The following is a 56774-nucleotide window of genomic DNA, read 5'->3' on the forward strand; positions in this document are numbered from 1 at the left end:
CAGCCCTTTCCGACCGGTCCGACGCCTCGGCAAGGCCGGCCCCGCAGGTGTTCGGGGGAAAACCGCCATCCCCCAGGCAAAGTACCCATCCATTTGGCGGATTGCCGCCAACCCGCCCCGGCAAATCCCACTGCGCCAGCACGCCACAGCCCTGCGCCATTGGTCCAGGCCATGCTGGCACACTCCCTGCTTTACGGCGCCCCGGGCCACGGCCCGAGGCGATCGTGCCCCGATCCCGCAAGCGACCTGCGAACCAGAACAACAACCGGGCGTGCACGCCGGGGGCAACGACTGCCAATCCTTCACTTCAATTGGATTGAGCTAATGAAAAAAATCCTGCTGACGCTCCTGTGCCTGGGCGTCATCGGTTGTTCCAAGCCCGAGGAGCCGCAAAAGTCCGTCGATGTCCTGCTGATCGGCGGCGGCATCATGAGTGCGAGCCTGGGGACCTACCTCACCGAGCTGGAACCGAACTGGAAGGTCGACGTCTACGAGCGCATGGACCAGGTCGCCAAGGAAAGCTCCAACGCCTGGAACAACGCCGGCACCGGCCACTCGGCGTTCTGCGAGCTGAACTACACCAGCGTCGGCAAGGACGGCAGCATCGACATCAGCAAGGCGGTCAATGTCAACGAGCAGTTCGAGGTGTCCAAGCAGTTCTGGGCCTACCAGGTCGAGCAGGGCGTGCTGAGCAACCCGCGTTCGTTCATCAACAACGTGCCGCACATGAGTTTCGTCTGGGGTGACGAGAACGTTGCCTTCCTGCACAAGCGCGTCGAGGCCCTGAGCCACAGCTCGCTGTTCCGTGGCATGGAGATCAGCGAGGATCACGAGCAGATTCGCAAGTGGGTGCCGCTGGTGATGGAAGGCCGTGACCCTGGACAGAAGGTGGCCGCGACCCGTATGGCCATCGGCACCGATGTGAACTTCGGCGAGATCACCCGCCAGCTGTTCGCCGCCATGACCCGCAACCCCAATGTGCAGCTGCATTTGAGCCACGAGGTGCGCGACATCGTGCGCAACGACGATGGCAGCTGGAACGTGGTGGTGGCCGATCTGGCCAACGGCGGCAAGGAGTCCGCGGTCAAGGCCAGGTTCGTCTTCATCGGCGCCGGTGGCGGCGCGCTCAAGTTGCTGCAGAAGTCCGGCATTGCGGAAGCTGAAGGCTACGCTGGCTTCCCGGTCGGTGGACAGTTCCTGATGACCGACAACGCCGACCTGGTCGCCCGCCACAAGGCCAAGCTGTACGGCAAGGCCTCGGTCGGCGCGCCGCCGATGTCGGTGCCGCACCTGGACACCCGGGTGATCGATGGCAAGGAAGTGCTGCTGTTCGGTCCGTTCGCGACCTTCTCCACCAAGTACCTCAAGCACGGCTCGCTGCTGGACATGTTCAGCTCGCTGACCGCCCATAACATCAGCCCGATGATGCATGCCGGGATCGACAACATCGACCTGAGCACCTACCTGATGGGGCAACTGATGCTCAGTTTCGATGACCGCATGGCGGCCCTGCGCGAGTACTTCCCCAACGCCAAGAACGAAGATTGGAAGCTGCTCCAGGCCGGCCAGCGGGTGCAGGTGATCAAGAAGGATCCCGAGCACGGTGGCGTGCTGCAGTTTGGCACCGAAGTGGTGGCCGCCGAGGACGGCAGTATTGCCGCGCTGCTGGGCGCTTCGCCCGGCGCCTCGACCGCCGCGCCGATCATGCTGAGCGTGCTGGAGAAGACCTTCAAGGATCGAATCAAGAGTCCGCAATGGCAGGCCAAGCTCAAGGAAATCGTGCCGACCTACGGCCAGAAGCTGAACGATGACCTCGAGCTGACCAACAAGACCCGCGAGTGGAGCAGTGCGCGCCTGCAACTGCTATACGTGCCGGTGTTGCCGGAGTAACCGTGTGAGCTGAGCGTGGGAGCGGCGCCAACCTGTAGGAGCGGCCTTGCCGAGGCGTTGGACCGGTCGGCAAGGCCGCTCCTACAGAAATCACGCCAGTTGAAAAATCTCAGCAAGACAGTTGCCCCCCCACCTGCAGGTTCCTGTTTCGCAGGCAACAAAAAACCCGCTCGAGGCGGGTTTTCTGGGATTTGGTCGGAGAGACAGGATTCGAACCTGCGGCCTTCTCGTCCCGAACGAGACGCGCTACCTGGCTGCGCTACACTCCGATGGCCAAAATCCTACTGCATCGTTTTTTTCAACGCAACCCCTTGTTGCAAAAAGGAGTTGCGCTAAAAAACAGGGCTGAATCACAGCTCTTTGACGGTACGGATCTGGTCCTTGTTGATGCGCGTGCGCTTGCCGTCGAGCTGCTCGAATTCGTAGAAGCCAGAGTCTTCGTCGTATTGCGGGGTGTCCACCGCCTGGATCTCGCGACCGTCGTTCAGGGTAATGACGGTCGGCGAAGCGCAGCCGGCGAGGGCGCCCAGGCCCAAGGCGAGCAGGAAGGCGGGAAGGGTCCGTTGGATCATCGTGTTTCTCCAGTGCGATGGTGCTAGATGTCATTAAGACGCGAGGCGTCCACGCAAGTTCCTTGCACAGTGCAGCATAGCGCCATCGTGGCGGCATTGACCAAGAACAAGGCCGGGATCGTTGGCCGATGGCCTGTGATATAACAGCGCACAACCTGTATTCCCTCGCGACGGACCCTTCATGAAAGCCAAGGCAGATACTCCTTTCGTGCCGCTGAACATCGCCGTGCTCACGGTCAGCGACACCCGCACCTTCGACACCGATACCTCGGGACAGCTGTTCGTCGATCGCCTGACTGCCGCCGGCCACCGCCTGGCCGAGCGCACGCTGCTCAAGGATGACCTGTACAAGATCCGCGCCCAGGTCGCGACCTGGATCGCCGACGATCAGGTGCAGGTGGTGTTGATCACCGGTGGCACCGGCTTTACCGGGCGCGACAGCACCCCGGAAGCCGTGGCCTGCCTGCTGGACAAGCAGGTCGAGGGCTTTGGCGAGCTGTTCCGGCAGATCTCGGTGGCCGACATCGGCACCTCCACCGTGCAGTCCCGCGCCCTGGCCGGCCTGGCCAACGGCACCTTGGTGTGCTGCCTGCCCGGCTCGACCAATGCTGTGCGCACCGGGTGGGACGGCATTCTCGCCGAGCAGCTGGACGCCCGTCACCGGCCGTGCAACTTCGTGCCGCACCTGAAGCAGGCAGCGGCCTGTGACAGCCGTGGTTGAGGTGACCCAGGCACGGCCGCTGATGCCGGTGGAAGAGGCCCTGGAACGCCTGCTGGCGCTGGCCGAGTCGGCGCCGATCGGCGAAACCGAGACCGTCGCCCTGGCCGATGCCGAAGGTCGTGTCCTGGCCACCGAGCTGGTGGCCGGGCTCGACCTGCCACCCTGGCCCAACAGCGCCATGGACGGCTACGCCCTGCGGCTGGCCGATTGGCAGGGCGAACCGCTGCGGGTGACCCAGCGTATCTTTGCCGGGCATGTGCCACAGCCCCTGGAGCCGGGTACCTGCGCACGGATCTTCACCGGGGCGCCGCTGCCCGAGGGGGCCGATTGTGTCGAGATGCAGGAAAACACCGAGGTGCTCGAAGACGGTCGGGTGCGTTTGCTCGAGCCTCTGACGCTGGCGCAGAACGTTCGCCCCAAGGGGCAGGAAACCCGTGTGGGCGAGCCGGTGATGAGCGCTGGCACACGGCTGGGGCCGATCCAGCTCGGCCTGGCCGCGACCCTGGGTTTCGGTTCGCTGGAAGTGCGGCGCAGGCCACGGGTGGCGGTGCTGTCGACCGGCGACGAGCTGGTGGAGCCGGGCTTGGCACTAGGGCCGGGGCAGATCTACAACAGCAACCGGCGCCTGCTGGTCAGCTGGTTGCAGCGCCTGGGCTGCGAGGTGGTGGATGCCGGCATCCTGCCGGACGACCTCGAGCGCACTCGCCAGTGCCTGGCCCGGTTGGGCGATGTCGACTTGATCCTGTCCACCGGTGGCGTTTCGGTGGGCGAGGCCGACTTCCTCGGCATGGCCCTGCGCGAAGCGGGTGAACTGGCGCTGTGGAAGCTGGCGATCAAGCCGGGCAAGCCATTGACCTTCGGTCATTACCAGGGCGTGCCGGTGATCGGCCTGCCCGGCAACCCGGCCTCGACCCTGGTCACCTTCGGCCTGTTGACTCGCCCCTATCTGCTGCGCCGCCTGGGCGTCGCCAATGTCGCGCCGCTGCGCTTCAGCGTACCGGCCGGCTTCGACTGGCCCCAGCCGGGGACGCGTCGAGAGTACCTGCGGGCACGGATCGAGGACGGTCGGGTGCGCATCTACAAGAACCAGAGTTCCGGCGTGCTGCGCAGCGCGGCCTGGGCCGACGGAGTGGTGGAAGTGCGCGAGGGCACTACGCCGCGCCAGGGCGAGCCGGTCTGGTTCATCCCGTTCAGTGAACTACTTGGCTAGCACGCCGCTGGCGGGCGTCGCGCCCGCCGGCGCCAGCTGGGTCAGGCGCATGTGCACGTTTTCCAGCTGCTGGGCGGCGACACTCCAGTCATGACGCTGGCGGGCGAACTGGCGCCCGGCTTCGCTGAGCTGGCACATGCGCCAGGGCTGGTTGAGCAGCTGGGTGACCAGCAGCGCCAGCTGGCCGCTGTCGTCGCTGCCCAGGTAATGCTCGCCGTTGTTCATGGCCAGGCCCGAGGCGCCCTTGCTGGTGGTGATGACCGGTAGTCCCGCCGCCATCGCTTCGAGGATCTTCACCTTGGAGCCACCGGCATGGCGCAACGGTGCGAAGAACAGCGCCGAGCGGCGTTGCAACTCGCGCAGGTCGGGGCGGTAACCCACCCACTCGATGCGTGGATCGTTCCAGTGCAGCTTCCAGCTGGCGGGCAGCGCGTGTCCGGCGATCGCCAGGCGCACCGCCGGATTGCTCATCCAGACCTGAGGAAGGATCTCTTCCAGCGCCCATTCGATGGCTTCCAGATTGGCGCCGTATTCGAAATTGCCGACGAACAGCAGGCGCTGGCTGTGCAGGGTGGGGCTCACGTTCTGGTAGTGATCGCAATCCACGCCGTTGACCACCACGTTCACCGGGCGACCGCTGATCTGGCCAATCAGCTCGGCGTCGTGGGCGCTGACCGCCACCACCTCGGTGGGTTGGCGCAGCACCCGTTGCTCCCAGCGCCGATAGCGCCAGCGATCGAAGGCGTTGAGCGGGCGCAGCCACAGCGGCATGCGGTCATGGCAGGCGGCGCCCATCACCGATTCAAGATAGTGCTCGCTGAGCATGTAGGGCTGGCCTCGGGCCTGCAAAGCCTTCTCGAACGGCTGGAAGCTATAGCTGTGCTCGATCTGGATCACGTCCCAGGGTTCGTCCAGCAGTTGCTCGAAGCGGTGCCTCAGGCACGGCGCCAGACCGTTGATGATGGCGCGCATGGGATAGTCGATGATGGGCGAGGCCAGCAGGTTCAGCGGGCTGTGCAAGGGGCGCCGAGGCAATACGATCAAGCGCTCCACCAAGGGTTCCAGGGCCTCGCGCGCCGCATCGCTCAAGGGGACTTTCGACTGCACCAGCAAGGTGATCCGGTGACCATGCTGCGCCAGGGCGCGCAGCAGGTGGTATTGCCGGGTCTTGCTGCCGCTGGTGGTCGGCCAGGGCAGGTAGGGCAGGGTCCAGAGTATGCGCATGAGCCCGAATCCTCACGGTTGGCCGGGTGTCGGCCCTGGATGGCAAGACGCGCCCACTGGCAATCAGGCAGGGGCTGCTGATGCCGGGGCGCGTCCATAGATATCAGTAAAGCGCACGATGTCGTCTTCGCCCAGGTATTCGCCGCTCTGTACCTCGATCATCACCAGGTCGATGACGCCGGGGTTGGTCAGGCGGTGGGTGCGCCCGGGCTTGATGAAGGTGGACTCGTTGGTATCGAGCAGGAACTCCTCCTCGCCATTGGTCACGCAGGCCATGCCGCTGACCACGATCCAGTGCTCGCTGCGGTGGTGATGCATCTGCAGCGACAACGACTCACCGGGGCGGACCATGATGCGCTTGATCTTGAACCGAGGACCTTCCTCGAGCACGGTGTAAAGGCCCCACGGGCGAGTCACGGTACGGTGCAGGCGATAGGCGTCATGGCCCTGGCGCTTGAGCTGCTGGGCGATCACCTTGACCTCCTGGCTGCGTGCGGCATCGGCGATCAGCAGGGCGTCTGGCGTGTCGACGACGATCAGGTTGTCCAGGCCCACGGCGCCCACCAGCCGGCGTGGCGAGTCGATGTAGCAGTTGCTCACGTCATGCAGCACGGTTTCGCCACTGCAGTGGTTGCCCTGGCTGTCGCTCGCGCGCAGTTCTCGCACCGCTTCCCAGCTGCCGATATCGCTCCAGCCAATGTCGCAGGGCACCACGGCCACCTGGGAAGAGGGTTCCATGAGGGCGTAGTCGATGGAGATGTCGGGGACTTGCTCGAAACTGTCGGGGACGAGTTCCACTTGCAGGCCGCTCGTGCCTTCCTTGACCTGGCTCTGTTCCAGGCACTGGGCCACGAGCTCGAGGAGTTCTGGGGCATGAGTCCGCAGTTCCTGTAGCGCGGTGCCGGCGCGAAGGCAGAACATGCCGGCGTTCCATAGGTGGCGGCCGCTTTCCAGATAAGCCTGCGCGGTGTCGGCATCGGGTTTTTCGACGAAGCGGGCGACCTCATAGCCGTCGGCAGTGATCGACGGGCCTTGTTCGATGTAGCCGAAGCCTGTTTCCGCGCGGGTTGGCAGCAGGCCGAAGGTGGTCAGCCAGCCCTGCTCGGCCAGCTGGATGGCCCGTTCGGCGGCCTGTTCGAATGCGCCCTGGTCCAGGATCAGGTGATCGGCTGGCATGACCAGCAGCAGACTGTCCTCGCCATGCAGGCGGGCACAATGCAGGGCTGCGGCGGCAATGGCCGGGGCCGTGTTGCGAGCGAAAGGTTCAAGGATGAAGTCCAGCACGAGTCGTGAGCTGCCGACCTGGCGGTACTCATCCTGGGTCCGGAAGAACACTTCGCGGTTGGTCACTGTCAGTATCCGTTCCACGCCGGGCAGCTGGCAGGCGCGGCTGTAGGTCTTCTGCAACAAGCTCATGCCATCGGGCAGGCGCATGAACGGCTTGGGCATCGCCTCGCGCGATACCGGCCACAGGCGGGTGCCGGCGCCGCCAGAGATGATGCAGGGGATCAGAACGCTCATGGTCAAAGCCTCGAATCAGGGCGCTGAGGGCAGCGCAATGCAAGGGAATCACGACCTGTCAGGCATCTGGCGGCAGAAAGTCAATAAAATGACTTTTATGAGCGGCATCGTCCGTGAAGGCCAAATATTTGTCGGATGATGCACCTGTGCTGCATGGCTTTCAATGGTCTTTGCATGAAAACGATCAGTTTTGTGTGTGCGGGGGAGCATTCCACGTGCTTCGATTGTCGAGATTGCGGTAGGCCTTTTCTGTGCGATTTGCGGGGAGCGCGACAATGAACGAGCGTAAGGCATTGCTGATCCTGCATGGCAAGCAGGCCGCCAACGAAGAGGTGCGCGCAGCGGTTGCCCAGATGCGCGAGCGTGGCTGGACACTGGATGTGCGCCTGACCTGGGAGGGCGGTGATGCCCGGCGCCTGGTCGATGAGGCACTGCAGGCGGGCTATGGCCATGTGGTGGCGGGAGGCGGCGACGGCACGTTGCGCGACGTGGCCGAGGCCATGGCGCTGGCGACCAGCCAAGCCAGCCTGGCCCTGCTGCCGCTGGGCACGGCCAATGATTTCGCCAGGGCGGCGGCGGTCCCCCTGGAGCCGGCGGCCGCCCTGGCTCTGCTGGAGGTGGCGGCACGGCCGGTCGACCTGGGGCGGGTGGCGGACCAGTGGTTCCTGAACATGGCCACCGGCGGTTTCGGCAGCCAGGTCACGGCCAATACCTCCGAAGACCTGAAGAAAGTGCTGGGGGCGGCCGCTTATCTGTTCACCGGACTTTCACGTTTCAGTGAGCTGCAGGCCGCGTCGGTGGAGCTGCATGGGCCAGACTTCCAATGGCAGGGCGACCTGCTGGCGCTCGGCATCGGCAATGGGCGTCAGGCCGGTGGCGGGCATGTGCTGTGCCCGGATGCCAAGGTCGATGATGGTCTGTTGGACATCGGCATTCTGCCGGCACCGCAGGAAATGACCGGGGCATTGCGCGACCTGCTGGCTGGTGAAGGCCTGTTCGTGCGCGCCCGGTTGCCATGGATAGAAATCAGGAGCGCGCAAGGGCTGGACATGAATCTCGATGGTGAACCCCTGCAAGCCGCCAGCCTGCGCTTCGAAGCCGTGCCCCAGGCGTTGCGCGTACACCTGCCGGTGGATTCGCCATTGCTCAGTCGTCCAGGCTGATGATTCGCTCGCGCACGGCGAACAGCACCAGCCCCGCCACATCGAAGATCTGCAGGCGTTTCATGATCTGGGAACGGTGGGTTTCCACGGTCTTGATCGACAGGCCCAGGCCGTTGGCGATTTCCCGGGTGGATTTGCCGCGCACGATCAGGCGCAGGATCTCGAGCTGGCGGGCCGTCAGGTTGTGACGCTCGTCGTTGGGCTGCTTGCTGCTCTGCGCGCGCAGCAGGGCCTGATTGATCACGGTGTGGGCGATCGCCGGGCTGAGGTAGCGCTCGTCGTTGCGCAATGCGCTCAGGGCCTGTTCCAGCTCGGTGGCCGTGGTGTCCTTGAGCAGGTAGCCGTGGGCGCCGCTCTCCAGGGCGCGCATGATCAGCTCCGGGTCGGTGTGCATGGAGAGAATCAGCACTTTGCACGTGCAACCGCTGGCGCGCAGCTGTGTCAGGGCATCGAGGCCGCTGGTCGAGCGCATGGAAATGTCCAGCAGGACGATATCCGGGGTCAGTCGACGCACATGTTCCAGCAACTGGTCGCCGTCATCGGCCTCACCGATCACGGTATAGCCGGGGATATCCGATACCAGTGCCCGAACACCAGCACGAATCAGCGAGTGGTCGTCTACCAGCAGTAATCTACAGGTCATTGGCGGCAGAAGTCCTGGCGCGTTCTTGGCTGCGTGGCGGCCATGGGAAGAGAGCGTCGATCTGGGTGCCCTTGCCGGGCTGGCTGGTGATGGTCAGGCTGCCCTGCAGGGCGGTGGCGCGCTCCAGCATGCCGGCCATGCCACGCTGGCCGGCTTCGGCGGGCGCCGGGATGGGGACGAAACCCGCGCCGTCATCCTGGATCGACAGGGCAAGCCCGGCCGGTGTGCGCTGCAGTCGCACCACCAGGTTGCGGGCATGGGCATGGCGCAACATGTTGGTGACCGCTTCCTGGGTGATGCGAAAGGCGGCCATGGTGACCTCCTCACTGATTCCTCCGAGGCGTTGCTGGCACTCCAGGCTCCAGTGCACGTCACTGTTCTCCAGCGTGCGTAGCAGGTGCGCGCGCAAGCTCGCTTCCAGGCCGAGGCTGGCCAGTTGCCGTGGATTGAGAATTGCGGAAACGTCGCGCACGTTGCCCAGGGTGTGGTCCAGGGTGCTGCGCAGCCTGGTGCAGTGCGCCTGGAGCTCGGCGGGCACCCGGCGTTGCAGCCAGTCGACCTGAAGCTTGGCGGCCGTCAGCAGTTGGCCAATGTCGTCATGCAGTTCGCGGCTCAAGCGCTGGCGTTCGCTCTCTTGGACCTTGAGCATGCGGTTGGCCAGTTCCGCCGGTCGCAGGGTAATGGAGCGCGCCCAGTGCCGCAGGTGCCAGCCCACGCCGATCATCGCCACCAGCTGCAGCAGCAGCGCGCTCGCCGGCAGGGGAAGGGCGCGCAAGTAGCACAGCAGGTTCGCAGCCAGTGAGGCTATGCACAGCAGTGTCGTCATCCAGCGGAGCAAGGCAGCTCTGGAGCGGCAGTGCTGGAGAAACTTCAAGCGTGAGAGCATGGATAGGGAAGCCACTGAGTGAGTGCCGTAGGAAGCTTTGCGCATGTCTGGCCAGGAGTTTTTGCGTTCCGCTTCGAATAACGCATCCGGTGCACGACCGGTTGTCCGATATCCAGGGTGCGCATGTTCGAAAGGTGCGCATGTTATCACTTCGATCGGATCTGGTCGCGGGAATACAGCGGCTTGAAGCCTTGTATTTTACGGGCTTCGACAGGTCAGTTGAGTGAAAATGTGACTAGCAGAGTGCCATTATTAGATGATGTTTCTAAAATGCCTTGATCAACTAAGAAAGCGCCACGGCTAAACATTCGGTAAAACTTGTCCAACTTCTCAAGTTGGCCACGGCTTAGTTGCTGCCAACTGCGGGTTAGTGCTGGCGATCCGTCGATATCGCGGGCGCTTCGGGCTGGTCCCCTGGAGCATGGGGATGCGCGCAGAGGGTGCCGAGCTCCTGACAGGGAGCGCATAGCCGCGTTGCGGGCATGCCCAGTGACAGGGCCAGATCACCCAGCAGCTGCTGCTGTTCTTCGCTGTCCATGTGCAGGCGACCGGTCAGGGGGTCGAGAAGCTCCAGTTGCCAGTCCAGCAGGGTCAGGCAGGCGGCCAGTGCCGGCAGGCTCTGGCCATGCAATCGGCCTTGCTGGCAGCCTGGTGCGAGCAGTTGCTGCAGGGCGAGCGTGTAATGCGCCACTTCCACCATGCCGAACTGCCTGGCGCGGTGGGCAAGTGTATCGAGCGTTTCGCCCAGGCAGTGACAGGCGTCAGGGTCGCTGTCGATCAGCTTCAGGTGCTGCAGGCACTCCTGGGATCTGGCCAGCAGGACCTGCGCATCCTGCAGGAAACCCTGCACGGCATCGTTGAGCAGTGGAGTGCTGTCCATCATGGCGCCCCGGTGGCGGAGTTCGGCCATACCAAGATGTTCGCTAGCAAAAGCCTGACTCCGTTCATGCATTGAGAATGGCGTCACATTAATGGCTAATGGATATCGCGAACATCAGGTTGCACCCGATTGCTCCTAGGGGTTTCCCTGATGAAGTTTCGGGTGGGTCGCTCGTTGCGAGCGTTCGAGGCGAGGGTGTGGCATCAGTAAAACATGATGGTAAAGTGATATCAATCGCTCCGGATGGCTTTTTCCATCAGGGGTCAAGCCAGGCGAATATCCGCCGATACAAGGCTGATGCATCCACTTTCCCGACTCAAGCCAAGGGGCTGTCCAATGGCAGGCATTCTCGACACGGTAGACCAACGCACGCAACTGGTGGGTGAGAACCGCCTGGAAATCCTCATGTTCCGCCTGGCTGGCCGGCAGTTGTTTGCCATCAACGTCTTCAAGGTTCAGGAGGTGTTGCAGCTGCCCAAGCTGACCCTCATGCCGCAGCGGCACGCGTTCGTTTGCGGGGTGGTGAACCTGCGGGGGCAGACCTTGCCGGTGATCGACCTGTCCCAGGCGATCGGCATGCGCCCGCTGCAGCCAGGGCCGGACAGCACCATCATCGTCACCGAGTACAACCGCTCGGTGCAGGCCTTCCTGGTGGGAGGCGTCGACCGCATCGTCAACATGAACTGGGAGGCGATCATGCCGCCGCCGACCAGTGCAGGCCGCCAGCACTACCTCACGGCGATCACCAAGGTCGAGGAAAAACTGGTGGAGATCATCGATGTGGAGAAGGTGCTGGCCGAGATCGTGCCATACAGTGCCAAGGTGTCCCGCGACAAGCTGGACGATCCGCTGCTGGCGCGTGCCCGTGGTCGCGAGGTGCTGCTGGTGGACGACTCCAGTGTGGCGCTGGCGCAACTGCGTGACACCCTGTCGCAACTGGGGGTGAAACTGCACGTCGCCAGCGATGGCCTCAAGGCGTTGCGCCTGCTCAAGGGCTGGGCCGATGCCGGAGAGGACGTATGCGAGAAGCTGCTGATGATCTTTACCGACGCGGAAATGCCCGAGATGGATGGCTACCGGTTGACCACCGAGATCCGCAATGACCCCCGCCTGCGCGGTCTTTATGTCGTGTTGCACACCTCGTTGTCGGGCAGCTTCAACGAATCCATGGTGAAGAAGGTCGGTTGCGACAACTTCCTTTCCAAGTTCCAGCCAGATCGCCTGGTGGACGTGGTGCGTCAACGCTTGAGCCTGGATCACGCCGTGGTGTGATAGCGGCCCGCAGCCGGTATAAGATAGTGTCCTGTCTCGGAAATAAGCTGTTCACTTTTGGCGGCATCTTGGGCGCCCGGCCGGCGTTGCCACTCCTCGCCATAGCCCTGCTATGACTCGTCGCGGCGCCTTGCCCGGACACCCAAGCCACTCGCCAAAAGAGAACGTATTTCCGAGACAGGACACTAGGTTCTTTCGACTGGCGCAAGGCGGGCAAGGATGTTTCTGAGTGCGTTGTATCGTTATCCGGTGAAATCCGGGCGGGCCCAGGGCCTGGAGGTGTCTTCTGTCGGCACCCTGGGCCTGGAGGGTGATCGGCGCTGGCTGGTGGTGGAAGAAGAGAACGGCCGCTTCCTTACCCAGCGTGCCTGGCCGCGACTGGGGCAACTCAGTGCCGCTTATGGTGCGCAGGGCCAGTTGCTGCTCGAGGCGCCAGGGCTGGCGCCATTGACGGTGGCGGTGCCGAATGCCGACGACGACTTGCGTGGTGTGACCATCTGGCGTGACACCCTGCGCGTGCCGGATGCGGGAGACGAGGCGGCGGCCTGGCTCAGCGAGCTGCTGGGCAAGGCGGTAAGGCTGGTGCACTGCCCCGAACAGCGGGCCCGCTACCTGCCCAGCGGTTACGGCCTGAACAGTGACCGGGCGGCATTTCCCGATGGCTTTCCCTTGTTGCTGATTGGCCAGGCCTCGCTGGATGAGTTGAGCCGGCGTGTCGGTCGTCCAATGGAAATGTTGCGCTTTCGTCCGAACCTGGTGGTCGAGGGCGCCGAGGCATTTGCCGAGGACCGCTGGAAGCGCATCCGCATTGGCGATATGACCTTTCGCGTGCTCAAGCCGAGCGTGCGCTGCATCCTCACCACCCTCGATCCTGCCACGGGCGAGCGCAGCCCTGACCGTGAACCGTTGACCACGCTCAAGACGTTCCGCGAGAAGGAGGGGGATGTGCTGTTTGGCCAGAACCTGGCGGTGGATGGTGAGGGGGAGCTGAGGGTGGGGATGGCCGTCCAGGTCCTCGAATAGTGCTATCGCGGGGCAAGCCCGCTCCCACGCACCGTGGGAGCGGGCTTGCCCCGCGATAGGGTCCGATCACATATCGTCGAAATACCGCTCATGCCAATCCACCAGCGGCTGCGGTGAATTGAGCTTCTGCCCGTAGATGACCGAATACGACAGCACGTTCTGCACGTACTGGCGCGTCTCGTCGAACGGAATGGACTCGACCCAGACATCGAAGCTCAGGTGCTTGGCGCCCTTGAGCCACTGGCGCACGCGCCCCGGGCCGGCGTTGTAGGCCGCCGAGGCCAGCACACGGTTGCCGTTGAACTGGCCGTGTACCTGGCTCAGGTAGGCGGCGCCGAGCTGGATGTTCTTGTCCGGGTTGAATACCTGGGCCGGCGAGGCCAGCGGGATGCTGAACTTGCGCGCGGTCTCCTTGGCGGTGCCCGGCATGAGCTGCATCAGGCCGCTGGCGCCGACACTGGAGCGGGCATCTTCCATGAAGGCACTCTCCTGGCGAGTAATGGCGAAGACCCAGCTCGAATGCAGGCCACGCACCTTGGCTTCGCGCACCAGGGTGTCACGGTGGGCCATGGGGAAGCGGATGTCCAGGTCGTCCCAGTACTGGGCCTGGCTGATGGTGCGAATGGCCGGGAAGTACCAGCGCATATCGTAGGCCAGGCGTGCCTGGGCGACCATCTCGTCACGATTGAAGTGGCGGCTGACGTGGTACCACTCGCGGCGACCCTCGACGATCTGGCCGCGCGCATGGAACTCCAGGGCACGACGCACACCCGGCGTGTTGCGCACCTTGTTGATCACCGCCTTGCTCAGCACCAGTGGCTTGTTGTTCAACTGATAAGGCGTCTGTGCCCGGTCCGCGGCGAGGAATCCATAGAAGTCGCGTTCGCGGGCGACGTTCTTGTACAGCAGAGGGATCTGCGGGTTGTTGGGTTGCGCCAGCTCCAGGCTGCGAGCCTGCCAGTATTTCCAGCGGTTGCTGCTGGCCAGGTCCTGGGGCAGGCGCTTGGTCAGCTCGTAGGCATCCTCCCAGCGACCCAGGCGCAGCAACAAGCGCAGGCGCCATTCGCTGACGGTGTTGTCGCGCAGCTCGGGGTCGTAGCGGGTCATCAGGTCGAGGGCGCGCGGATCGTAGCGGCGGGCGAGCGTCAGGCCGATCTCGCGGGCGATGGCGACTTTCTCGTCGCGGGAGAAGTGCATGCGCTGGGCGTAATCGTCGAGCAGCGCCATGGCTTGTTCGGGGTTCTGGCGTGCCAGTCGGCGTAGGCCGAGGCTGACCACGTCGGACATGGCTTCGTTGACCGGGGTGAAGCGCGAGGGCTGGTTGAGCAGTTCGGGTTTCTGTGCCACGTCGAGCAGCAGCTTGCCCTGGGGGGCGAGAGTGGTCAGCGTCTTCACCAGGCTGTTCGCCAGGCCATAGTTGCGTGCCTGGGCCGCCAGCTTCGCGCGCTGCCAGCGCTTGGCCTCGGTGAGCTGGCCTTCGGCGGCCCACATGCCGAACAGGGTGTCGCAGGCCGTAGGCTGCGACTTGCCGACGTTCCACAGTTTTTCGGCGGTGGCGAAGCCTTCCGCGCGCAGGCCGTGGCTGAGCTGGTACTGGCCGTTGAGGCAGTCCAGCTCGGTGAAGTTGAGTTTGGGGTCGTAGTATTTGGAGAAGGTGCTCCATTCGCCGCGCTCGGCCAGCCAGCGCAACCAGCGCAGCTTCATCCAGTTGGCCTGGGGCAGGTCGCCGTGGGCGGCTAGAAACCCTTCGATTTCCTCGTTGCTGGCGCTCTTGAGGCGGGCGGTCAGTTCGTCATAAGCGAGGTAGGGCGTCAGCGGATAGTCGCGCAGTGCCTGGGCATAGCGCAGGTACGGGCCTTTGTCGCCCTTGGCCAGGGCGCGCTTGGCTTCGTCGTAGTACTGGCGTTGCTGGGTGATGTCGACAGCCTGAGCGGCACTCGCGGCGGTGGCGGTGAGCAGCAGGCAGGAGGCGATTTGTAACAGGCGGCTGCGCATGATACGTCCGGGCAGTTGAACCATAGAGAGTGACGGCAATGCCAGCACTGTTGGGTATTACTGCCTAGCTTAGCCGTTTGCCGCGGGCCGGTGAAAGCACTGCGCTTGTATCGAGTTGTTATCCGACGCTCTGCTGGGCACGGCGTGCTTTTGATGTCGTGGCCGGGCAAGTCGGGTAGAATGCGCGCCCGGTTTTTGGAGATGATCATGACCCTGCTCAAATTCAGCGATGTGTCCCTTGCGTTCGGCGCCATGCCGTTGCTGGACAAGGTTTCCTGGCAGATCGCCCGTGGCGAGCGGGTCTGCATCATCGGCCGCAACGGCACGGGCAAGTCGAGCATGCTGCGCCTGGTCAAGGGTGAGCAGAAGCCCGATGACGGTGATATCTGGCGCGCCCCGGGGCTGAAAATCGGCGAGCTGCCGCAGGAGCTGCCGGTGGCGGACGAGCGTAGCGTGTTCGATGTGGTGGCCGCTGGCCTGGATGGCGTGGGCGAGCTGCTGGCCGAGTACCATCACTTGAGCCAGAACATTCAGGGCGACGAAGATCTGGAAAAGCTCATGCATGTCCAGCATGAGCTGGAAGCTCGCGACGGCTGGCGTTTGCAGCAGGTGGTGGAGAGCACCCTCAGCCGCCTGCAGTTGCCCGCGGACAAGACCCTGGCCGAGCTTTCCGGTGGCTGGCGTCGCCGCGTCCTGCTGGCCCAGGCACTGGTGTCCGAGCCCGATCTGCTGCTGCTCGACGAGCCGACCAACCACCTGGATATCGGCGCCATCGCCTGGCTGGAAGAGGCTCTGAGTGGTTTCAACGGCGCGGTGCTGTTCATCACCCACGACCGTTCCTTCCTGCAGAACCTGGCCACGCGCATTCTCGAACTGGACCGGGGCGGATTGATCGACTGGAACGGCGACTACGCCAGCTTCCTCGTGCACAAGGAGGCCGAACTGGCCGCCGAGGCTACCGCCAACGCGCTGTTCGACAAGCGCTTGGCCCAGGAAGAAGTGTGGATCCGCCAGGGCATCAAGGCCCGGCGTACCCGCAACGAAGGCCGCGTGCGAGCGCTCAAGGCGCTGCGCGTGGAGCGCGGTGAGCGTCGTGAGCGCCAGGGCAAGGCCAACATCCAGATCGAAGTGGCGGACAAGTCCGGCAAGCAGGTCATGGTGCTGGAGAATGTCAGCTTCGCCCACCCGGGCGGGCCGAAGCTGGTCAAGGACTTTTCCATGGTGTTGCAGCGCGAAGATCGCATCGGTCTGCTCGGCGCCAACGGTACCGGCAAGACCACGCTGCTCAAGCTGATGCTGGGCGACCTGGAACCGACCGCCGGCAAGGTCGAGCGCGGCACCAAGCTGGAAGTGGCTTACTTCGACCAGATGCGCCATCAGCTGGACCTGGAAAAGACCGTCATCGACAACCTCGCCGAAGGGCGTGATTTCATCGAGATCGACGGCCAGAATCGCCATGTGCTCAGCTACCTCGGCGATTTCCTGTTCAGTCCGCAGCGTGCGCGCACGCCGGTCAAGGCGCTGTCCGGTGGCGAGCGTGCGCGGCTGCTGCTGGCCAAGCTGTTCAGCAAGCCGGCCAACCTGCTGGTGCTGGACGAGCCGACCAACGACCTGGATGTGGAAACCCTCGAGCTGCTCGAGGAAGTGCTTTCCAACTACAAGGGCACGGTGCTGATGGTCAGCCACGACCGGGCCTTCCTCGACAACGTCGTCACCAGCACGCTGGTGTTCGAGGGCGAGGGTGGCGTTCGTGAGTATGTCGGCGGTTACGAGGACTGGATTCGCCAGGGCGGCTCGCCGAAACTGCTGGGCGTGACCGAAAGCAAGGGCGGCAAGTCCGAACTGAACAGTGCCGTGGTGGCCAAGTCGGTGGATGAGGTGGTGTCTGCGCCGGTCGCCGCGCCTGTGGCCGATGCCAGCAAGAAGAAGCTCAGCTACAAGCTGCAGCGTGAGCTGGAGGCGTTGCCGGGGCAGATCGATGCGCTGGAGCGGCAGATGGCCGAGGTGCAGGAAGAGGTCAACGCCTCGAACTTCTACCAGCGCCCGATTGGCGAAACCTCCGCGGTGCTGGCCAAGCTGGAGAAGCTGCAGGCTGAGCTGGATGTGCTGGTGGAGCGCTGGGCCGAGCTGGAAGGCTGATTTCCTGGGCTGGCCTCTTCACGGTCAACCCCGCTCCCACAGGATTGCCGCTGCCTCAAGGGCAGTGATCAACCTGTGGGTGCGGGTTTACCCGCGAAGAGGCCGGACCGGCAAACTCATTCTTTCTTCTGCAACCGCACCGCCAGCACATCGCACGGCGCGCCATGCAGCACGTCATTGGCGGTGGAGCCCAGCAGTAATGCCAGGCCGTGGCGACCATGGCTGCCGACCACGATCAGGTCGCACTTCTGATCCTTGGCCAACTGGTGGATTTCCTGGCGAGGTTGGCCATAGACCAAGTGCGAATCACCTTTCTGGATGTCCGGATACTTGGTGAACAGGCGCTCCATGCGTTCCTTGGCCTGGTCGAACTGCTGCTGCTGAAGCTGCGAGAGGTCCATTGGCACGTCGCCGCCAAAGGCCATGGCCATCGGTTCGACGATATGCACCAGGGACACCTTGGCGCCACTTGCCAGGGCGATTACCTTGGCCCGCTTGATCACCGGGTCGCATTCCTCGGTCAGGTCGACGGCGACCAGAAGATGTTCATAGGACATGTGCAGTACTCCTGACAATCGCGATAGTAGAAGTATGGTCGCTTTCGGGGCGGGCGTTCGTGAAACCTGGGTAACCCGCTCATTTGCAACGCTTTATAAGGTCTACAGATATGACGGTATGGCTGGTGGTGTCAATCCTTGCAGTGATGCTCAGCCCGCTGGCCTGGTTGCGCCAGTCGCGCAAGCAGAGCGAGCAGATGAACCTGCGCCTTGAAGGCCGGCGCATGGGGCTGGCCATGCAGCTGGCGCCACAGCAGTGGCCGCACTGGCTGGAAAAGGAGCCGCCCAGCCCTTGTCCGCAATACCATCGGGCACGGCGCAAGGGGCGGGAGGACAGCTGGTGCTACTGGCAGATCACGCCCGGCGTGTGGTGGAACCAATGGCGTGAGCCTTGTGCGGATCCGCGTCTGAGCGAGGCCTTCGCGCGCCTGCCGGAAACCGTCTACAAGGTCGAGGCCGACAGCCGCATGATCGCGCTGTACTGGAGCGAGCGCGGCGAAAAATCTGTTTTGCAGGATATTGCCCAGACCCTCGACACCCTGGCCTGACCGCCGCCAACGTAAAACGGCGCGCCGGAGCAATTACGCTCCGACGCGCCGTTTTACGTTCTGCCATGCAGAAAAAGGCCAGGCAGGCCGGAAACACCTTCATTCAGACGCAGTGTAGCCATCGCCCGCGGATGCGTTTAGAAAAATGCAGCATTCAAGGCCGATGATGGTCTATCGCTGACATGAATGGTCGGCGATCACTGTCATCATGTTTCGTACCACGCACCTGGAATATGACTGGAAAGTCGCATTTTCACGGCGTTCGCGAGCATTTGACAACGCGGTTCTTTTCGGAGAATGTGTGCATACCCAAATCAAACGGGCGTATGAATTGAGCGTTTGTATGTCAGACGGCTCTTACAGAATCCCGATTAGCGCGCCGACGGGTGTGCCTGGGGCGAGGGACCGACAGACCGGCTCTCCCGCCAGCGATCGGCGTGTACAGTTCAGCTTCCATATCGTGGAGATCAGTTGATGATTTACGAAGGTAAAGCCATCACGGTTAAGGCTCTTGAAAGCGGCATCGTCGAACTGAAGTTCGACCTCAAGGGTGAGTCCGTCAACAAGTTCAACCGCCTCACCTTGAACGAACTGCGTCAGGCAGTGGATGCCATCAAGGCCGACGCTTCGGTCAAGGGCGTGATCGTCAGCAGCGGCAAGGACGTGTTCATCGTCGGCGCCGACATCACCGAATTCGTCGACAACTTCAAGCTGCCCGAGGCCGAACTGGTCGCCGGCAACCTGGAAGCCAACCGCATTTTCAGCGACTTCGAAGACCTGCAGGTGCCGACGGTCGTCGCCATCAACGGCATCGCCCTGGGCGGTGGCCTGGAGATGTGCCTGGCCGCCGACTACCGGGTCATGTCCAGCGCTGCCAAGATCGGCCTGCCCGAAGTGAAACTGGGGATCTACCCAGGCTTCGGCGGTACCGTACGCCTGCCGCGTCTGATCGGTTCGGACAACGCCATCGAGTGGATCGCCTCCGGCAAGGAAAACCGTGCCGAAGACGCCCTGAAAGTGGGCGCCGTCGATGCGGTGGTCGCGCCGGATCTGCTGCAGGCCGGTGCCCTGGACCTGATCAAGCGCGCCATCAGCGGCGAACTGGATTACAAGGCCAAGCGCCAGCCCAAGCTGGAAAAGCTCAAGCTCAACGCCATCGAGCAGATGATGGCCTTCGAGACCGCCAAGGGCTTCGTCGCCGGCCAGGCCGGACCGAACTACCCCGCGCCAGTCGAAGCCATCAAGACCATCCAGAAAGCCGCCAACTTCGGCCGTGACAAGGCCCTGGAAGTCGAAGCCGCAGGCTTCGCCAAGCTGGCCAAGACTTCGGTCGCCGAAAGCCTGATCGGCTTGTTCCTGAACGACCAGGAGCTCAAGCGCAAGGCCAAGGCTCACGATGAAATCGCCCACGAGGTGAAACAGGCCGCCGTGCTCGGCGCTGGCATCATGGGGGGTGGCATCGCCTACCAGTCGGCGGTCAAGGGCACCCCGATCCTGATGAAGGATATCCGCGAGGAAGCCATCCAGCTGGGCCTGAACGAAGCCTCCAAGCTGCTCGGCAAGCGCGTCGAGAAGGGTCGCCTGACCCCGGCGAAGATGGCCGAGGCGCTTAATGCCATTCGTCCGACCCTCTCCTACGGCGATTTCGCCAACGTCGACATCGTCGTCGAGGCCGTGGTCGAGAACCCGAAGGTCAAGCAGGCGGTGCTGGCCGAAGTGGAAGGCCAGGTGAAGGAAGATGCCATCCTGGCCTCCAACACCTCGACCATTTCCATCAACCTGCTGGCCAAGGCGCTCAAGCGTCCGGAAAACTTCGTCGGCATGCACTTCTTCAACCCGGTGCACATGATGCCGCTGGTCGAAGTCATCCGCGGCGAGAAGTCCAGCGAAGTCGCGGTCGCGACTACCGTCGCCTACGCCAAGAAGATGGGCAAGAACCCGATCGTGGTCAACGACTGCCCGGGCTTCCTGGTCAACCGTGTTCTGTTCCCGTACTTCGGCGGCTTCGCCAAGCTGGTCAGCGCCGGCGTCGACTTCGTGCGCATCGACAAGGTGATGGAGAAGTTCGGCTGGCCGATGGGCCCGGCCTACCTGATGGACGTGGTCGGCATCGACACCGGCCACCACGGCCGCGATGTAATGGCCGAGGGCTTCCCGGACCGCATGAAGGATGATCGCCGCTCCGCCGTCGACGCCCTCTACGAGGCCAATCGCCTGGGCCAGAAGAACGGCAAGGGCTTCTACGCCTACGAGACCGACAAGCGCGGCAAGCCGAAGAAAGTCTTCGATGCCACCGTGCTCGACGTGCTCAAGCCGATCGTCTTCGAACAGCGTGAGGTCAGCGACGAGGACATCATCAACTGGATGATGGTGCCGCTGTGCCTGGAGACCGTGCGTTGCCTGGAAGACGGTATCGTCGAGACCGCCGCCGAAGCCGACATGGGCCTGGTCTACGGCATCGGTTTCCCTCCCTTCCGTGGTGGCGCGCTGCGCTACATCGATTCGATCGGGGTCGCCGAGTTCGTCGCACTGGCCGACAAGTACGCCGACCTGGGGCCGCTGTATCACCCCACTGCGAAGCTGCGCGAAATGGCCAAGAACGGCCAGCGCTTCTTCAACTGAGCGCCCAACGAGCTAGAGCGAGAATATTGATATGAGCCTGAATCCAAGAGACGTGGTGATTGTCGACTTCGGTCGCACGCCGATGGGCCGTTCCAAAGGTGGCATGCACCGCAATACCCGTGCCGAGGACCTGTCTGCGCACCTGATCAGCAAGCTGCTGGAGCGCAACGACAAGATCGACCCGAAAGAAGTCGAGGACGTGATCTGGGGCTGCGTCAACCAGACCCTGGAGCAGGGTTGGAACGTCGCGCGCATGGCCTCGCTGATGACCCAGATTCCGCACACCGCCGCGGCGCAGACCGTCAGCCGGCTGTGCGGTTCGTCGATGAGCGCGCTGCACACCGCCGCCCAGGCGATCATGACCGGCAACGGTGATGTGTTCGTGGTCGGTGGCGTGGAGCACATGGGCCACGTCAGCATGATGCACGGCGTCGACCCCAACCCGCACCTGTCCTTGTACGCCGCCAAGGCTTCCGGGATGATGGGCCTCACCGCCGAGATGCTCGGCAAGATGCACGGCATCACCCGTGAGCAACAGGACCTGTTCGGCCTGCGTTCGCACCAGCTCGCCCACAAGGCGACGGTCGAAGGCAAGTTCAAGGATGAGATCATCCCGATCCAGGGCTACGACGAGAACGGCTTCCTGAAGGTCTTCGACTACGACGAGACCATTCGCCCGGAAACCACCCTCGAAGGCCTGGCGTCGCTGAAACCGGCGTTCAACCCCAAAGGCGGTACCGTGACTGCCGGCACCTCGTCGCAGATCACCGACGGCGCCTCGTGCATGATCGTCATGTCCGGCCAGCGCGCCATGGACCTGGGCATCCAGCCGTTGGCCGTGATTCGTTCCATGGCCGTGGCGGGTGTCGATCCGGCGATCATGGGCTATGGTCCGGTCCCGGCGACGCAGAAAGCCCTCAAGCGAGCAGGCCTGACCATCGCCGATATCGACTTCTTCGAGCTCAACGAGGCCTTCGCCGCACAGGCCCTGCCGGTGCTGAAGGATCTGAAAGTGCTCGACAAGATGGATGAGAAGGTTAACCTGCACGGCGGCGCCATCGCACTGGGTCACCCGTTCGGTTGCTCGGGGGCGCGGATTTCCGGCACCCTGCTCAACGTCATGAAGCAAAATGGCGGCACCCTGGGCGTGGCGACCATGTGCGTCGGCCTGGGTCAAGGCATCACCACTGTCTTCGAACGCGTCTGATCGCGTCGCATGACAGCAGCCGGGGCCATGTGCCCCGGCTTTTGTTTTTTACAGGATTTGTTCAAGAGGGCGAGCGACATGCAGATACAACCTGGTGTGTACCGGCATTACAAGGGCCCTGAGTACCGCGTGTTCAGCGTGGCACGCCATTCCGAGAGCGAGGAGTGGATGGTGTTCTATCAGTGCCTGTATGGTGATTACAGCTTCTGGGTGAGACCGCTTTGCATGTTCCAGGAGTCCGTCGAGGTTGACGGCGAGCAAGTGCCACGCTTTGCTTTGGTCAGGGCCGAAGAGGGCTTGCCCGAGCTGCGTGGCAAGGCACAAGAGTGATCGACCGCGCTTGACCTCGCACTTTCGCCACTATATATAGCGGTGCCGCGTCTGGCACCTGACGCGTTTTTCATCTTCAGATTCAGGAATACTCCGATCCATGGGCAAATCGCTGGTCATTGTGGAATCCCCGGCCAAGGCCAAGACCATCAACAAGTACCTGGGCAGCCAGTACGTGGTGAAGTCGAGTATCGGCCACATCCGTGACCTTCCCACCAGCGGTTCCGCCAGTGCGAGCAAGGAACCGGCGGCCAAGCGTGGCAAGACCGCGGGCGAGGCTCCGGCCTTGTCGCCGAAGGAGAAGGCACGCCGTACCCTGGTTGCGCGCATGGGCGTCGACCCCGAGGCGGGCTGGAAGGCCAAGTACGAAATCCTTCCCGGCAAGGAGAAGGTGATCGAAGAACTGCGCCGCCTGGCCAAGGATGCCGACACCATCTATCTCGCAACCGACTTGGACCGCGAAGGGGAGGCCATCGCCTGGCACCTGCGCGAAGCCATCGGTGGCGACGACAGCCGCTACAAGCGCGTGGTGTTCAACGAAATCACCAAGAAAGCCATCCAGGAAGCCTTCTCCCAGCCGGGCGAGCTCGATATCGATCGGGTCAACGCCCAGCAGGCGCGTCGTTTCCTCGACCGTGTGGTCGGCTACATGGTTTCTCCGCTGCTGTGGGCCAAGATCGCCCGTGGCCTGTCCGCTGGCCGTGTGCAGTCGGTGGCGGTGAAGCTGGTGGTCGAGCGTGAGCGCGAGATCCGTGCGTTCAACCCGGAGGAATACTGGGAGGTGCACGCCGACCTGGGCACCGCCAAGAACGCCAAGGTGCGTTTCGAGGTGGCCCGCGAGAAAGGCGAGGCGTTCAAGCCGCTCAATGAAGCGCAGGCCATGGCCGCGCTGGAGAAGCTCAAGTCCTCCAGCTACAGCGTAAGCAAGCGCGAGGACCGACCGACCAGCAGCAAGCCTTCGGCACCGTTCATTACCTCCACCCTGCAGCAGGCCGCGAGCAACCGCCTGGGCTTCGGGGTGAAGAAGACCATGATGATGGCCCAGCGTCTGTACGAAGCCGGTTACATCACCTACATGCGTACCGACTCGACCAACCTGTCGACCGACGCGGTCGAGATGGCGCGCAACTACATCGAGAACGAATTCGGCAAGCAGTACCTGCCCGCCGCGCCGATCGTCTACGGCAGCAAGGAAGGTGCCCAGGAGGCGCACGAAGCGATCCGTCCATCGGACGTGAGCACCCACCCGAGCAAGCTCAGCGGCATGGAGCGTGATGCCGAGCGCCTGTACGAGCTGATCTGGCGCCAGTTCCTGGCCTGCCAGATGCCGCCCGCGCAGTACCTCTCCACCAGTGTCACCGTGGTGGCCGGCGACTTCGAGCTGCGCGCCAAGGGCCGTATTCTCAAGTTCGACGGTTACACCCGTGTCCTGCCGCAGCAGAGCAAGCCTGGCGAGGATGACGTGCTGCCGGAAATGGCCCAGGGCGAGGTGCTCAAGCTGATCCAGCTCGATCCTAGCCAGCACTTCACCAAGCCGCCGGCGCGCTTCACCGAAGCCAGCCTGGTCAAGGAGATGGAAAAGCGCGGTATCGGCCGTCCATCGACCTATGCGGCGATCATTTCCACCATTCAGGACCGTGGCTACGTCACCCTGCACAACCGTCGGTTCTATTCCGAGAAGATGGGCGACATCGTCACCGAGCGGCTGTCGGAGAGTTTCGCCAACCTGATGGACTACGGCTTCACCGCCGGCATGGAAGAGAACCTCGACGACGTCGCGCAAGGTGAGCGTGACTGGAAGAACGTGCTCGACGAGTTCTATGGCGATTTCAGCAAGAAGCTGCTGACCGCCGAGTCCACTGAACACGGCATGCGTGCCAATCAGCCGACCCTGACCAACATTCCATGCAAGGAATGCGGTCGCCCGATGATGATCCGCACCGCCTCCACCGGTGTGTTCCTTGGTTGCTCGGGTTACAGCCTGCCGCCGAAAGAGCGTTGCAAGGCAACCGTCAACCTGGTGCCGGGTGATGAGATCGCGGCCGACGACGAGGGTGAGTCCGAGTCGCTGGTGCTGCGTGGCAAGCACCGTTGTCCGATCTGCTCGACGGCGATGGACGCCTACCTGCTCGACGAGAAGCGCAAGCTGCATATCTGCGGTAATAACCCGGACTGCGCGGGCTACGAGATCGAAGAGGGTAGCTACCGTATCAAAGGGTACGAAGGCCCGAGCCTGGAATGCGACAAGTGCGGCAGCGAGATGCAGCTCAAGACTGGCCGTTTCGGCAAGTTCTTCGGTTGCACCAACCCGGCGTGCAAGAACACCCGCAAGCTGCTCAAGAGCGGCGAGGCGGCGCCGCCGAAGATGGACAAGGTGGACATGCCGGAGCTCAAGTGCGAGAAGGTCGATGACACCTACGTGCTGCGCGATGGTGCCTCGGGTCTGTTCCTGGCGGCCAGCCAGTTCCCGAAAAACCGCGAGACGCGCGCGCCGCTGGTGCTGGAAATCATCCCGCACAAGCATGAGATCGATCCGAAGTACCACTTCCTCTGCGACGCACCGCAGAAGGACCCGGACGGTCGTCCGGCGGTGATCCGCTACAGCCGCAAGACCAAGGAGCAGTACGTGCAGTCCGAGGTCGACGGCAAGCCGACCGGCTGGAAGGCGTTCTACGACGGCAAGGCGTGGAAGGTCGAAGACAAGCGCTGATCCGAGTCTCAGGCTCATCGCGGGGCAAGCCCGCTCCCACGAGGTTGAATAACACCCGTGGGAGCGGGCTTGCCCCGCGATCGTTTGTGCTTGCGGTAACGCCGGACAATCCCCGACACTGCGATATCGCCTTGTTGCCCATGGGAGGTCATGGAAAATGGCCCAGGAACTCTACACTCGCACCAACCAGAAACTGTTCTTCGCCGGGCTTGCCCTGGAGTCCATGGCCAAGGCTGCCGACAGCCAGGCGATGAACGCCCAGGGACTGATCCAGGCCGAGCGCGAGTCGGCGCTGTTTCACCTGTATGGCGCGCTGCTTGGCCTTTGCCATGAGATCGCTGGTTTCTACCGCTTGCCGGTGGTGGCCACGGTCGAGCAGGCGCTGTCCGATGATGCGCTCGATCGCATCGCCATCCCCGAGGTGGCCGAAATGCTCGAGCTGGTCCGCCATCGGCAAACCTGGCTGGCACAATTGCTGGCGGCTTATGCCGATTTGTTCAGACCGCCGGTCGCGAAGAAAATCGTGAAAGGCGACGTTACCCAGCCGTTGATCCAGGCCGTCAATCTGGACGAGCCAGAGCCGGTCGAGCTTTCCAGGGAGGAGCTTGAGGCCTGGCGAGGGAGCCTGAAAGACCTGGTGAGACGATTCCGCGACGCGTTGAGTGAGTGCTGATGGCGTTCATGGCTGGTACACTACTGGCCTTTCGTGAAAAGCAGGCCCTTTATGTCAACGTCCTTTCTAGAAATCGTCGAGTTGCCTGATGGCCGGATCGAGCTGCGCCGCGCCGAAGATGAAGGCTCCCTGGTAACCTTGGACTTCTCCGAGGACGCCAAGGCATTCCTGCAAGGACAGCATGTGGAAGTGGCCAAGGCCATGCTGAGTGTTGGCGTGCAAATGGCCGGTCGCCTTGTCGAGGGCGACCTGGAGCGCGACGAGGGGCCGCGCGTCCTTCACTGAGTCACCTTGAGGCTTCAAGGTTTCAAGCGTTTGACAGGCAAAGCCTGAACATCAGCCGAGGCGGATGTTCAGGCTTTGTGCGTTTCCAATGGCGGCGGCGCGTTGCAGTTGTTGGCGAGCACTGCTGTTGATGGTGCCGAGCCAGCTGACCACGGTGTGGCTGCGACCGAGGCGCAGGGCTTCGCAGGCCAGCTGCAGGGCGGTCTGGTTGCCGCCGGGTTGCAACAGCAGGATGCGTTCACGGTTGAGGCCGGCATCACGCAGCCAGGTCTGGGTCAGGCTGCCAGGCGGGGCGATCAGTGTCAGCCAGCGGTTGTCGTCCTCTTCGCTGAGTTCACGCAGCACAGGCGCCAGCAGGCTCTGGCAATGCCCGGGCGCGCCGCGCAGGGCCAGCTCGCTGAACAGCTCGGGCTGGCTGCCTTTGCGCGGCGCTTCGCTGGGCTTGAGGCCCGGTAGTACCGGCTGGGCGAGGAAAGCCTCGAACAGCGGCAGCTGGGTTTGCTGGGGTGCATGGGTGATCGGCTGCATGACGCCTCCTGGTTTCAGCGGCGAAGGACGCCGACGCTCAAGCCCTCGATCACCAGTTCCTGTGCTTGCAGGTCGACTTCGATAGGGGCGAATTCGGGATTTTCGGCGATCAGCCAGACCTTGTTGCCTTCGCGCTTGAAGCGCTTGACCGTCACTTCGTCACCGATGCGGGCCACCACGACCTGGCCGTTGCGGGCTTCGCGGGTGGTGTGCACGGCGAGCAGGTCGCCGTCGAAGATGCCGATGTCCTTCATGCTCATGCCGTGCACGCGCAGCAGGTAGTCGGCGCGGGGATGGAAGAAGGCCGGGTTGATGTTGCAGGATTCTTCGATGTGCTGCTCGGCGAGGATCGGCGCACCGGCGGCCACGCGACCGATGATCGGCAGGCCGTTGTCGTCGTTCTTCGGCTCGAGGCCAGGGATACGGATGCCGCGGGATGCGCCGGGGGTCATCTCGATGGCGCCCTTGCGGGCCAGGGCCTTGAGGTGCTCCTCGGCGGCATTGGGCGATTTGAAGCCCAGTTCCTGCGCGATCTCGGCACGGGTCGGTGGGAAGCCGTTGTCTTCGAGGCAGCGTTTGATGAAAGCCAGAATCTCGGCTTGGCGTGGCGTCAGTTTCAGCATGGGCGAGGGCTCTGTCTTTTTATACAGTGACTGGGATTATATACAGTAAGAGGCCAGCCGCAAGCTGCAAGCTGCAAGAAATAGCGAGCGCCGGGCACCTCTTGTCGCTTGCAGCTTGCAGCTTGGCGCTTTTAAATGGCGACCGACCGGTCACCCAGCCTTGACATCGACAGGCCTGAAACGTATGTTTCAAACAACTGTTTGTCAGGCGGAGTAGTCATGGCTCAATCGGAAACCGTTGAACGCATCCTCGATGCGGCGGAACAGCTGTTCGCGGAGCGCGGTTTCGCGGAAACCTCATTGAGGCTGATCACCAGCAAGGCCGGGGTCAACCTGGCGGCGGTGAACTACCATTTCGGCTCCAAGAAAGCCTTGATCCAGGCGGTATTCTCGCGCTTCCTCGGCCCTTTCTGCGCCAGCCTCGAGCGTGAGCTCGAGCGTCGCCAGGCGCGCCCCGAGCAGAAGGCCAGCCTCGAGGAATTGCTGGAAATGCTGGTCGAGCAGGCGCTCGCGGTGCAGCCGCGCAGCAACAACGACCTGTCCATCTTCATGCGTTTGCTGGGGCTGGCGTTCAGCCAGAGCCAGGGTCACCTGCGCCGTTACCTTGAAGACATGTACGGCAAGGTGTTCCGTCGCTACATGCTCCTGGTCAACGAAGCCGCCCCCAACATTCCTCCGCTCGAGCTGTTCTGGCGTGTGCACTTCATGCTGGGGGCCGCCGCGTTCAGCATGTCGGGGATCAAGGCGCTGCGCGCCATTGCCGAAACCGATTTCGGCATCAACACCTCGATCGAGCAGGTGATGCGCCTGATGGTGCCGTTCCTGGCCGCCGGCATGCGCGCCGACAGCGGCGTCACCGACCAAGCCATGGCCGCCGCCCAGCTGCGCCCACGCAGCAAGTCCGGTACGACCGTCAAGGCCTGAACACTGGGCGCAACGGGGCGCTTCGGCTAAGCTAGCGCCCCATGCTCGACCTCGCCTTGAGCCGCTGCGATTGCGGCGCTTTCCCTTGCACACTGAACCTATGGGCCGCTGGCTGTCCCATGAGAGTGTGTGCCTGTCGGGCTCTCCTGGATCTGCAATGTAAGGACTCGCTATGACCGCCAGCCTCCAAGGCTCCCTGATGGTGGATATCGCCGGCCATTGGCTGAACGCCGAAGACCGCCATCTGCTGCGCCAGCCCGAAGTGGCCGGCCTGATCATCTTCGCTCGCAATATCGACAGCCCGCGCCAGGTGCGCGAGCTGTGCGCGTCGATTCGTGCGATTCGTCCCGACCTCATTCTCGCCGTCGACCAGGAAGGTGGCCGGGTGCAGCGCCTGCGCCAGGGCTTCGTGCGCTTGCCGGCCATGCGTGCCATCGCCGATAACGCCAACGCCGATTACCTGGCCGAGCAGTGCGGCTGGCTGATGGCGACCGAAGTGCTGGCAGTGGGGCTGGACCTGAGCTTCGCGCCGGTGCTGGACCTCGACCACCAGCGCAGCGCGGTGGTCGGCAGTCGTGCCTTCGAGGGGGACCCCGAGCGCGCCACCCGGTTGGCGGGAGCTTTCATTCGCGGCATGAATGCCGCCGGCATGGCGGCCTGTGGCAAGCATTTCCCGGGGCATGGCTGGGCCGAGGCCGACTCGCATGTGGCGATCCCGGTCGACGAGCGCAGCCTGGAGCAGCTGCGCGCCGCCGACCTGGTGCCGTTCAGCCGCCTGAGCGGGCAGCTGGCGGCGGTGATGCCGGCACATGTCATCTATCCGCAGGTCGACAACCAACCGGCCGGCTTCTCCCGGCGCTGGTTGCAGGACATCCTGCGCGGCGAGCTGGGCTTCGACGGAGTGATCTTCAGCGATGACCTATCCATGGCCGGTGCCCACGTGGTGGGCGATGCCGCCAGTCGCATCGAGGCGGCCCTGAGCGCCGGTTGCGACATGGGCCTGGTGTGCAACGACCGGGCGGCGGCGGAGCTGGCGTTGAGCGCGGCGCAGCGGATGAAGGTCAAGCCGTCGCCACGGATCGCGCGGATGCGTGGGCAGGGCTTTGCGCGTACCGACTACCGCCAGCAGCCGCGTTGGTTGGAGGCGTTGGGGGCGTTGAAGGACGCCCAGCTGGTCGATTGACCGCGTTGGCTTCTTCGCGGGTAAACCCGCTCCCACAGGTTATACGTCGCTCTCAAGGAATACGCCGTCCCTGTGGGAGCGGGTTTACCCGCGAAGAGGCCGGCACGGGAAAAGCCTGGCTTAACGCCCGCGCTTGCCCGGCAACGGCGCGAACAGCGCGTCGATCTCGTCATCTCCCAGCCGCCATTGCCCGGCTTGCCCGCCATCGAGCAGCCCGGCCGCCAGTGCCGCCTTCTCCTGCTGCAGCTGCTGGATCTTTTCCTCCACCGTGCCCCGGGTGATCAGCTTGAACACGAACACCGGCTTGTCCTGGCCAATGCGGTAGGCGCGGTCGGTGGCCTGGTTCTCGCTGGCCGGGTTCCACCATGGGTCATAGTGGATCACGGTGTCGGCGGCGGTCAGATTCAACCCGGTGCCACCAGCCTTGAGGCTGATCAGGAACACCTCGCTGTCGCCGTTCTGGAACTGCTGGACCGGCGCGCGGCGGTCACGGGTGTCGCCGGTCAGCAGGCTGTAGCGGATGCCGCGCTTCTCCAGTTCGAACTCGATCAGCGCGAGCATCGAGGTGAACTGCGAGAACAGCAGGACCTTGCGTCCCTCGCTGAGCAACTCCTCGAGCATCTCCAGCAGGCTGCCCAGCTTGCCCTTGTCGGCGAACGTGCCCTTGGTCTCGGTGCCCTTGACCAGGCGCAGGTCGCAGCACACCTGGCGCAGCTTGAGCAGCGCGTCGAGGATGACGATCTGGCTGCGGGCGGCGCCGTTGCGGGCGATTTCGTCGCGGACCTTCTTGTCCATCGCCACCCGCACCGCTTCGTAGGTGTCGCGCTGGGCGTCGCTGAGCTCGACCCAGTGGATCATCTCGGTCTTGGCTGGCAGCTCGGTGGCCACCTGCTCCTTGGTGCGGCGCAGCAGGAACGGGCGGATGCGGCTGGCCAGGTGGGCCATGCGCTCGCCGTCGCCATGACGCTCGATCGGGGTGCGGTAGTCCTGGGTGAAGCGCTTGCTGTCGCCAAGCCAGCCGGGCATCAGGAAGTGGAAGATCGACCACAGCTCGCCGAGGTTGTTCTCCATCGGCGTGCCGGTCAGGCACAGGCGTTGGTCGGCCTGCAGTTCGCGCACGGCCTGGGCGGCCTTGCTGGTGCTGCTCTTGATGTTCTGCGCCTCGTCCAGCACCAGCAGGTGCCATGGCTGACCCTTGAGGTGCTCCAGGTCGCGGGGGACGAGGGCATAGGTGGTCAGTACCAGGTCGTAGTCGGCAAGGTTGGCGAAGTGCTTGTTGCGGCCAGGGCCGTGCAGGGCCAGGACGCGCAGGTCGGGGGCGAAGCGCCGGGCTTCGTCGAGCCAGTTCGGGACCAGGCTGGTGGGCATCACCGCCAGCGCCGGAGAGGCGAGGCGCCCGGCCTCTTTCTCCAGCAGCAGATGGGCGAGGGTCTGCAGGGTCTTGCCCAGGCCCATGTCGTCGCCGAGGATGCCGCCGGTACCCATTTCGCGCAGGGCCTGCAACCAGTTCAGGCCTTGCTGCTGGTAGGGGCGCAATGTGGCGTTCAGGCCCTTGGGTGGCGCCACTTGCAGGTCGCGGGCATCGCGCAGGCGCCGGCCCAGGTCGCGAACCTCGCTGCCGCCTTGCCATTGCAGTGGCAGGTGGTCGATCTCGTTCAGGCGGGCGGCATCGGCGCGCTCCAGGCGCAGGCTTGGGCCGACGGCGTGTTCGTGCAGGTACAGCTCGCCAAGGGTGCCCATCACGGCCTTGATCCGCCCGTAGGGCAGGGCGACGCGCAGCGCCGGACTGTCGTGGCGGGCGCGGTTGAGGTCGAGCAGCAGGTGCTCGTCGTCACTGCGTCGCGCCAGTTCGCTGGGGCGCAACAGCTCGGGGCTGGCGCGCAGCAACTGCAGGACGATGGGCAGCAGGCTGTGGCGTTGGCCATCGACGACGATGCCCAGTTCCAGGTCGAACCACTCGTGGCCTGGTGCTTCGTCGATGGTGGCGTACCAGTCGTCGACCTCGTGCAGGTTGAAGGCGAAGTCGCGGAGCACATCGATGGTCCAGCCGGCCTCGCGCAGGCGTGGCAGGCCCTCGCGGGCGAAGCGCAGCCAGGCTTCGTCGTCGGTCAGCTGGTACATCTCGCCAGCGCTGTCGGGCAGGGCTTTGCTCTGGCGGGTGGCGGGCCTGAAGCCATGCTCGCGCAACACCTTGCGCAGGGCCTGCTCGGCCTGGGGGTGGCGACGGATGCGTTGGCTGGTGCTGCCCACCAGGCGACTCAGCGGCTTGTCGTCGTTGCCGCTGGCGCGCAGGCCGTCATAGTCGAACGCCAGCGCGGCGCGATGCTGCATCTGCCGTTGCATGCGCCCGGTCTTGGGCATGTAGGCGCTGAACTCGAGGCTGCCGAGGGTCAGGTGCGGGGTCGGCTCGAGGTCGTCGAGCAGCTCCTGTTGCACGGTGGTGGGTGTGGGCAGGTGATGATTGAGGGCGTTGAGCTTGTGGCTGAGGGGCACGATGAGGTGTTCCGGTACATCAGGAGCAAGGGACAGCTGCAGGGCGGTGTGCGGCTCGAGGTCGTGGGTCACGATGCCGACCTCCTTGCTGTCGACATCGAAGTAGTACAGCGGGACCAGTGGCAGCACGCAGTTCAGGCGCTCTTCGCCGTTGTACCACATGCCCCGGTAGTCGCCGTTGTCCAGGCGTACCCAGCGGAAGTCCGCCTGGCGCGGCGCGCCCTGCACCAGCAGGGGCAGTTCTTCGATGAACAGCAGGCGCCCGGTATCCAGTGCCCGCTGCAGCAGCTCACCGCCCTCGTGGCCCTTTAGCGCGTAGCCGCGCTCATGGCCGTAGGGCACGGTCTGCGCCGAGAGCTGGCGCAGGATGCGCAGGTCTTCGTCCTTGACGAACTTGGGGGGCTCGTAGAGCAATTCATACAGGGACTGGATGCGGCTGTAGCGAATGCCGTGCTCGTCGCGGGTGCCTTTGCGCACGCGCAGGGCGCAGTTTTCGTCACCGTTGAGCAGCAGCTGGTAGCAGACCATGCGTCCGCGCTTGTCTTCAACGGCTTCCTGGGCCGGGGGCGACTGGGCCAGGCTCTGCAGCCAGTGTTGCAGGTGATGGGGTAGCTGATCGCTCGGCGTCGTGCCGCCCTGGTAGGTATTGGCCAGGGTGAACAGCACGGCGGCGCAGTGCTTGCAGTTCTCGCCAACCGGGCAGGAGCAACTGCCGCGTACATGGCACTGCCCGGATGGCCCGGCAGTGATGATGATTCGTTGGCGGTAGATATTGCTGCCGCTGCCGCGGCAGGTAGCCTCGATGCGCGAGTCGCCGTGGGACTGGATGTTCACCAGCCCCTGTTCGGCGTAGCGTTCGCCGCGTTGCAGGGTGGCTGCGGAAAAGTCGTGCTTCCAGCTCGGGTTCTCGGCTGCCAGCTTCTGCACATCGGCGTTCACGATTTCACTGCTCCATCATTTCCGGATCCGGCAACGGGATTTTGCGCATGCCGGCTGGCGAGACCTTGAGCAGCAGTGCCAGGTGCCCGCCATCGAGGAAGGTCAGCTGGCCGGCTTTCATGTTGCTGTTGCTCTGCTTGAACTGCTCGCTGCGCAGCACGCCGCCGTTGGCGTCGAGCTGGTTGACCCAGAAGTTGGCGTCGACGGCGATGAAGCGATCTTCGCTGATGCGCAGGTTGCCTTCGATCGGGAAGTGGCCGAACTGTTCGTCGCCGACGCCCACGGCGACCGTGCTGGCGTCCTGTTGCCAGGCCTTGTGCAGCAGTACCGTGTAGTCGGCGGTGGCCTGCAGGCGGGTGACTTCGTCACCCAGCGCGGTCGGGCGCTCGGCGCCTTTGTCCAGGCGCGGCGCGCCGGCGCTCCAGTCCTCCGGGGCGAACGGACTGGTGAACGCCGCCACGGCGTTCTGCCGCACCAGGATCATTTCCACCTGATAGGGGCCTGCGGCGAAGGCTGGCGGCGCGAACAGCGTCAGCAGCAGGGTCAGGCAACGGATGGCACGCATGAAGCTTCCTTATGAATTTTGTGGAGTGAGGCGCTCGAACAGCGCTTCCAGGGTGTTGAAACGTTCTTCGGGGCGTTCCATCGGTACCAGGAAGCGGAACTGGGTCGCGCCTTCGAACTTGTAGCGTTTGGGCTGGCCCTGGATCAGCTTGATCAGGGTCAGCGGGTCGACCGGGGTCTCGGCCTCGAACTCGAGCTTGCCGCCGTTGGGGCCGGCGTCGACTTTCTTGATGCCGAGCTTTTCCGCCTGCAGCTTGAGCAGGGTCAGGCGCATCAGGTTCTTGGTCGGCTCGGGCAGCAGGCCGAAGCGGTCGATCATCTCTACCTGCAGGTCCTTGAGGCCTTCTTCGTCGGCCGCCGAGGCAATGCGCTTGTAGAGGATCAGGCGCGCATGCACGTCGGGCAGGTAGTCCTCGGGGATCAGCGCCGGCAGGCGCAGGTTGATTTCCGGACCGCCGCCCAGCGGCTGCTCGAGGTTGGGCTGGGTGCCCTTGCGGATGGCCTTGACCGCGCGCTCGAGCATTTCCATGTACAGGGTGAAGCCGACCGCCTGGATCTGCCCGCTCTGGCCTTCGCCGAGCAGCTCGCCGGCACCACGGATTTCCAGGTCGTTGGTGGCCAGGACGAAGCCTGCGCCCAGGTCCTGGGTGTTGGCGATGGCCTCCAGGCGCTTTTCGGCGTCGGCGCTGATCTGTTGGCGCGGTGGCGTCAGCAGGTAGGCGTAGGCCTGGTGGTGGCTACGGCCGACCCGGCCGCGCAGCTGGTGCAGCTGGGCCAGGCCGAACTTGTCGGCGCGCTCGATGACGATGGTGTTGGCGCTGGGCACGTCGATGCCGGTCTCGATGATGGTCGAGGCGATCAGCACGTTGAAGCGCTTGTGATAGAAGTCGCTCATCACCTGTTCGAGTTCGCGCTCGCGCATCTGCCCGTGACCGATGCCGATGCGCGCCTCGGGTACCAGTTCGGCCAGTTCTGCGGCGCACTTCTCGATGGTCTTGACGTCGTTGTGCAGGTAGTACACCTGGCCGCCGCGCAGCAGTTCGCGCAGCAGCGCTTCCTTGACCGTGCTCTTGTTCTGCTCCATGACGAAGGTGCGCACCGACAGGCGCCGCGCTGGCGGGGTGGCGATGATCGACAGGTCGCGCATGCCCGACACCGCCATGTTCAGCGTGCGCGGAATGGGCGTTGCGGTCAGGGTGAGGATGTCCACCTCGCTGCGCAGGGCCTTGAGCTGTTCCTTCTGGCGCACGCCGAAACGGTGCTCTTCGTCGATGATGGCCAGGCCCAGGTCCTTGAAGCGCACATCGTCCTGCAGCAGCTTGTGGGTGCCGATGAGGATGTCGATCTTGCCTTCGGCCAGTTCCGCCGCGGCGCTGGCCACTTCCTTGGCCGACTTGAAGCGGCTCATCACCTCGACCTTCACCGGCCAGTCGGCGAAGCGGTCGCGGAAGCTGTTGTAGTGCTGCTGGGCGAGCAGGGTGGTGGGCACCAGCAATGCGACCTGGCGCCCGCCGTGTACGGCGATGAAGGCGGCGCGCATGGCCACTTCGGTCTTGCCGAAGCCGACGTCGCCACACACCAGGCGGTCCATGGGCTGGCCGGCGAGCATGTCGGCGCGTACCGCCTCGATGGCCGCCTGTTGGTCGGGGGTTTCCTCGAACGGGAAGCCGGCGCTGAAAGTGGCGTAGTCGGCGGCCGGATCGGCGAAGGCATAGCCTTTGCGCGCGGCGCGGCGGGCATAGATGTCGAGCAGTTCGGCGGCAACATCGCGCACCTGTTCGGCGGCCTTGCGCTTGGCTTTCTGCCAGGCTTCGGAGCCCAGTCGGTGCAGCGGCGCCAGGGCATCGTCGCTGCCGGTGTAGCGGGCGATGAGGTGCAGGTTGGCCACCGGCACATAGAGCTTGGCGCCCTCGGCGTACTCGAGGGTGAGGAATTCGGCGGCCTGGCCGTCGATTTCCAGGGTGGCCAGGCCCAGGTAGCGGCCCACGCCGTGGTCGATGTGCACCACCGGCGCGCCTTCGCGCAGCTCGGTGAGGTTCTTGATCACCGCGTCGTTGGCCGCCTCGCCGCGTTTCTCGCGACGCCTTCGCTGCATCACGCGCTGGCCGAACAGTGGGCTCTCGGCCACCAGGGCCAGGCCTGGGTCGTCCAGCAACAGGCCATCGTCAAGCGGGGCGATGGTGATCGCCAGACGCTCGTTGCCGGTGACGAAGTCGGCCCAGCCGTCGACGGTCTGCGGGCGCAGCTTCAAGCGCTCGAGCAGCTCCAGCAGCACTTCGCGTCGGCCCGCCGATTCGGCCGTGAACAGCACGCGGCCAGGGAACTGGTCGAGGAAGTTCGACAGCTCCGCCAGCGGCTGGTTGGCCTTGGCCTCGATGGCCAGGTTGGGCAGGGCGCGGGCCGGGAAGCGTTCGCGGCCGGCGCCAGGCTCGACGTCATCGGCGCCGATCACCACGCGCGGCCATTGCTTGAGGCGGGCGAAGCAGTCCTCGACCGGGAGGAACAGCTCTGCTGGCGGCAGCAGCGGGCGACTGAGGTCGCCGCGACGTTCTTCATAGCGCCCGCGCACGTCGTTCCAGAAGTGCTCGGCGGCTTGCTCCACGCCCGGCAGGGAGAACACCTGGGTGTCGGCTGGCAGGTAGTCGAACAGGGTGGCGGTTTCTTCGAAGAACAGCGGCAGGTAGTACTCGATGCCGGCGGGGATGATGCCGCTGGTGAGGTCCTGGAAGATCGCGCTGCGGCGGAAGTCCACGTCGAAGCGTTCGCGAAAGCGCGCCTTGAAACGCGTCACTTCGTCCTTCTGCATGGGGAACTCGCGCGCCGGCAGAAGGCGGATCGAGTCGACCTTGTCGATCGAACGCTGCGACTCCGGGTCGAAGGTGCGCAGGGTTTCGATCTCGTCGTCGAACAGGTCGATGCGGTACGGCGTCTTGCTGCCCATGGGGAACAGGTCGATCAGCGCGCCGCGCACGGCGAACTCGCCATGCTCGTAGACCGTGTCGACGCAGCGGTAGCCGCTGGCCTCCAGGCGCGTGCGCATCTGCTCGACGTCGATCTTCTGGCCCACGTCCAGCACCAGGCTGCTGCCCAGCAGGAAGCGCGTGGGGGCAAGGCGATGCAGGGCGGTGGTGATAGGCACGACGAGGATGCCGTGGTCCAGCTCCGGCAACCGGTACAGGCTGGCGATGCGCTGGGAGATGATGTCCTGGTGCGGCGAGAACAGGTCGTAGGGCAGGGTTTCCCAGTCGGGGAACGGCAGCACCGGCAGGTCCGGGGCGAAGAAGCGCAGCTCCTGCTCCAGGCGATCGGCGGCCTGGCTGTCGGCGGTCAGCAACAGGGTGAAGCGACCAGCGGTGCTGGCCGCCTCGGCGACGGCCAGGCTCAAGGCCGCGCCGGGCAGGTTGCCCCAGGTTTGTTTGCCGGCCGTGGCCGACAGTTTCGGTAGGCGCAGAACTGACACGGGAGATTGGACTCCAAGCGTTGCGGCAAAGAGATCGATTGTACCGGTGACGGGGCGCGCTGTCAGGCTCGAAAGGGCATTGCGACGGGGTCTGGCGCCGGCGACAGGCGCTCATTGCCCGATACGCCGCGGGGCGTCATAATGTAGCCCCTTTTTTGTTCCCCTACATGTGGAAGGTTACCGTGACTCAGAAGCCCGACCAGTGTCTTGGTGAGTGGATCGATCGTGAAGCCCTGGCTGAAGCGATGATCCCGCTTATCGGTCAGCTCTACCGCAACAACAACGTGGTGAGCTCGATCTATGGCCGCAGCCTGATCAACCGTTCGGTTATCTCGATCCTCAAAGCCCACCGCTTTGCCCGTCACCGTCAGACCGACGAGACCGAGCTGTCCGTCCACGAGACATTCCCCCTGCTCAAGGCCATGAGCGAGCTGAAACTGGGCGCCGCTTCGGTGGACCTGGGCAAGCTGGCCAACAAGTTCAAGGTCGAAGGCAATGGCCGCAGCGCCGAGCAGTTCGTGCGTGACGAACTGGCCGACGTCGTGGGTCAGCAGAACGCTTCCGCACGCAAGGGCACCGACGTCGTCCTGTACGGCTTCGGTCGCATCGGCCGCCTGCTGGCGCGCATCCTCATCGAGAAGACCGGTGGCGGCGACGGCCTGCGCCTGCGCGCCATCGTCGTGCGCAAGGGCGCCGAGAACGACCTGGTCAAACGCGCCAGCCTGCTGCGCCGTGACTCGGTGCACGGTCCGTTCGATGGCACCATCGTCATCGACGAAGCCAACAACACCATCACCGCCAACGGCAACCTGATCCAGGTGATCTATGCCAAGAGCCCGAGTGAAGTCGACTACACCCAGTACGGCATCCACGATGCGCTGATCGTCGACAACACCGGTGTATGGCGCGACGCCGACGGCCTCGGCCAGCACCTGGCCTGCCCAGGCGCCGCCCGCGTGATCCTCACCGCGCCGGGCAAGGGCGCGCTGAAGAACATCGTGCATGGCATCAACCACGGCGACATCAGCGCCGACGACAAGATCATCTCGGCGGCGTCCTGCACCACCAACGCCATCGTGCCGGTGCTCAAGGCCATCAACGACCAGTACGGCATCGTCAACGGCCACGTCGAGACCGTTCACTCGTTCACCAACGACCAGAACCTGATCGACAACTTCCACAAGGGCAGCCGTCGTGGCCGTGCCGCGCCGCTGAACATGGTCATCACCGAGACCGGTGCCGCCACCGCCGCCGCCAAGGCACTGCCGGTGCTCAAGGGCAAGCTGACCGGCAACGCGATCCGTGTACCGACGCCGAACGTGTCGATGGCCATTCTCAACCTGAACCTGGAGAAGGCCACCAACCGCGAAGAGCTGAACGAGTACCTGCGCCAGACCGCCATGCACTCGGACCTGCACAAGCAGATCGACTACGTCAGCTCCCAGGAAGTGGTGTCCACCGACTTCGTTGGCTCGCGCCACGCCGGTGTGGTCGACGCCGAGGCGACCATCTGCAACGACAACCGCGTTGTCCTGTACGTCTGGTACGACAACGAGTTTGGTTACAGCTGCCAGGTGGTCCGCGTGATGGAAGACATGGCCGGTGTGAACCCGCCAGCGTTTCCACGCTGATCCGCTTGTAATGCGTTGAAAAAACGGGAACCTTCGGGTTCCCGTTTTTTTTGCTCCTCGCATCAGTGCGATCGTTGTAGGAGCGGCCTTGTGTCGCGAACGGGCCGCAAAGCGGCCCCAGGTTTTCAGCGTCACTGCCACAATTGCCGGGGCTGCTGCGCAGCCCTTTCGCGACACAAGGCCGCTCCTACACCGACCGCGTGGGCAGGTCAACCGAGAGATCTAAGTTGCGCACAGTTCTTCTGCTCTGCCTGTTGTTGCTGTCAGCCTGCAACCAAGGCCCCACCCTCGAGCGCTTCGGCGGCCCGACCATGGGCAGCAGCTACAGCATCCAGTACGCGCGCCAACCTGGCGGCCCGGCGCCAGCGCAGGTCCAGGCCGAGGTCGAGGCCATCCTCCAGTCCATCGACGCCCGCTACTCCACCTACCGTGGCGACTCAACCGTCAGTCGTTTCAACCAGCTCCCGGCCGGCCAGTGCCTGGCGGTCGACGCCGACCTGTTCGAGCTGGCCAGCTTCGGTCAGCACCTGGCCGAACAGAGCCAGGGCGCTTTCGACCTTACCGTAGAACCGCTGCTCGATCTCTGGGGCTTCGGCCCCCAGGCCCGTGAGATGCACGTGCCGGATCCTCAGGCCCTGGCCATCGCTCGCCAGCGCGTGGGCTACCGTCACCTGCGTCTTGAGGGTGGCAGTCTATGCAAGGACGCCGCCATCGAGTTGGACTTCAACGGCATCGCCGCCGGCCATGCCGTCGACCTGATCGCCGAGCGCCTGCATGGCATGGGCATCGACAGCTTCCTCGCCGAAGCTACCGGCGAGCTCAAGGCCGTTGGGCGCAAACCCGACGGCAGTGCCTGGCGGATAGCCCTGGAGTTGCCACGAGAGGACCGCCAGATCGCCCGCCAGGTCATCGACGTGCAGGGCCTCGCCGTGTCCACCTCGGGTGACTATCGTCATTATTTCGAGGACAATGGCCGGCGCTATTCGCACACCTTCGACGCCCGCCTCGGGCGCCCGGTCGAGCATGACCTGGCGTCGGTGACCGTGCTCGACGCTTCAGCGTTGCTGGCTGATGGCTATTCCACCTTGCTGCTGATCCTGGGCCCGCGGCGAGGCTGGGACTTCGCCCTGGCCAATGGCATCGCCGCGGTGCTGGTGACCCGGGTCGAGGGTGGCTTCGTCTCCCGGTCTACCCCGGCGTTCGAGCAGGCGCTGAAAGGCGAGTGAAAGGCAAGCCACGGATGATCGCCGCCATGGAGTCGGTGGAACCACATGTAGTGCAGGCAACAGTGGCCTACGACGCGACCAAGGGTTAATGTGCGCGGCGTTCACGCTTGATTAGACTGCACCCGAATTTTCTCATGGCGCCCCGGCGACATGATCGCGCCCCGCGGCCATCCGGCCGGCGGGCCAGTTCTGAAGGAGTACGCATGGCTGTCTACAACTACGACGTAGTGGTGCTGGGTTCCGGCCCGGCCGGAGAAGGCGCGGCAATGAACGCCGCCAAAGCAGGGCGCAAGGTGGCCATGGTCGACAGCCGTCGCCAGGTCGGCGGCAACTGCACCCACCTGGGCACCATCCCGTCCAAGGCGCTGCGTCACTCCGTGCGGCAGATCATGCAGTTCAACACCAATCCGATGTTCCGCGCCATCGGCGAGCCGCGCTGGTTCTCCTTCCCCGACGTGCTCAAGAGCGCCGAGAAGGTCATCAGCAAGCAGGTCGCCTCGCGCACCGGTTACTACGCGCGCAACCGCGTCGACGTGTTCTTCGGTACCGGCAGCTTCGCCGACGAGCAGACCATCGAAGTGGTGTGCCCCAACGGTGTGGTCGAGAAGCTCAACGCCAAGCACATCATCATCGCCACCGGCTCGCGCCCGTATCGCCCGGCCGATATCGACTTCCACCACCCGCGTGTCTACGACAGCGACACCATCCTCAGCCTCAGCCACACCCCGCGCAAACTGATCGTCTACGGCGCCGGGGTGATCGGTTGCGAGTACGCCTCGATCTTCAGTGGCCTGGGTGTGCTGGTGGAGTTGGTGGACAACCGCGGCCAGCTGCTGAGCTTCCTCGACTCGGAAATCTCGCAGGCGCTGAGCTACCACTTCAGCAACAACAACATCACCGTGCGCCACAACGAGGAGTACGAGCGGGTCGAGGGCCTGGACAACGGGGTGATCCTGCACCTGAAGTCGGGCAAGAAGATCAAGGCCGACGCCTTGCTGTGGTGCAACGGTCGTACCGGCAACACCGACAAGCTGGGCCTGGAGAACATCGGCATCAAGGTCAATAGCCGTGGCCAGATCGAGGTCGACGAGAACTACCGCACAAGCGTGCCGAACATCTACGGCGCCGGTGACGTGATCGGTTGGCCGAGCCTGGCCAGTGCCGCCCACGACCAGGGGCGCTCGGCTGCCGGCAGCATCGTCGACAACGGCAGCTGGCGCTTCGTCAACGACGTGCCGACCGGCATCTACACCATTCCGGAGATCAGCTCGATCGGCAAGAACGAGCAGGAGCTGACCCAGGCCAAGGTGCCGTACGAGGTCGGCAAGGCCTTCTTCAAGAGCATGGCGCGCGCGCAGATCGCCGGCGAGCCGCAAGGCATGCTGAAGATCCTGTTCCACCGCGAGACCCTGGAAGTCCTCGGTGTGCACTGCTTCGGCTACCAGGCCTCGGAGATTGTCCACATCGGTCAGGCAGTGATGAACCAGCCGGGCGAGTTGAACAACCTCAAGTACTTCGTCAACACCACCTTCAACTACCCGACCATGGCCGAAGCCTATCGGGTCGCTGCCTACGACGGTCTGAACCGGCTTTTTTGAGCGGCTCCGGCCGGTGGCCTGAGCCGGTCGGGGAGACCGATTTCAGCCCTACCCGAGGGTGGTCTTGGCCAAACCGGGAAAGTCTGTAATCAGGCTGTCCACGCCAAAGTCGGCGAGCCGGCGCATCAGCGCCGGTTCGTTGACCGTCCACACCGACACGTGCAAGCCCTGGCGCTGTGCCTTGATCAGGCGTTCGGGAGTGCACAGCGTCCAGTTCAGCGCCAGCATCTCGCAGCCGTAGTTCTGCGCGACCTTCAGCGGGTCGAGCCAGGCGTACTCGGCAACCAGTCCGCGCTTCACGTCGGGCACCAGCTCCTGGGCGGCGCCCAGCACTTCCCGTGAGCTCGAGGTGATCGTCACCTTGTCCAGCAGGCCGTGCTGCTGGGCGAGTTCGCGAATCGCCAGCACGGTCGTGGCGGCGCGGGTGCGCGAGGCACTCTTGACCTCCAGTTGCCAATGCTCGAACGGGCATTTCTCGAACAGTTCCTCGAGCCGTGGGATGGGGCAGGGCTGCACATGGCCTGGGCCGCCCTTGCGCGCGTCGTAGGTGACCAGGTCGGCGGCGGTGTGCTCGACCACTTTGCCGCGCCGGCCGGTGGTGCGCTTGAGGGTGGGGTCGTGGATCACCATCAGCTCGTTGTCGGCCGACAGGTGCAGGTCGAGTTCGCAGCGGGTCACGCCATGGGACAGGCACTGGCGGAAGCTGTGCAGGGTATTCTCGGGCGCTTCGCCCTTGGCGCCGCGGTGGCCATAGATCAAGGTCACGTTCGTTCCTTCAAATCAGGGGGAAAGGGCTTCAGGACGCGGAGTCGTTCTGTTCCAGCGCCTGGCGTCGTTGCTGTTGCTGGCGCTGCAGGATATAGCGGGCCAGCAGCTGGCGCTGGGCGTCGGTCATGTCGATGAACTCGGTGCCCACTTCGTAATCGCCATCCGGGCGCGGGTCGCAATGGGTGACCCTGCCCCGCAACAGCAGGCCGTGCGCGCGAGGCATCAGCACCATCTTCACTTTCACGCGGGTGCCGGGGGCGATCTTGTGCGCCTGGGCGAACTCGATGCCACCTTCGGAAATGATCACCGGCAGGGGGTGGCCGATCTCGCCGATGAGGCTCTGCGCGACCACGGCGCTGAGCAGGTCGAGGCGCTTGTTCTGGGCGCGCAGGAAGGCTGCCAGGGTGCGGTCCTTCTCGCTCAGTTGACGCAACAGGTGCTGTGACTCGAAGTCGGACAAGTGCAGCTCGCTGAGCAGGTTGAATAGCTCGGAATCATCCTGCAACAGTTCTGTTTCAAGGGCTTCGCCCGCGCTGAGGGGGCTGATTTGCAGTGCGATCCGATCTTCGATGCGGTAGTATTCGCGGCGATCTTCTTCGTCTAATGTCGTCATGGCGAACCCAAGGTTACGGCGGTGGTCCGAGTGTAAAGCCGCCGTAGGCGCCTCGCCACAAGGACGTTCCCTTTCATCCGAACAAGCCCCGACATGTTCAGACCTCTATTCGTATTCATCGGTACGCGTTACACCCGTGCCAAGCGTCGCAATCACTTCGTCTCGTTCATTTCGCTCACTTCGATGATCGGCCTCGCCCTGGGCGTGGTGGTGATGATCGTGGTGCTGTCGGTGATGAACGGGTTCGACCACGAGATGCGTACCCGCGTGCTGGGCATGATCCCTCACGCCACGCTGGAATCCGGCCAGCCGATCGATGACTGGCAGGCCCTCGCTTCCAAAGTAAAGCAGAATCCGCAGGTGCTGGCGGTTGCGCCGTTCACCCAGATGCAAGGCTTGCTGACCCACGAAGGCAAGGTGCAGAAAGTGCTGCTCAACGGGGTCGATCCGGCCCGTGAGCGCGAGGTGTCGATCATCGACCGGTTCGTGCTCGAAGGCAGCCTCGACAAGCTCGCGCCGGGCGAGTGGGGCATCATGATCGGCGACAAGGCCGCGCAGAAGCTGGGCGTGGGCATCGGCGACAAGCTGACCTTCGTCGCGCCCGAGGTGAGCGTCACCCCGGCGGGCATGTTCCCGCGCATGAAACGCTTCACCGTGGTCGGCACCTTCCACGTCGGCGCCGGCGAAATCGACGGCTACCTGGGCCTGACCAACATTTCCGACCTGTCGCGCCTGCACCGCTGGAAGGCCGACCAGGTTCAGGGCGTGCGCCTGAAGTTCGACGACCTGTTCCAGGCTCCGCGCGTCGCATGGACCCTTGCCCAGCAGCTGGGCGAACAGGAGTACTACCCACGTGACTGGACCCGCACCCACGGCAACCTGTACCAGGCCATCCGCATGGAAAAATCCATGATTGGCCTGCTGCTGCTGCTGATCGTGGCGGTGGCGGCGTTCAACATCATTTCCACCCTGGTGATGGTGGTCAACGACAAGCGCGGCGACATCGCCATCCTGCGTACCCTGGGCGCCACGCCCGGGCAGATCATGGCCATCTTCATGGTCCAGGGCACGGTGATCGGCGTGGTCGGCACGCTGATCGGCGCGGTGCTGGGCATTCTCGGCGCGCTCAATGTGAGCGCGGCCATCGCCGGCATCGAGACCCTGATCGGGCACAAGTTCCTCAATGCCGACGTGTACTTCATCGATTACCTGCCGTCGCAGATCCAGGCCCAGGACGTGTACATGGTCTGCGGTGCGGCGCTGGTCCTGAGTTTCTTCGCCACCCTGTACCCGGCCTGGCGCGCCTCGCGCACCCAGCCGGCGGAGGCGCTACGTTATGAGTGAGTCGCGCATGAGTGATAAAGCCGTGTTGAGTTGCCGCAACCTGGGCAAGAGCTACGAGGAAGGCCCGGAGTCGGTTCAGGTCTTGTCGGGGTTGAACCTGGAGCTGCACCCGGGTGAGCGGGTGGCCATCGTCGGTAGCTCGGGCTCGGGCAAGAGTACCTTGCTCAACCTGCTTGGCGGCCTCGACACGCCTACCAGTGGCAGCGTCTGGCTGGCCGGCGAGGAACTGTCGGCGCTGGGCGAGCGGGCCCGTGGCCTGCTGCGCAACCGTGCCCTTGGCTTCGTCTACCAGTTCCACCACCTGCTGGCGGAGTTCACCGCCCTCGAGAACGCCTGCATGCCGCTGCTGATCGGCAAGACGCCGATCGCCGAGGCCCGCGAGCGCGCCGAGGCGCTGCTCAAGCGCGTCGGCCTGGGCCATCGGTTGAATCACAAACCGGCCGAGCTGTCCGGCGGCGAGCGCCAGCGCGTGGCGATCGCCCGCGCCCTGGTCAACCGTCCGGGCCTGGTGATGCTCGACGAGCCTACCGGCAACCTCGACCACCATACCGCCCAGGGTATCCAGGAATTGATGCAGGAGCTGTCGAACCACTCGCAGACCGCCTTCCTGGTGGTAACCCACGACCTCAACCTGGCGCGGCAGATGGACCGTGTGCTGCGCCTGGAAGACGGGCAGCTGGTGGCGATCTGAGTCGCCTGCATGGGGCGGCCTGAGGCGGCCCCGATTCATTTTTCACTTGGGTGTCCTCGTTCATGTTCAGACCCTTGTCGTTGTTCATCGGTGCCCGCTACACCCGTGCCAAGCGCCGCAACCACTTCATCTCGTTCATCTCGATGACTTCGATGATCGGCCTGTCGCTCGGTGTGCTGGCGATGATCACGGTGCTGTCGGTGATGAACGGTTTCCAGCGCGAAATGAGTTCGCGCGTGCTGGGCCTGGTGCCCCATGCCGCGATTCTCGGCGCGCAGCCGCTGGACGACTGGCGCAAGGTCGCCAGCGCCGCCGAAGGCAACCCTGCGGTGATGGCCGCGGCGCCGATCACCGAGATGGAAGGCATGCTCTCGTACAAGGGGGCGATGCAGCCGATCCAGGTCGCCGGCATCGATCCGGCCGAGGAGGGCAAGGTCTCCATCGTCACCCAGCATATCGTCCAGGGCAGCCTGCAGGACCTGGTGCCGGGCGAGTACGGCGTGGTCATCGGTGAATTGACCGCCCGGCGTTTTCGCCTGAACACCGGCGACAAGCTGACCCTGATCGTCCCGGAAATCAGCAAGGAGCCGGGCGGTATCACCCCGCGCATGCAGCGTCTGACCGTGGTCGGTATCTTCAAGGTCGGCGCCGAGCTGGATGGATCGCAAGCTTATATCCATGTCGCCGACGCCGGCGAGATGCAGCGCTGGGCGCCGGGCCAGGTGCAGGGCGTGCGCCTGAAGCTGCACGACCTGTACGCCGCGCCGCAGGTATCCAAGGCCATCGCCGCAGGGCTGGGCGACGGCTACCGCGCCGATGATTGGTCGCACACCCAGGGCAGTCTGTTCAGCGCCATGAAAATGGAAAAGACCATGATCGGCCTGCTGCTGATGATGATCATCGCCGTGGCCGCGTTCAACATCATCGCCACCCTGGTGATGGTGGTGAACGACAAGGGCGCGGATATCGCCATCCTGCGCACCATCGGCGCGACGCCGGCGCAGATCATGGGTACCTTCATGGTTCAGGGCAGCCTGATCGGTATCGTCGGCACGCTGATCGGCGGCGTGCTCGGGGTGATCCTGGCGTTGAACGTCAGCGCGGTGGTCGGCTGGGTCGAGCGGGTCAGCGGCCAGCACATCTTCACCTCCGACATCTACTTCATCAGCAGCCTGCCGTCGGAGCTGCAGTGGGGCGATGTGGCGATCATTTGCGTGGCCGGGCTGGTGATGAGCTTCCTGGCGACCATTTATCCTGCGTACCGCGCCTCGCAGATCGAACCGGCGATGGCGTTGCGCTACGAGTAAGCGCCATCGCGGGGCAAGACCGCTCCCACGCCCGCCTTCATATCGGAACTTGGCGTGGGAGCGGGCTTGCCCCGCGATGAAGGCTAGACCCAGACAGCATCCCAATGAGGATAATCCCCAAGCCGCCTGACCAAGCCTGCCCTCAAGGGATTTGCCACCACATACCTGGCAAATTCGCGGAGATCTTCCTCTCGCCTCAGCGCCCTGTCGTGGTACCCCGGCTGCCACAGCTGCCCTTTCAGTTTCCCAAGCTTGAACAGCGAACAGCGGCTACGCGACTTGAGTCGCCGCATGATCGTAGCGAGGGTGTCGTCCCCCAACTTGATCAGCCAGTGAAAGTGATCGGGCATGACCACCCATGCCAGGCTACATAAGGATCCCTCCTGTTCAGCTTGGTTGAAATGGAAAGGCAAGCAACGAGCAGCCTGGAAATCTTCGAAAAATGGAAAGCGGTCTCTGGTCGTGCTGGTCAGCAAGTAGACCCGGTCAGGCTCGGAGCACCTGCCGCGGCGCAGGCGGTGGGAAGCGGGACGATCCATGTCGATCTCCTTGAGGTAAAGAACTCAAGGTAGATGGCGTGTGCAATCGACAGCGAAGGGAAGAGGTACCGAATGTTTCATGGGTCGTGCACAAGCATCGCGGGGCAAGCCCGCTCCCACGCCGGTCTTCGATGCCTGCAAGTATGATATCTGGCGTGGGAGCGGGCTTGACCCGCGATGAGGGCTACGCAGGCAACTCGATCACGAACCGCGTCCACCCACCTTCGCACTCCGCCCGAATCTTCCCGCCGTGCGCCTGCACGATCGAGCGGGTGATGGCCAGCCCGAGCCCTGCATGTTCACTGCTGCCTTCCTGGCGCGCCGGGTCTGCCCGATAGAAACGGTCGAACAGCCGCTCCAGCAGTTGCGGGGCGATCGCCGGGCCACTGTTGGCCACCTCGATGCGCAACCCCGGCGCAAGGCTCACACGGATCTCGCCGCCCGCCGGGGTGAAGCGCAGGGCGTTGTCCAGCAGGTTCGACAAGGCCCGGCGCAGCATGTGCCGGTCGCCTTCGACATGCGCCTGGCCCTCGCGTGACAGACTGACTTCAGCTTCTTCGGCCAGTGGCGCGTAGTACTCCAGCAGCGCATCGACCTCGGTCGCCAGGTCCAGCGCCTGGCTGTTGGGCATCAGCAGGCCGTGGTCGGCCTTGGCCAGGTAAAGCATGTCGTTGACCAGCTGGGCCATCCATTGCAACTCTTCAAGGTTGCCATGCAGGGCCTCGCGGTACTCCTCGAGGCTGCGCGGGCGGGTGAGGGTGACCTGGGTGTGGGTCAGCAGGTTGGACAGCGGCGTGCGCAACTCGTGGGCGATGTCGGCGGAGAACGCCGACAGGCGCTGGAAAGCATCGTCCAGACGCTGCAGCATGGCGTTGACCGTGCCGGCCAGCTCGGCCAGTTCCTCGGGCATCTCGGCGACCGGCAGGCGGGTGGTCAGCGAGCGCGCGTTGACGCTGGCGGCGACTTTGCCCATCCGCCGCAGCGGCTTCAATCCACGGCGCACGGCCCAGGCACCCAGCAGCGCGGTGACCAGCGCGCTGAGGCCGACCGTGAGCCAGATCAGGCGCTGCATGCCTTGCAGGAAGTGCTGGTGATGGGTGATGTCGAGGAACAGGGTCAGCTGCGGCGAGGCGGGTCGGGTTTCGTCCAGCGGCAGGCTCAGCCCTCGGTAGTCGATGCCCTGGGTATGCAGGGTAGCCAGGCCGGGTTGGTCCGGGGCGTCCGGCAGGTCGCTGCGGCTGGCGAACCAGGTGGTGCCGTCGACCGCGCGCACGCGCAAGGCCAGGTCGGACTGGTGGCTCAGCTCGTTGAGCAGCCCCGGCAGGCGCGTGGCCAGTTGCTCGGGACTGGTCACGCCGTCAAGCAGGCTGCGCATCAGCGACAGGCGGCCGCTGAGCAGTTGCTGGTCGAGTTCGACGAAATGCTGCTCGCTGGCGCGGCTGAACAGCAGGCCGGCGCCCAGTGAAACACTGGCGGTGCAGGCGGCGAACAGCAGTGCGAGGCGGCTGCCGAGGGACAGGCGGCGCATCAGTCCTGGCGCTCCTCGAGCACGTAGCCCATGCCGCGCACGGTATGGATCAGCTTGGTGGCGTGGGTGTCGTCGATCTTCAGGCGCAGGCGGCGTATGGCCACCTCGATGACGTTGGTGTCGCTGTCGAAGTTCATGTCCCACACCTGCGAGGCGATCAGCGACTTGGGCAGCACCTCGCCTTGGCGGCGCAGCAGCAGTTCGAGCAGGGCGAATTCCTTGGCGGTCAGGTCGACGCGCTGGCCGGCCCGCTCGGCGCGGCGGCGGATCAGGTCAAGGCGCAGGTCGGCCAGGCTCAGGCAGGTGTCCTGGCTGGCGCTGGCGCCCCGGCGCAGCAGGCTGCGTACCCGGGCCAGCAGCTCGGAGAAGGCGAATGGCTTGACCAGGTAGTCGTCGGCGCCCAGTTCCAGGCCGTGGACGCGGTCCTCGACGGCATCGCGGGCGGTGAGGAACAGCACCGGCGTGTCCAGTCCGGCTTGACGCACGGCCTGGAGGATCTGCCAGCCGTTGCGCCCCGGCAGCATCACATCGAGGATCAGCAGGTCGTGGTCACCGGTCAGGGCCAGGTGCTGGCCGGTGTCGCCATCGTTGGCAAGCTCCGTGGCGAAACCGGCTTCGCTCAGCCCCTGGCTCAGGTACTGGCCAGTCTTGGCCTGGTCTTCGACGATCAGCAGTTTCATGTGTTTACCAACGGTTAGGGCCAACGTGATGCCGAAATGATACGTGACGATCTGGCGGCCTGCCCAAGCTGACAAAGTTGTAATCTTCCCGTCAGCCAGCTGCCAGCCAGCCTTTTCGAGAATGGCCTCATTCTCCCAGAACGACCCGGAGTCACCCATGAAACACCTGTTTATCGCCGCCGCCCTCGCACTGGTCAGCCTGCCGAGCTTCGCCGACAGCGGCAAACCCTTCGCCTTCGGCGAGCCGGCCGAGGCTGCCAAGGCCACCCGCACCGTCGAGGTGGTGCTCAAGGACATCGCCTTCGAACCCAAGAACATCAAGGTCAAGGCCGGCGAGACCGTGCGCTTCGTGCTGGTCAACCAAGGCAAGCTGCCCCACGAGTTCAACCTGGGCGACAAGGCCATGCACGCCGAGCACCAGAAGGAAATGATCGCGATGCAGGGCAAGATGTTCACTGCCGGCATGAACCACGAAGGCATGGACCATGGCCAGATGGATCACGGCCAAATGGGTGCTGGCCACGGCCATGCGGGCGGCAACACCGTGCTGGTGCAGCCCGGCCAGCGCGCCGAGCTGACCTGGACCTTCCGCAAGTCCGCGCCCATCGAATTCGCCTGCAACGTGCCGGGGCACTACCAGGCAGGCATGGTCGGGCCACTGACCATCGAGTGACATCGGCTCCAAGGCGGGGTGCAAAACCGGTAGACTAGGGGCAATTTCGAACCTTCAGGTCAGTTTCCATGCATCCCGCCGCCGAACATTCCCCGCTGGGCAAGTCCAGCGAATACATCGCCACCTACACCCCCTCGCTGCTGTTCCCGATTCCCCGCCTGGCCAAATGGGCCGAGCTGGGCGTGAGCGGCGACGCGCTGCCGTGGCAGGGCGTGGATTTCTGGAACTGCTTCGAGCTGTCCTGGCTGCTGCCCTCGGGCAAGCCGGTGGTGGCCATCGGCGAGTTCGCCATCCCCTGCGATTCGCCGAACATCATCGAGTCCAAGTCCTTCAAGCTGTACCTCAACTCGTTGAACCAGACGGTGTTCGAGTCGCTGGACGCGCTGCAGGCTTGTCTGGTCAAGGACCTGTCCGCCGCGGCTGGCAAGCCGGTGGCGGTCAAGGTCAGCACCCTGGCCGAGGTCGAGGGGCAGGGCGTGACGGCGTTGCCGGGCCAGTGCATCGATGCGCTGGATGTGAGCATCAGCAACTACGAGCAGCCGCAACCGGAACTGCTGCGTTGCTCGTCGGAGCGCGTGGTGGAAGATACCGTGCACAGTCACCTGCTCAAGTCCAACTGCCCGGTCACCGGTCAGCCGGACTGGGGGAGCGTGGTGGTGGAATACAAGGGGCGGGCGCTGGATCATGCCAGCCTGCTGACCTACCTGATCAGCTTCCGCCAGCATGCCGACTTCCACGAGCAGTGCGTGGAGCGGATCTACCTGGACCTGAAGAACCTGCTCGAGCCTGAGCACCTGACGGTGTATGCGCGGTATGTGCGCCGTGGCGGGCTGGACATCAACCCCTACCGCAGTACTGGGGCGATCAATCCGCAGAACCTGCGGTTGGTACGCCAGTAACGTGTGGCATGTGGGAGCAACTGCCTTGCTCTGATTCCTCAATCCTGCGTGGTTCCTGTAGGAGCGGGCTTGTCCCGCGAACACGGGCGTAGCCCGTGCCATACACCGAGGTGTCATTTTCGCGGGCAAGCCCACTCCCACAGGTATTGCGCAGTGCCTGAGGCGGTGAGGCGTCCTGTGGGACGCAGCCTGGTCAGATGCCCATGCTGTGCAGTGAATTGGCGATGCTGCGCAGGGTGGCGGTGAGGTCGGGGTGATCGGCTTCGAAGCGTTCGATGGCGAGGTTCACGCCATCGACCAGGTTGTTGTCTGGCGTGGCTTCCTCGAGCTTGAGCTGGGCCTCGATCTGCCTGGCCTCTTCATGCAGGCTGGCCAGTTCCTCTTCTGAAAGCGGCACATTGCGATCCAGTTGCTCGCGCAGGCTATTGAGACGCTCTTGCAGTTCGCGGGCAGGCATTGTTCGTTCTCCATCAATGACTTGGCAAGGCATGGACCTCGGCGAAGCGGGAAAGGTTCTTGCCTGTCCTCAAGGGTAATCCACTTGCCGTCGCTTTGCATGACCCGCATCAACCGGGATGTGTCAGGGTTTCTCTCCCTTGTGACGGCGCTGGGCGATGTCCGCCAGGCACGTGTCGAGGGACTCCAGGTGATCGATCACCGAGTGCACGCCCAGGCCGAACAGCTCCATTGTCGCCTTGCCGCGCGCCAGGTCCTGCTCTTGCCGAGTCATGGCTTGCCATTGGCTGGAAGTGAGGTCGCAGGAGGGGCTGCAGGCTGCCAGCCCCACGGTCCACAGGCCGGCATTGAGGCCCGACTGCAGCAGCAGTGGCTCACCGCTCACCAGCACGCAACCGTCCAGGCGTTCGCTCTCGAGGGCCATGAGCGCCTGCCAGCAGGCATTCGGTGCCGGCCACTTGCAGCCGTGGGACAGGTGGCCCGGTAGCCATTGCGGCAGCGCGCGGGTCAAGTGCTTGCCCTGGGCGGCGCTGATCTCATCGAGCCATATGCATGGCACATGCTGACTGCGCAGGCGATCGAGGGAATCCAGGGCGCCAGGGGTGGGCAGGGGGCTGCCGTTCGCGGCCTGGATCAGGCAGCCGCGCAAACCGAAGAGCACGGCGGTGAAGGCGGGTGCATCTTGCATGGCGACTTCCCTGAAATAGTCCGCAGGCTATCCAGCGATTGTTACCTGCAGATGACAGTGACAGTTGTTCACATAATCTTGATCAAGATGTGTAAGACTGTTCGCCAGTCAGCAAGCCAGTATACTTGCGCCCTAATAGAGCAACGCGCCAAAGGCCGTTGCCGCCGTGAAATCCGATGGAGAAACATCTATGCGTAGGATCGGTGCCGGAGTGATCGAGCGAGTCACCCAGGCCTGTGTCTGCGCCAGCTTGCTGCTGGCGCCCGTGGCGGCCACCCAGGCGGCCACCGAGGAGGATCCCTGGGAGTCGGTGAACCGGCCGATCTTCAAGTTCAACGATGTCCTCGACACCTATGCCCTCAAGCCGCTGGCCCAGGGTTACCAGTTCGTCACCCCGCAGTTCCTCGAGGATGGCATCCACAACGTCTTCCGCAACCTGGGCGACGTCACCAACCTGGCCAACAACGTGCTGCAGCTCAAGCCCCGTGCGGCAGGTGTCGACACAGCGCGGCTGATCGTCAACACCACCTTCGGCCTGGGCGGCTTCTTCGACGTCGGCACCAAGATGGGCCTGCAGCGCAACGACGAAGACTTCGGCCAGACCCTCGGCTACTGGGGCGTGCCCAGCGGGCCGTACGTGGTCATCCCGTTCCTTGGCCCAAGCACCGTGCGCGATGGCCTGGCCAAGTACCCGGACACCTACACCGAACCCTACCGCTACATCGATCATGTGCCGACGCGCAACTCGATCTTCGCCCTGGACGTGATCGACACGCGCGCCAGCCTGCTGTCGGCGGAAAAACTGATTCAGGGCGACAAGTACATCTTCCTGCGCAACGCCTACCTGCAGAACCGCGAGTTCAAGGTCAAGGACGGGCAGGTCGAAGACGACTTCTGATTGGCATGGCTGTGAACAAGGCGACCTTCGGGTCGCCTTTTTCGTAACAGATCAATGCATGGCCAGGATGCGCAAACCGAACTTCTGCGCGCCGCCTGGCTGATCGGCGATCCACACCACCTCGGTGCTGGCGTGCAGGCCCTTGAGGGCCGGGTGGTCGGAGTCGATGCGCACTTCGAGTCGGTCGCCAACCTGGAACCGCTGCGGCGCCTGGACCTGCATGCCGCTGCTGGAGAGGTCCAGGCACACCGCGCTGATCACCTGGCCTGCGTGCAGCAGCGTGACCTCGGTATCGATGCGCATGCGAATGAAATCGCGTTTTTCGCTGTAATCCACGGGGGGCTGGGACATGCTTGCATCCTTTCATCAGGTTGCGCTGGTCGGCTTTCTTATAACGCCGGGTGATTTGCCCTGTAAAGTGCAGGGAAGTCTACCTTCCCATGCTTGAAACGCCAGGCGGATGGGAGTACCGTCTGCGCCTTACAGGGCACCTCTGCTATTTGCCGGACCAGTTTTCTTGTCCTACAACTCAAATAGAGAGTGGCTAGAGTGCATTCTTCCAGTAGCTGTCCGTCGTTCACGGTCGCTACGCCAACCCCAGAATCTGGCGCCGTTCGCCCACATGCAGAAAACCAGTGCAACGCTGCTGATCATCGATGACGACGACGTGGTTCGTGCCAGCCTCGCCGCCTATCTGGAAGACAGCGGCTTCAGTGTCCTCCAGGCCAGCAATGGCCAGCAGGGCCTCCAGGTCTTCGAAGAACACCAGCCCGACCTCGTGATCTGCGATCTGCGCATGCCGCAGATGGGCGGCCTCGAGCTGATCCGCCGTGTCAGCGAGCGCGCCCCGCAACTGCCGGTGATCGTGGTGTCCGGTGCCGGTGTGATGAGCGATGCGGTCGAGGCGCTGCGCCTGGGTGCGGCGGATTACCTGATCAAGCCCCTGGAAGACCTCGCCGTGCTCGAGCACTCGGTGCGTCGCGCGCTGGATCGATCGCGGCTGATGCTGGAAAACCAGCGCTATCGCGACAAGCTCGAAGCGGCCAACCGCGAGCTGGAGGCCAGCCTGCACCTGCTGCAGGAGGACCAGACAGCAGGACGCCAGGTGCAGATGAACATGCTGCCGGAAAACCCCTGGGTGGTCGGCGAGTTTGCCTTCGAGCACCAGATCATCCCATCGCTGTACCTGTCGGGCGATTTCGCCGACTACTTCCGCGTGGACGAGCGGCGCATCGCCTTTTACCTGGCGGATGTCTCCGGCCACGGTGCCTCGTCGGCGTTCGTCACGGTGCTGCTCAAGTTCATGACCACGCGCTTGCTGTTCGAATTCAAGCGCGGCGGCAAGATGCGCGAGTTCAAGCCTTCGCAGGTGCTCAGCCATATCAATCGCGGGCTGATCAACTGCAAGCTCGGCAAGCATGTGACTATGGTCGGTGGCGTCATCGACGAGGAAACCGGGCTGCTGACCTACAGCGTCGGTGGCCACTTGCCGCTGCCTGTGCTGTACACCCCGGGCCAGGCCCGTTACCTGGAAGGCCGAGGCCTGCCGGTGGGGCTGTTCGACGAGGCCAGCTATCAGGACGAGGTGCTGGAACTGCCGCCGCAGTTCAGCCTCACCCTGATGTCCGATGGCATTCTGGACCTTTTGCCGGGTGACACACTCAAAGATAAGGAAGCGACCTTGCCGGAAATCGTCAAGGAAGCGGGGGGCAGCCTGGAGGGGCTGCGCCAACGATTCGAATTGGCTACGCTTGGGGAGATGCCGGATGATATCGCCCTATTGGTGTTGAGCAGGAACCTTGAATGAGTACCGGTAGAATCCAGTTCGCCGAGCAGAGCGGAACCTTCGTTCTGAAATTCGTCGGTGAAGTGCGCCTGACCCTGTGTTCGGCGCTGGATGCGACGATCGAGAAGATTTTCACCGCGCTGAACTTCTCGGCCATCGTCATCGACCTGACCGAAACCGAAAGCATCGACAGCACCACGCTGGGCCTTTTGGCCAAGCTGTCGATCCTGTCGCGGCAGAAAGTCGGCCTGTTGCCGACCGTGGTCACCACCAACCCGGATATTTCCCGCCTGTTGCAATCGATGGGTTTCGACCAGGTGTTCAACATCGTCGATCGTCCGGTGCCGTGCCCGGAATGCCTGACCGACCTGCCGTCCCAGGACCAGGACGAGAGCGTGGTGCGCTCCAAGGTGCTGGAGGCGCACAAGATCCTCATGGGGCTGAACGACTCCAATCGTGAGGCGTTCCATGACCTGGTGAGCGCGCTGGAGCGCACCTGATTCATCGCCTGCCCCGGCCTCTTCGCGGGTAAACCCGCTCCCACATTAAGGCACGCGCGACTCCTGTGGGAGCGGGTTCACCCGCGAAGAGGCCAGCCAGCCCCACACATCACACCCGCTTAATCATCTTTCGACACGAACTCGGTCGCCTCACTTCCGTCGGCACTTAGCTGAAACACTCGTGCCGGTCGCCCCTGTTCATCGAAGAACACCTGCCCCAGGCCCGCGCCATTCCACAAGCGCTCCCCAGCCTTGCTGCGGCTCGGCGTGCGCGGTACCACTTCCATTTCCCGGCGCTTGGTGAACCAGTTGAGTGGCGAGCGCGGCGAGTACAGCCAGCGATTGAGCCGATCGAGCACATCGAGCAAGCGCCGGGGGAATTCGTTCTTGATCCCGCTGCTGGTCACCTGCCATAAGTGCGGGCTGCGCTGGCGATGGCGGATCAGCACTTCGTAGACGAACGAGTAATGCACATCGCCTGACAACACCACGTAGTGCCCCGGCGTGCGCGAGTGGCGGAAGATGTTGAGGATCACCTGCGCCGCACCGCGGTGGGCCATCCAGTTTTCCGCGTCCACCAGCAACGGGTGGCCGAGGGCGCTGAACACCCGTTGCACGGCCTCGATCAGCTTGACCCCGAAGATCGGTGCCGGCGACACGATGATCGCCGACGGATGATCGAGCAGCGCCTGCTGCAGCTCGCTCAGGGCCTCCCAGTCGAGCAGGCCGGAAGGCTTGGCCAGGCTGCTTTCACTGCGCCAGCGGCGGGTGCGGGTATCCAGCACCAGCAGCGGCGGGTCGCTGGGCAGGGTGTACTGCCAGCCCTGGAAGCGCAGCAGTTCATCGATCAGCGCGTCCCGCCCTTCGTCCATCCGCAGGCACTGCCTGATCAGTGTCGCGCAGCCATCCGGGTCGTTGCCCCAGCCCTGGCACAACAGGTAGCCGAGCAGGGCATTGCCGATGATGCGCCGGGAAAACGGATGACCGTAGGCGGTCTGTTCCCACTGTGCCGACAGGTTCCAGTCATCGGTGATGTCGTGGTCGTCGAAGATCATCAGGCAGGGCAGATGGGCCATGACCCGCGCCACCTGGCCAAGGTCGTCGCGAAACGCCTTGATCAGCGGCAGTTCCTGCTGGTAGCGAGCCTGGCGCTCGTCGCTCAGCCCCGTTGGCATGGTCAGCGCCACCAGCGTCCAGGGCGCTGGCGACCAGACCAGCAGGTACATCGCCATGACCTCGGCAAAGGTCACCAGGTGGTTGTCGGCGTTGCTGGACGAGAAGATCGGCTTGCGCTTGCCGCCGAAGAAGCGCTCGCGCAGGGTTTCGTTGCCTTCCTGTGCCGGCAGCAGGTCGGCGCGATGGTAGTAGCAGGCCGGGTGGCGATAGAGCTCGGCACCGCTGTCGACCAGCGCGCCATCGAGCGCCTCGTCGAACAGCCCCAGGCGCTCGATCAGCTCATGGATGGCGCGCAGCATCGGGCCGGCGACATCATCGGCATAGACCTGATCGCCCGTCATCATCAGCACCGCCGGACGCCCTTCGGGGGGCGGGCTGGCGGCGAGCAGGCGGTCGGCGCAGAGCAGGCCGTCCGCCGAGGGGTAATGGGGTTTGCGGCAGGACCCGTGGAGTACTTGGTCCAGACGCTCGCGCAGCACGAAGCTCGGGCGGCTGGCGCCGGGGTAGAGCAGGTGCGGGGCCCAGTCGGCGATCCCCTGGCCGTTGGCCAGGCGCAGGTCATACCCCAGCGTGGTATTGCACGGCAGCGGACGGTCGAAGTGGACCTCCAGCAAATGGATGAAGGCGTGCTTGCCGACCGGGATCACCTCGCAGCGCGGGGTGGCGCTGATACCGGCCTGGTCGAGGAGGAACTCGGGTTGCAGCGGCTGCGAGCCGACCAGCCAGATGGCCAGGCGCTGGGGTTCCAGGCGGCGCAGTACCGGGCCGGCGAGGACTAGAGGGAGCGACGGGGTAGGTGTCATCTATCTTGAGCGAAACATGAGAGGGTGGTCTGGCTCAGGCCCTGTGGGAGCGGGTTTATCCGCGAAGAAGGCATCGCGGTGGTGGGCACCTCGCGGGTAGACCCGCTTCCACAGAGTGCGCGTGCTGCATGCTGCTCTGTATGGCAGCGGGCCCGATACAAAAACGGGCGGCAAATGCTCTGCAT

At 64.1% G+C, this 56774-nt stretch carries 49 protein-coding genes and 1 tRNA gene; 27 read left to right on the plus strand and 23 right to left on the minus strand.

The features are described 5' to 3' along the window. The first annotated feature begins 324 nt into the window (after positions 1-324). Complete coding sequence (locus N5D48_RS03455; RefSeq protein WP_279881053.1) at positions 325-1890, plus strand: malate:quinone oxidoreductase; 1566 nt, start codon at positions 325-327, stop codon at positions 1888-1890. 192 nt (positions 1891-2082) lie between these two features. On the opposite strand, the gene N5D48_RS03460 is transcribed toward N5D48_RS03455, so the two are convergent. Further along, a tRNA-Pro gene (locus N5D48_RS03460) sits at positions 2083-2159 on the minus strand. Positions 2160-2240: 81 nt separating this feature from the next. Then, complete coding sequence (locus N5D48_RS03465; protein ID WP_279881055.1) at positions 2241-2462, minus strand: YgdI/YgdR family lipoprotein; 222 nt, start codon at positions 2460-2462, stop codon at positions 2241-2243. 181 nt (positions 2463-2643) lie between these two features. On the opposite strand from N5D48_RS03465, the gene moaB reads away from it, so the two are divergent. Next, entirely contained in the window at positions 2644-3183 is a 540-nt protein-coding gene (moaB, locus tag N5D48_RS03470; protein ID WP_279881057.1) for a molybdenum cofactor biosynthesis protein B, read from the plus strand. Beyond that, entirely contained in the window at positions 3167-4393 is a 1227-nt protein-coding gene (glp, locus tag N5D48_RS03475; RefSeq protein WP_279881059.1) for a gephyrin-like molybdotransferase Glp, read from the plus strand. Before moaB ends, glp begins: the two co-directional genes overlap by 17 nt. Here glp and N5D48_RS03480 read toward each other — a convergent pair. Further along, complete coding sequence (locus N5D48_RS03480) at positions 4382-5617, minus strand: glycosyltransferase family 4 protein (RefSeq protein ID WP_279881061.1); 1236 nt, start codon at positions 5615-5617, stop codon at positions 4382-4384. The two genes, glp and N5D48_RS03480, sit on opposite strands and share 12 nt — an antisense overlap. Positions 5618-5680: 63 nt before the next feature. After that, on the minus strand, positions 5681-7138 hold the full coding sequence (locus N5D48_RS03485; RefSeq protein WP_279881063.1) for a mannose-1-phosphate guanylyltransferase/mannose-6-phosphate isomerase: 1458 nt from the start codon (positions 7136-7138) through the stop codon (positions 5681-5683). Positions 7139-7413: 275 nt separating this feature from the next. Between N5D48_RS03485 and yegS the strand changes: the two genes are divergently transcribed. Next, complete coding sequence (gene yegS / locus N5D48_RS03490; protein WP_279881065.1) at positions 7414-8301, plus strand: lipid kinase YegS; 888 nt, start codon at positions 7414-7416, stop codon at positions 8299-8301. Here yegS and N5D48_RS03495 read toward each other — a convergent pair. From N5D48_RS03495 to N5D48_RS03505, 3 genes are all read right to left on the minus strand, one after another. Continuing rightward, positions 8285-8944, minus strand: a complete 660-nt coding sequence (locus N5D48_RS03495; protein ID WP_279881067.1) for a response regulator transcription factor — start codon at positions 8942-8944, stop codon at positions 8285-8287. The genes yegS and N5D48_RS03495 overlap by 17 nt on opposite strands. Beyond that, positions 8934-9830 (minus strand): histidine kinase, encoded by an 897-nt coding sequence (locus N5D48_RS03500; RefSeq protein ID WP_279881070.1) that lies wholly within the window; start codon positions 9828-9830, stop codon positions 8934-8936. Before N5D48_RS03500 ends, N5D48_RS03495 begins: the two co-directional genes overlap by 11 nt. A gap of 367 nt (positions 9831-10197) precedes the next feature. Beyond that, the gene (locus N5D48_RS03505) at positions 10198-10740 is read right to left on the minus strand and encodes a histidine kinase (protein WP_279881072.1); all 543 of its coding nucleotides are present in this window, start codon (positions 10738-10740) and stop codon (positions 10198-10200) included. 306 nt (positions 10741-11046) lie between these two features. Here N5D48_RS03505 and N5D48_RS03510 point away from each other — a divergent pair, with 306 nt between their 5' ends. After that, a complete protein-coding gene (locus tag N5D48_RS03510; protein WP_279881074.1) occupies positions 11047-11982 on the plus strand; it encodes a chemotaxis protein CheV in 936 nt (311 codons plus the stop codon). A gap of 219 nt (positions 11983-12201) precedes the next feature. Then, on the plus strand, positions 12202-13005 hold the full coding sequence (locus N5D48_RS03515) for an MOSC domain-containing protein (protein WP_279881076.1): 804 nt from the start codon (positions 12202-12204) through the stop codon (positions 13003-13005). A 66-nt stretch (positions 13006-13071) separates the two neighbouring features. On the opposite strand, the gene N5D48_RS03520 is transcribed toward N5D48_RS03515, so the two are convergent. Further along, positions 13072-15000, minus strand: a complete 1929-nt coding sequence (locus N5D48_RS03520; protein WP_279881079.1) for a transglycosylase SLT domain-containing protein — start codon at positions 14998-15000, stop codon at positions 13072-13074. Between the two features lie 207 nt (positions 15001-15207). On the opposite strand from N5D48_RS03520, the gene N5D48_RS03525 reads away from it, so the two are divergent. Next, entirely contained in the window at positions 15208-17139 is a 1932-nt protein-coding gene (locus N5D48_RS03525) for an ATP-binding cassette domain-containing protein (RefSeq protein ID WP_279881082.1), read from the plus strand. 116 nt (positions 17140-17255) lie between these two features. On the opposite strand, the gene N5D48_RS03530 is transcribed toward N5D48_RS03525, so the two are convergent. Beyond that, the gene (locus N5D48_RS03530; protein ID WP_279881084.1) at positions 17256-17696 is read right to left on the minus strand and encodes a universal stress protein; all 441 of its coding nucleotides are present in this window, start codon (positions 17694-17696) and stop codon (positions 17256-17258) included. Between the two features lie 110 nt (positions 17697-17806). Between N5D48_RS03530 and N5D48_RS03535 the strand changes: the two genes are divergently transcribed. The 7 genes from N5D48_RS03535 (at position 17807) to N5D48_RS03565 (ending at position 26071) form a co-directional block, all read left to right on the plus strand. Beyond that, on the plus strand, positions 17807-18244 hold the full coding sequence (locus N5D48_RS03535) for a hypothetical protein (protein ID WP_279881086.1): 438 nt from the start codon (positions 17807-17809) through the stop codon (positions 18242-18244). A 474-nt stretch (positions 18245-18718) separates the two neighbouring features. Next, entirely contained in the window at positions 18719-20866 is a 2148-nt protein-coding gene (fadB, locus tag N5D48_RS03540) for a fatty acid oxidation complex subunit alpha FadB (protein ID WP_279881088.1), read from the plus strand. A gap of 31 nt (positions 20867-20897) precedes the next feature. Then, complete coding sequence (gene fadA, locus N5D48_RS03545; RefSeq protein WP_279881091.1) at positions 20898-22073, plus strand: acetyl-CoA C-acyltransferase FadA; 1176 nt, start codon at positions 20898-20900, stop codon at positions 22071-22073. A 78-nt stretch (positions 22074-22151) separates the two neighbouring features. After that, positions 22152-22403, plus strand: coding sequence for a DUF1653 domain-containing protein (locus tag N5D48_RS03550; RefSeq protein WP_279881094.1), 252 nt, complete (start codon positions 22152-22154; stop codon positions 22401-22403). A gap of 100 nt (positions 22404-22503) precedes the next feature. Beyond that, positions 22504-25113, plus strand: coding sequence for a type I DNA topoisomerase (topA, locus tag N5D48_RS03555; protein WP_279881096.1), 2610 nt, complete (start codon positions 22504-22506; stop codon positions 25111-25113). A gap of 157 nt (positions 25114-25270) precedes the next feature. After that, entirely contained in the window at positions 25271-25786 is a 516-nt protein-coding gene (locus tag N5D48_RS03560) for a DUF6586 family protein (RefSeq protein WP_279881098.1), read from the plus strand. A gap of 51 nt (positions 25787-25837) precedes the next feature. Further along, the gene (locus tag N5D48_RS03565) at positions 25838-26071 is read left to right on the plus strand and encodes a hypothetical protein (protein WP_279881101.1); all 234 of its coding nucleotides are present in this window, start codon (positions 25838-25840) and stop codon (positions 26069-26071) included. A 51-nt stretch (positions 26072-26122) separates the two neighbouring features. On the opposite strand, the gene sulA is transcribed toward N5D48_RS03565, so the two are convergent. Both sulA and lexA read right to left on the minus strand, forming a co-directional pair. After that, entirely contained in the window at positions 26123-26599 is a 477-nt protein-coding gene (sulA, locus tag N5D48_RS03570) for an SOS-induced cell division inhibitor SulA (RefSeq protein WP_279881103.1), read from the minus strand. 14 nt (positions 26600-26613) lie between these two features. Then, on the minus strand, positions 26614-27222 hold the full coding sequence (lexA, locus tag N5D48_RS03575) for a transcriptional repressor LexA (RefSeq protein ID WP_279881106.1): 609 nt from the start codon (positions 27220-27222) through the stop codon (positions 26614-26616). A 219-nt stretch (positions 27223-27441) separates the two neighbouring features. Between lexA and N5D48_RS03580 the strand changes: the two genes are divergently transcribed. Beyond that, on the plus strand, positions 27442-28146 hold the full coding sequence (locus N5D48_RS03580; protein WP_279881108.1) for a TetR/AcrR family transcriptional regulator: 705 nt from the start codon (positions 27442-27444) through the stop codon (positions 28144-28146). A gap of 172 nt (positions 28147-28318) precedes the next feature. Continuing rightward, positions 28319-29329, plus strand: coding sequence for a beta-N-acetylhexosaminidase (gene nagZ, locus N5D48_RS03585; protein ID WP_279881111.1), 1011 nt, complete (start codon positions 28319-28321; stop codon positions 29327-29329). Between the two features lie 120 nt (positions 29330-29449). Here the strand turns inward: nagZ and N5D48_RS03590 are convergent, their stop codons facing one another. The 3 genes from N5D48_RS03590 to mfd are packed head-to-tail and all read right to left on the minus strand — an operon-like array spanning position 29450 to position 36785. Continuing rightward, positions 29450-32761, minus strand: coding sequence for a DEAD/DEAH box helicase (locus tag N5D48_RS03590; RefSeq protein ID WP_279881113.1), 3312 nt, complete (start codon positions 32759-32761; stop codon positions 29450-29452). Positions 32762-32765: 4 nt separating this feature from the next. Continuing rightward, the gene (locus N5D48_RS03595; protein WP_279881115.1) at positions 32766-33326 is read right to left on the minus strand and encodes a CsiV family protein; all 561 of its coding nucleotides are present in this window, start codon (positions 33324-33326) and stop codon (positions 32766-32768) included. A 9-nt stretch (positions 33327-33335) separates the two neighbouring features. Further along, a complete protein-coding gene (mfd, locus tag N5D48_RS03600; protein ID WP_279881117.1) occupies positions 33336-36785 on the minus strand; it encodes a transcription-repair coupling factor in 3450 nt (1149 codons plus the stop codon). 167 nt (positions 36786-36952) lie between these two features. On the opposite strand from mfd, the gene N5D48_RS03605 reads away from it, so the two are divergent. The 3 genes from N5D48_RS03605 (at position 36953) to sthA (ending at position 41240) form a co-directional block, all read left to right on the plus strand. Beyond that, on the plus strand, positions 36953-38416 hold the full coding sequence (locus N5D48_RS03605) for a glyceraldehyde-3-phosphate dehydrogenase (protein ID WP_279881119.1): 1464 nt from the start codon (positions 36953-36955) through the stop codon (positions 38414-38416). A 227-nt stretch (positions 38417-38643) separates the two neighbouring features. Beyond that, entirely contained in the window at positions 38644-39642 is a 999-nt protein-coding gene (locus N5D48_RS03610) for an FAD:protein FMN transferase (protein WP_279881121.1), read from the plus strand. 203 nt (positions 39643-39845) lie between these two features. Then, positions 39846-41240, plus strand: a complete 1395-nt coding sequence (gene sthA, locus N5D48_RS03615; protein ID WP_279881123.1) for a Si-specific NAD(P)(+) transhydrogenase — start codon at positions 39846-39848, stop codon at positions 41238-41240. Positions 41241-41288: 48 nt separating this feature from the next. On the opposite strand, the gene N5D48_RS03620 is transcribed toward sthA, so the two are convergent. Together N5D48_RS03620 and N5D48_RS03625 are read right to left on the minus strand one after the other, a co-directional pair. Beyond that, positions 41289-42005: a glycerophosphodiester phosphodiesterase family protein gene (locus tag N5D48_RS03620; protein WP_279881125.1), complete on the minus strand. Its 717-nt coding sequence runs from the start codon at positions 42003-42005 to the stop codon at positions 41289-41291. A gap of 31 nt (positions 42006-42036) precedes the next feature. After that, positions 42037-42621, minus strand: a complete 585-nt coding sequence (locus N5D48_RS03625; RefSeq protein WP_279881126.1) for a PilZ domain-containing protein — start codon at positions 42619-42621, stop codon at positions 42037-42039. 93 nt (positions 42622-42714) lie between these two features. Between N5D48_RS03625 and N5D48_RS03630 the strand changes: the two genes are divergently transcribed. The 3 genes from N5D48_RS03630 (at position 42715) to N5D48_RS03640 (ending at position 45963) form a co-directional block, all read left to right on the plus strand. Next, a complete protein-coding gene (locus N5D48_RS03630) occupies positions 42715-43965 on the plus strand; it encodes a lipoprotein-releasing ABC transporter permease subunit (protein ID WP_279881129.1) in 1251 nt (416 codons plus the stop codon). Between the two features lie 7 nt (positions 43966-43972). Continuing rightward, a complete protein-coding gene (gene lolD / locus N5D48_RS03635; protein ID WP_279881131.1) occupies positions 43973-44656 on the plus strand; it encodes a lipoprotein-releasing ABC transporter ATP-binding protein LolD in 684 nt (227 codons plus the stop codon). A 62-nt stretch (positions 44657-44718) separates the two neighbouring features. Beyond that, positions 44719-45963: a lipoprotein-releasing ABC transporter permease subunit gene (locus N5D48_RS03640; protein WP_279881134.1), complete on the plus strand. Its 1245-nt coding sequence runs from the start codon at positions 44719-44721 to the stop codon at positions 45961-45963. Positions 45964-46046: 83 nt separating this feature from the next. Here the strand turns inward: N5D48_RS03640 and N5D48_RS03645 are convergent, their stop codons facing one another. The 3 genes from N5D48_RS03645 to N5D48_RS03655 all read right to left on the minus strand — a co-directional run bounded on the left by N5D48_RS03645 (position 46047) and on the right by N5D48_RS03655 (position 48710). After that, a complete protein-coding gene (locus N5D48_RS03645) occupies positions 46047-46502 on the minus strand; it encodes a transposase (RefSeq protein ID WP_279881136.1) in 456 nt (151 codons plus the stop codon). A gap of 184 nt (positions 46503-46686) precedes the next feature. Next, positions 46687-48033 (minus strand): heavy metal sensor histidine kinase, encoded by a 1347-nt coding sequence (locus tag N5D48_RS03650; RefSeq protein WP_279881213.1) that lies wholly within the window; start codon positions 48031-48033, stop codon positions 46687-46689. After that, positions 48030-48710, minus strand: a complete 681-nt coding sequence (locus N5D48_RS03655) for a heavy metal response regulator transcription factor (protein WP_186733457.1) — start codon at positions 48708-48710, stop codon at positions 48030-48032. The genes N5D48_RS03650 and N5D48_RS03655 overlap by 4 nt, the downstream gene beginning before the upstream one ends. Before the next feature lie 157 nt (positions 48711-48867). On the opposite strand from N5D48_RS03655, the gene N5D48_RS03660 reads away from it, so the two are divergent. Continuing rightward, entirely contained in the window at positions 48868-49383 is a 516-nt protein-coding gene (locus tag N5D48_RS03660; RefSeq protein ID WP_279881141.1) for a cupredoxin family protein, read from the plus strand. Between the two features lie 68 nt (positions 49384-49451). After that, positions 49452-50282: an NADPH-dependent 7-cyano-7-deazaguanine reductase QueF gene (queF, locus tag N5D48_RS03665; RefSeq protein WP_279881143.1), complete on the plus strand. Its 831-nt coding sequence runs from the start codon at positions 49452-49454 to the stop codon at positions 50280-50282. A 193-nt stretch (positions 50283-50475) separates the two neighbouring features. On the opposite strand, the gene N5D48_RS03670 is transcribed toward queF, so the two are convergent. Together N5D48_RS03670 and N5D48_RS03675 are read right to left on the minus strand one after the other, a co-directional pair. After that, a complete protein-coding gene (locus N5D48_RS03670) occupies positions 50476-50739 on the minus strand; it encodes a DUF4404 family protein (protein WP_063545619.1) in 264 nt (87 codons plus the stop codon). Positions 50740-50862: 123 nt separating this feature from the next. Then, positions 50863-51426: a phosphonoacetaldehyde phosphonohydrolase-related protein gene (locus N5D48_RS03675; protein WP_279881147.1), complete on the minus strand. Its 564-nt coding sequence runs from the start codon at positions 51424-51426 to the stop codon at positions 50863-50865. 190 nt (positions 51427-51616) lie between these two features. On the opposite strand from N5D48_RS03675, the gene N5D48_RS03680 reads away from it, so the two are divergent. Further along, entirely contained in the window at positions 51617-52324 is a 708-nt protein-coding gene (locus N5D48_RS03680) for a VacJ family lipoprotein (protein ID WP_279881149.1), read from the plus strand. A 51-nt stretch (positions 52325-52375) separates the two neighbouring features. On the opposite strand, the gene N5D48_RS03685 is transcribed toward N5D48_RS03680, so the two are convergent. After that, entirely contained in the window at positions 52376-52675 is a 300-nt protein-coding gene (locus tag N5D48_RS03685; protein WP_279881152.1) for a PilZ domain-containing protein, read from the minus strand. 271 nt (positions 52676-52946) lie between these two features. Between N5D48_RS03685 and rssB the strand changes: the two genes are divergently transcribed. Together rssB and rssC are read left to right on the plus strand one after the other, a co-directional pair. Continuing rightward, positions 52947-54131: a two-component system response regulator RssB gene (gene rssB, locus N5D48_RS03690; RefSeq protein WP_279881154.1), complete on the plus strand. Its 1185-nt coding sequence runs from the start codon at positions 52947-52949 to the stop codon at positions 54129-54131. Further along, entirely contained in the window at positions 54128-54610 is a 483-nt protein-coding gene (rssC, locus tag N5D48_RS03695) for an anti-sigma factor antagonist RssC (protein ID WP_279881157.1), read from the plus strand. The genes rssB and rssC overlap by 4 nt, the downstream gene beginning before the upstream one ends. A gap of 119 nt (positions 54611-54729) precedes the next feature. Here rssC and N5D48_RS03700 read toward each other — a convergent pair whose 3' ends face one another. Continuing rightward, the gene (locus N5D48_RS03700; protein ID WP_279881159.1) at positions 54730-56589 is read right to left on the minus strand and encodes an alkaline phosphatase D family protein; all 1860 of its coding nucleotides are present in this window, start codon (positions 56587-56589) and stop codon (positions 54730-54732) included. Between the last annotated feature and the right edge of the window lie 185 nt (positions 56590-56774).

It is taken from the genome of Pseudomonas sp. GD03858 (genome assembly GCF_029840925.1).
Classification (GTDB): domain Bacteria; phylum Pseudomonadota; class Gammaproteobacteria; order Pseudomonadales; family Pseudomonadaceae; genus Aquipseudomonas.

Bases quoted from the DNA above. Each gene is read 5' to 3' on its own strand.
- moaB (WP_279881057.1), top strand. From the start codon at position 2,644: ATGAAAGCCAAGGCAGATACTCCTTTCGTGCCGCTGAACATCGCCGTG.
- N5D48_RS03530 (WP_279881084.1), bottom strand. From the start codon at position 17,696: ATGTCCTATGAACATCTTCTGGTCGCCGTCGACCTGACCGAGGAATGC.
- N5D48_RS03535 (WP_279881086.1), top strand. From the start codon at position 17,807: ATGACGGTATGGCTGGTGGTGTCAATCCTTGCAGTGATGCTCAGCCCG.
- N5D48_RS03455 (WP_279881053.1), top strand. From the start codon at position 325: ATGAAAAAAATCCTGCTGACGCTCCTGTGCCTGGGCGTCATCGGTTGT.
- N5D48_RS03495 (WP_279881067.1), bottom strand. From the start codon at position 8,944: ATGACCTGTAGATTACTGCTGGTAGACGACCACTCGCTGATTCGTGCT.
- yegS (WP_279881065.1), top strand. From the start codon at position 7,414: ATGAACGAGCGTAAGGCATTGCTGATCCTGCATGGCAAGCAGGCCGCC.
- sulA (WP_279881103.1), bottom strand. From the start codon at position 26,599: ATGCAGCCGATCACCCATGCACCCCAGCAAACCCAGCTGCCGCTGTTC.
- N5D48_RS03655 (WP_186733457.1), bottom strand. From the start codon at position 48,710: ATGAAACTGCTGATCGTCGAAGACCAGGCCAAGACTGGCCAGTACCTG.
- N5D48_RS03520 (WP_279881079.1), bottom strand. From the start codon at position 15,000: ATGCGCAGCCGCCTGTTACAAATCGCCTCCTGCCTGCTGCTCACCGCC.
- N5D48_RS03505 (WP_279881072.1), bottom strand. From the start codon at position 10,740: ATGGCCGAACTCCGCCACCGGGGCGCCATGATGGACAGCACTCCACTG.
- N5D48_RS03680 (WP_279881149.1), top strand. From the start codon at position 51,617: ATGCGTAGGATCGGTGCCGGAGTGATCGAGCGAGTCACCCAGGCCTGT.
- N5D48_RS03685 (WP_279881152.1), bottom strand. From the start codon at position 52,675: ATGTCCCAGCCCCCCGTGGATTACAGCGAAAAACGCGATTTCATTCGC.
- N5D48_RS03640 (WP_279881134.1), top strand. From the start codon at position 44,719: ATGTTCAGACCCTTGTCGTTGTTCATCGGTGCCCGCTACACCCGTGCC.
- nagZ (WP_279881111.1), top strand. From the start codon at position 28,319: ATGACCGCCAGCCTCCAAGGCTCCCTGATGGTGGATATCGCCGGCCAT.
- N5D48_RS03465 (WP_279881055.1), bottom strand. From the start codon at position 2,462: ATGATCCAACGGACCCTTCCCGCCTTCCTGCTCGCCTTGGGCCTGGGC.
- N5D48_RS03645 (WP_279881136.1), bottom strand. From the start codon at position 46,502: ATGGATCGTCCCGCTTCCCACCGCCTGCGCCGCGGCAGGTGCTCCGAG.
- N5D48_RS03480 (WP_279881061.1), bottom strand. From the start codon at position 5,617: ATGCGCATACTCTGGACCCTGCCCTACCTGCCCTGGCCGACCACCAGC.
- queF (WP_279881143.1), top strand. From the start codon at position 49,452: ATGCATCCCGCCGCCGAACATTCCCCGCTGGGCAAGTCCAGCGAATAC.
- N5D48_RS03500 (WP_279881070.1), bottom strand. From the start codon at position 9,830: ATGCTCTCACGCTTGAAGTTTCTCCAGCACTGCCGCTCCAGAGCTGCC.
- N5D48_RS03510 (WP_279881074.1), top strand. From the start codon at position 11,047: ATGGCAGGCATTCTCGACACGGTAGACCAACGCACGCAACTGGTGGGT.
- N5D48_RS03660 (WP_279881141.1), top strand. From the start codon at position 48,868: ATGAAACACCTGTTTATCGCCGCCGCCCTCGCACTGGTCAGCCTGCCG.
- fadA (WP_279881091.1), top strand. From the start codon at position 20,898: ATGAGCCTGAATCCAAGAGACGTGGTGATTGTCGACTTCGGTCGCACG.
- topA (WP_279881096.1), top strand. From the start codon at position 22,504: ATGGGCAAATCGCTGGTCATTGTGGAATCCCCGGCCAAGGCCAAGACC.
- N5D48_RS03625 (WP_279881126.1), bottom strand. From the start codon at position 42,621: ATGACGACATTAGACGAAGAAGATCGCCGCGAATACTACCGCATCGAA.
- N5D48_RS03630 (WP_279881129.1), top strand. From the start codon at position 42,715: ATGTTCAGACCTCTATTCGTATTCATCGGTACGCGTTACACCCGTGCC.
- N5D48_RS03675 (WP_279881147.1), bottom strand. From the start codon at position 51,426: ATGCAAGATGCACCCGCCTTCACCGCCGTGCTCTTCGGTTTGCGCGGC.
- N5D48_RS03605 (WP_279881119.1), top strand. From the start codon at position 36,953: ATGTGGAAGGTTACCGTGACTCAGAAGCCCGACCAGTGTCTTGGTGAG.
- N5D48_RS03595 (WP_279881115.1), bottom strand. From the start codon at position 33,326: ATGCGTGCCATCCGTTGCCTGACCCTGCTGCTGACGCTGTTCGCGCCG.
- lolD (WP_279881131.1), top strand. From the start codon at position 43,973: ATGAGTGATAAAGCCGTGTTGAGTTGCCGCAACCTGGGCAAGAGCTAC.
- sthA (WP_279881123.1), top strand. From the start codon at position 39,846: ATGGCTGTCTACAACTACGACGTAGTGGTGCTGGGTTCCGGCCCGGCC.
- N5D48_RS03550 (WP_279881094.1), top strand. From the start codon at position 22,152: ATGCAGATACAACCTGGTGTGTACCGGCATTACAAGGGCCCTGAGTAC.
- N5D48_RS03560 (WP_279881098.1), top strand. From the start codon at position 25,271: ATGGCCCAGGAACTCTACACTCGCACCAACCAGAAACTGTTCTTCGCC.
- fadB (WP_279881088.1), top strand. From the start codon at position 18,719: ATGATTTACGAAGGTAAAGCCATCACGGTTAAGGCTCTTGAAAGCGGC.
- N5D48_RS03580 (WP_279881108.1), top strand. From the start codon at position 27,442: ATGGCTCAATCGGAAACCGTTGAACGCATCCTCGATGCGGCGGAACAG.
- N5D48_RS03485 (WP_279881063.1), bottom strand. From the start codon at position 7,138: ATGAGCGTTCTGATCCCCTGCATCATCTCTGGCGGCGCCGGCACCCGC.
- N5D48_RS03515 (WP_279881076.1), top strand. From the start codon at position 12,202: ATGTTTCTGAGTGCGTTGTATCGTTATCCGGTGAAATCCGGGCGGGCC.
- N5D48_RS03565 (WP_279881101.1), top strand. From the start codon at position 25,838: ATGTCAACGTCCTTTCTAGAAATCGTCGAGTTGCCTGATGGCCGGATC.
- N5D48_RS03525 (WP_279881082.1), top strand. From the start codon at position 15,208: ATGACCCTGCTCAAATTCAGCGATGTGTCCCTTGCGTTCGGCGCCATG.
- lexA (WP_279881106.1), bottom strand. From the start codon at position 27,222: ATGCTGAAACTGACGCCACGCCAAGCCGAGATTCTGGCTTTCATCAAA.
- rssB (WP_279881154.1), top strand. From the start codon at position 52,947: ATGCAGAAAACCAGTGCAACGCTGCTGATCATCGATGACGACGACGTG.
- rssC (WP_279881157.1), top strand. From the start codon at position 54,128: ATGAGTACCGGTAGAATCCAGTTCGCCGAGCAGAGCGGAACCTTCGTT.
- N5D48_RS03700 (WP_279881159.1), bottom strand. From the start codon at position 56,589: ATGACACCTACCCCGTCGCTCCCTCTAGTCCTCGCCGGCCCGGTACTG.
- N5D48_RS03670 (WP_063545619.1), bottom strand. From the start codon at position 50,739: ATGCCTGCCCGCGAACTGCAAGAGCGTCTCAATAGCCTGCGCGAGCAA.